This is a genomic window from Micromonospora sp. BL1 (genome assembly GCF_003667485.1).
Lineage (GTDB): Bacteria > Actinomycetota > Actinomycetes > Mycobacteriales > Micromonosporaceae > Micromonospora > Micromonospora tulbaghiae.
Genome location: NZ_RCVK01000229.1, coordinates 1 through 57,671, shown reverse-complemented (window position 1 = coordinate 57,671; position 57,671 = coordinate 1). Strand labels below are relative to the sequence as shown.

Genomic DNA, 57,671 nt, shown 5'->3' with positions numbered 1-57,671 from the left:
GAACTCGACTTCGTCGGATCCCTACAAAATGCTGCGACTGTGCTCGCAGGGCTACACTTCGGTGAAAAACGGCTGGTCTTCTGCGAATCCCGGCAGGCCGTAGAACAGCTCGGCAGTCTCCTACGGGAGCGCGGCATCACCACGTTCCTGTCGCACGCCTCGCTGTCCGCCGACGAAAGAAGACGCTCGGAAGAGGCATTCGCCGAGGCACGCGACTGCGTCATCATCTCGACCAGCACACTCGAGCTGGGCATCGACGTCGGCGACCTCGACCGCGTCGTTCAAATCGACGCCCCCTCGACCGTTGCGTCATTCCTGCAACGACTCGGGCGCACGGGTCGCCGGCCAGGCAACATCCGCAACTGCCTCTTCCTCACCCGCAGCGGCGACGCCCTGCTGGAGGCGGCGGCCCTGCTCGTGCTCTGGGGCCGCGGATGGGTCGAACCAGTCGTCGCCCCACCCGAACCACAGCACATCGTCGCCCAGCAGATGCTCGCACTCTGCCTGCAGGAGCACCGAGTGGGAGATCGGAACTGGTCGCGGTGGTGGAACGGTCTCGACCCCTTCGGACGCGCCGCCATCCCGATCGTTCGCCACTTGGTCGATCAGGGCTACCTCGACAGCGACAGCGACATGCTTTACATCGGCCCGGAGTCCGAACGGCGCTTCGGGCATCGGCACTTCATGGGCATGACGGCGGTGTTCGTCGGAGCGCCCGAGTTCACCGTCCTAGTGGGCCGCGATGAGCTGGGTCGCGTCGACCCGGCCCTGCTCACCGAGGAGGTGCAGGGCGACCGCCGATTGCTCCTCAACGGACGAAGTTGGCGGGTCACCTACATCGACTGGCGGCGCCGGCGCTGCTTTGTCGAACCCGCCGAGAGCGGCGGAAAGGCTCGCTGGACGACCGGGGGTTGGGCAGGCCTCGGATTTGAGCTGACCCGCGCCATGCGTGAGGTACTTCTCGGCGTCGACCCCCCGGTAAAGCTCACTCACCGAGCAGCCAAGCGCCTCGCCCAGGAGCGGGAAGAGCGATCCGCGATGGTGCATCCGGGTGGCAGCGTGATCCTTCGCGATCGGCACGGCGATGACCTGCGGTGGTGGACCTGGGCCGGTTTCCGCGCGAACGCCACCTTGGCGTCCACGTTGACGGAGGTTGTCGACCCGGTGCAACGCTTCGATGACTGCCAGGTCCGCTTACGGGCGAATCTCTCTCGGGAAGAATGGCGGACACTCATCGCCGACGCTGATCAGCGTCTGTGCCTGCCCGAAATCAACAAGAAGGCTCTTGACGGACTCAAGTTCAGCGAAGCGTTGCCGGAGCGGCTCGCGCTGGCGACGTTAGCGTCTCGCCTCGCCGACCTCGGTGGCGCAACCGCTGTCCTGCAGGAGCCGACACGGTTCGTTCAGACATAGCCGGGCCGTGGATTAGCTCCGATCACCAACGCAGCTGCGGCCAGCACAGCGAGGTACCGGCTGGCCGCCACTGCCGACGACGGGTGGCGCCTCCGGGTCTAAGCCGGCCTTATCGAGCCACGCTGGCGCGGGACGACCGATGCAGTGGCTTCCGCGGCGGCGTGGGATAGCTCGGGTAGGACGTCTCCGTAGCACTTGGCGGTGAAGTGTGGGCTGGAGTGGCGGAGCCGATTGGAGATGATCTTCATCTGGACGCCGGCGGCGAGGCCCATGGTGGCGGCGCCGTGGCGGAGGTCGTGGAGCCGGATGGGTGGTAGTCCGGCTTGGGTGGCGAGGTGGTGGAAGTGGTCGGTGACGTCGGCAGGGTGGAGCCGACCACCGCTGGGCGTAGTGAACACGAGCCCGGTGGTGGTCCAGGCAGCACCCGCGGCGAGGCGTTCGCGGTGTTGCCGGGTGCGGTGGGCGCGTAGCACCGTGACGGTCTCGGTGTCGAGAGCGACCGCGGCCTCGCTGTCGGTGGTTTTGGGGGTGTCGATGGTGGTGGCCCAGCCGTGTTGGACGAGTTGCCAGCGGACGGTGAGGGTGTGGGCGTCGAGGTCGTCCCAGTGCAGGCCGCATGCTTCGCCTCGGCGGAGGCCGGTGAAGGTGATGAGGTGGTAGAGGGCGTAGAGGCGGTCGTTGGCGTCGTGGGTGTGGTCGAGGAATCTGCCGGTGTGTTCGGGGGTCCAGATCATGACGGGGCTGGGGGTCTTGCCGGTGTCGCGCCAGGTTTTGACGCGTTGGTCGGTCCAGATGGTGGGCTTGGGTGGTCGGGCGGTCGGTAGTTCGACCATGAGGGCGGGGTTGGTGTCGATGTAGCGGTGGCGGCGCATCGCGTCGTTGAGGGCCTTGCGCAGGGTGGCGTGGATGACGTGCAGGGTTCTGGGGCCGACGATCCGCTGGTTCTTGACTTGGTCGCGTTTGGTGGGGTCGCGGCTGACGCGCAGGGTGGCGATGGTGGTGTTGCGTTCGGCGATGGCGTCGTACATGGCGTCGATGTGGCCGGGGCGGAGCCGGTCGATGCGTAGGTGGCCGAGGTGCGGGATCAGGTACAGCCGGATGTGTCCTTCGTAGGAGCGCCGGGTGCCGGTCTTAATGTTCTTGCGTCCGGCGAGCCAGTCGGTCAGGTACGCCTGCATGGTGGGCAGCTCGGTGGGGGTGATGTCCAGGTGCAGCGCCCGCCGAACCTGGTCCGGAGTGGGGATGGGCGCGCCGGTTTTGACGGCGGTTTCGATGAGGTCGCCGGTGGTGACGGTGGTGTGCGGGTCGGTGTGGTCGGGGACGGCGAGCGTGGCCCGGATGCGGTCGAGGACGGCGTCGGCGTCGGCTTGGGTGGGGTAGGGGCCGTGTCGGAGTGGGCGGCGGGTGCCGTCGGCGCGGGCGGGGATTTCGATCTGCCAGTGCCAGTGGCCGTGGGTGCGGGACCAGCCGCCGCCGGGCCGGCGAAGCTGGGGACAGGAGCGTCCCAGTCGCCGGCCCGTGATGCTGTCGCGGCAGCCGCAGCGTTTGAAGGTGGATCCCTTCACTCATCGTCTCCTGGATGCTCTCGGTGGTGCCGCCAGCGGTGTCGGGTGGAATCCGCTGGTGGCAGGGTTATCGCATCCACGCTCACCTTCGCGTCGGCTTCAAGTCGCCCGCCGCCGGTGGCGTCGGGGTCGGGTTGGAGGAGGTGGAGCAGGGCGGCGACCGGGACGATGATGCGGCTGCCGGCCCGGATCAGCGGTATGGGGAACTGGTCGGTGGCGGCGAGCCGGTACGCCTGGGATCGGCTGATCCCGAGCACGGATGCGGTGGTGGTGAGGGTGGTGGTGACGCCGAGGGCACGGATGCGCTCGATCGTCCACACCTCCCCGACGCTGGGTGCGGTGGGGTTGTCGGTCGTGGTGCGGGTGGTCTGGTCAGCGTGATTCGTGGGGCTGTTCATGATCAGGCTTCTCCTGGCGGTGAGATGGATGGCTGTGCAGTAGGAGCGGGGTAGCCGCGTCGGGGTCGACCGGGGCAGGGGTGGCTGCTCCTCCACCGTTGCGCCGCTCCGGTGACAGAGGCGGTGGCGTCGGGTTGGTCGGCACGGCCGGGCTCGCGATCAGCTCGGGTGGTGCCGACGACTCGACCTTGAGGGTCTTGAGGAGTTCGGATATTCGGGTGTTGGACACGGTGTGACCTGCTGCGCGGAGGGCTTCGGCGAGTGCCGCCCGGGTCAGTGCCTGCCCGTCAGCGGCGAGCCGGTCCCGGACCTTTCGCGCCGCTGGCAGCAGCTCGGCCACCGCGCGGGACGGCTGCGGGGACGGTCCCCGGTCCGCTCTCCGCCGTTCCCGTCCGCCTTGTCGGCGACGAGCATCCGGTGAGCGGACGGTCCGGGTGCTGGACCGCTCCCCCGCCGCGAGAGCGGACCGTACCGTCTCGTCCGGTCCGTTGTCCGGAACGGTCGGCCCGGCCTCATCCCGTCGGCCGTCCTCAACCGTCCCGGCGGTGTTGGCGGGCGTGGCGGTGCTGGTCCGGCCGAGGGCGATTTTGACCATGACGAGGAATCCGAGCGCGGGTACGGCGGCGGCGACCCAGCCGATGATCGAGGGTTCGGCCTCGACGACCTGCGCTGCCAGGGACAGGGTGACGGCGCAGGCCAGCACGGTGGCTGGGAAGACGGTGGAGGTGTGGGCGCGTTTGCGGCGGCGCAGTTCCAGGCCGGAGGCGATGGACATCAGTTCCAGGACGATCGCGTCGGCCCAGGCCAGCCAGCCGGGTTGGCCGTGGGCGGCGGCTACGTTGTGGACGTGGGTGAAGCTGGCCGCTCCGGCTGCGCCGCCGATGGCCAGCATGATGACGACCTGGACGGCGCCCTCGACGCGGCTGCCGCGCGGACTGGTGTCCGGGTCAGGGATCGATGCTGTCGTGGCCCATCACCTCCCCGACCCGGGACAGGGTTTCCGGTCCGTCCGTCAGTCGCAGGAGGCGGGACCGGATGGCGGACCGAGCCGGCTTCGGACAACAGTCGGGACGGGGACCGGACACCGGTCGCGGACCGCCCGACGCGGACGCTGCACCGAGAAGTGGTCCGTCGCTGCGGGAGCGGACGGCTGGTGCTCTCACGGAGCTGTCAGCGCCGACCGCGCTGCTCACGACAGATCCGTGACAGACGCCGGCCGTTGCTGTCCGCTCCGCTGCGGAGGTACTGTCCACGGCCGTCGTGCCGTCGCCGATCACGCGGCCTCACCCGCCAGACCGGAGGCGTCAACGGCGTACCCGGCCAGATCGGCCAGCCGCAGCCGCTGCCCTTCCCCGCCCGCCACGGCCCACACCGCCCCTGCCGGGCCGAGGCCCGTCGTCGCGGCGTGGTCGCGGGCCCCGGTGGCAATCGGCACCATCAGCGGCACGTCGGCTAGCACGCGGCGTAGGTTGCGCTCGCGGGCGGCCGAGGGCAGCCAGAACAGCACCGGCCACATTCGTCCGATCGTGGCGAACAGTTCCTGGTAGCCGTCGACCTTGGCGGCGAGGATCGACAGCTGCTCGGCGCCGGTGTCGTACTCGACGAAGAACGGCACCTCGACACCGTTCTCGACCCACCGGCCGTAGCCGTCCGGGCGAACCCTCGGCTGATACGCCCGCACCAGCCCCGGATCCTGCCGGCTGGTGAACGTCCCGGCGCGCTGGCACACCACCTCCGGCAACCACTCCACCAGCCCGGTGCCCGGATGGGTACGGGCGTGCCCGGCCAGGTCGGTGAAGAAGCCGTTCACCCCGAGGCGGTGGGTGAGGCTGCGGGTCGAGGTCCAGCGCCGCCGCTCCACCCGGGCGTGGTCCCGCCGGGGTGGGCGTTCGTCCCGACTGGCGGCGACGACCTCGGCGCCGAGTTGGTCGATGACGTAGTGGTACGGGTACGAGCCGCCGTCGGCCCGCTGTGGCCGGAACCGGGCCACCAACCGCAGCCGGTACAGGGTGCGCAGCCGCCGCTGGCAGAAATCGAGGGACGGGAACAGGGCGGCCGCGAGTTGGAACGACGTGAGCACGCCGTGGTCGTACAACCAGCCCAGCAGCACACGGTCACGGCTGGTCAGCTGGGACTGGACCCGAAGGACCGGATCATCCACCGGCTACCACCTCCTTTCCGGGTAGGGAATGCCGGCCCCAGGGGAGAGACCCGAGAGCAGGCAGGGTCTGTCGCAGGACAAGCCGACGGCGCTGACAGGCGGGCTTACCTGCGGTGTGAGAGGAAACAGGGGGTCGGTTCGGGGGTCCGGCTGAAGACTGACGTCAACGCTGACGCCAAGCCCAACCCCCGAACGGGGATCAAGCCGGAACTCGTCACTGCCAATGCCTACGGCAGTCATTGAAGGTGTCGACGAAAGCACGTGAACTCCTTGGTTGAGGTGTGGATGTGGTGCTGATGGCGTAGGGGGCACCGCAGCGCCGGCGAAGCGGAAAGGGCCGGTGAGAGGCATCCCGGCACCGCCCCTGCCGCGGTCGGGGTCAGCGGCGCCGGACTGCCGCCGCCGGGAGCAGCAGCGAAAAGAATGGCCTTGGGGCAAGTGCGCGGAGGTAGCTGTTGGCGGGGTGGGGGCTAGCCTCTGGGTCATGTCCGCCCCTGCACCGCGTCCGTTGCTGTTCCTCGACGTGGACGGCACCCTCATCCCGATCGGCACACCCACGGCGGCTCAGCCGGGCATGCCGCATGGCCACACCCCCGCACCGGCCCTACCGGCCGACGCCCATCCCCTGCTGCACAAGGTCAATCCAGAACACGGCCGCCGGCTGGAGTCCCTGCCCTGTGATCTGGTGTGGGCGACGACCTGGATGAGCGACGCAAACGACGCACTCGCGCCGCTGCTCGGGCTACCGACCCTGCCGGTCGTGGACTGGCCCGACTCCGACGAGATGGGTGCCCTGCACTGGAAGACCCGTGGGCTGGTCGAGTGGGCGCAGGGACGCCCCTTCGTCTGGGTCGACGACGAGATCTCCCACGCCGATCAGCAGTGGATATCGATTCATCACCGTGGCCCGGCCCTGCTGCATCGGGTCGATCCCCGTCGTGGCCTGACCGAAGACGACTTCGCTGCCATAGAAAGCTGGCTCGCGCAGGCGCAGTAGGGCCAGCTTCCAGCCGTCGCGGGTGCTGCGCTGAACGGCTGCCTGCAACTGGGGACCGCGACTGGCGAGGTCCCGAACCATCCCGCTGGCGTCGACCGCAGCCCGGGAATCGCGACGTGGTGCGGTCAGGATCCCACCTCGATGAGGCGACGCCTGCCACTCTCGCCCGGCACCTGCCATACCTGCTCGTCCGGCCAGTGGCGGTACAACAACTGCTGCGTGGTCGTGGCGACAGCATTCCGCAGCGGCTCGCGGCGAAGGTCGACCCGCAGCCGTTCCTCCCGCTCACCGTCCTGAACGATCACCAGAACCGCCCCGACCGGCACCAGCCGGTCCGCACGCCGGTAGCCGGCCAACAATCCACCCAGCCCTGATGTCGCTCGCTCGTGCTCGGCGATGACGCCGCCGATCGGGCCACGGTCGACGTGGACCAGGAACCGCAGGCACCGCCCGTCCTGCAGCCAGACGCCATAGCCGTCGGCCCGCAACTGCGCCAGGTCGTGCTGGCGCAACCACGCCGAGGTCTCCATCATCGCGAGCCACTGGAACAGCTCGCACCGCCCCGGGTTGCGCCGCGACACCTCCACCAGCGGTAGGAACAGCAGGGCATCCGCCTTGCCGGAGGGCCGCTGACCCAACCGCAGCGGAACCGGCTGCCCCGACGCCGCCAGGACGCGCCGGAGCACGTCGGTCCCCTCGGGCGTGACCTCGTAAAACCAGGTGTGGGTCCGGTCCTCCGCCGAGCGGTCGCGGCGCACCAATCCCGCCTCGTGGAGCCCCACCAGGTCCCGGTGAGCCGTCAGCCGCGACACTCCGCAGACAAGCGCCACGTCCAGCGTCGTCGCGGCACCATGTTGCGCCAGGTACGACAGGATCCGCCACCGCCGCGGGGACAACCGCCCCGCGGCGCCCTGGTCGCCCATTCCCCGATGATCCTCCTGGCGGCGACAGTCCGACATCCCATCCTTGACAGCTGTAACAGAGAGTGGTCAATGCGCCGACGGGAACATCGGAAGCCGGGACCGCCGGGACCGCACACAGCGCTCGTGTTCGGCCGTCATACGAGGCGTCGGCAGGCCGTGCGAGCACCCACATATCCAAACCGTGGTTTTGGGGCCGATTTTGGAGATCACTGTTCAATGAATCAGCCGAAAAGCTGAGGACAGAAAACGCGGTACGGCCAAATCGGACCACCGCTAGTTGATCTTCACGAGCGGTGCCGTACTGCACGCCGATCTACCAGAGGCCCGAGATCAAAGCCAGGCCGACTCGACGACGCAACGCCACACACCGAACGATGGTTACCCAAAGTAACCACGGCCCGGGGGAACGTTGCCGCGTCTTCCTTCAAGAACGGGCGATGCGCCAAGGGCGAGCCCGTAGGGTCGAGCGCGTGGCCGAGACGCAGACCAAAGCGGACCTGTCCTACATCGCCAGCGTGACGCGGGTCCGGGCGGCGGCCGGCGTGATCCTCCGCGACCAGGCCGGCCGGGTGCTGCTGGTCCACCCGACCTACACAGACGTGTGGGAAGTTCCCGGCGGAACCGTGGAGCCGGACGAGTCCCCGGCAGACGCCTGCACCCGCGAGACCCGGGAAGAGTTGGGACTGTCGATACCCGCGGGAGCGCTGCTGTGCGTCGACTGGGTACCGGCGAGCCCACCGTGGGACGGCGGGCTCATGTTCGTGTTCGACGGCGGGGTACTGACCGCGGACCAAATCGCGGCGATGCGACTGTGCCCGGACGAGCTCGACGGCTTCGAGTTCATCGAGCCGGAGCGCCTCGACGAAGTGTTGATCCCCCGGTTGGCTCGGCGGGTTGCCGCGGCGGTCGCCGCGATCGGGCGGGGCGGCGTCTACCTCGAAGGCGGAACCGCGCCTTCCGCCACGTAGCGAGCCGCATCGAATCGTTGGCAAGGCATGGGGCACGCCCAGCAGCGGTGGTTCCCTGCCATCGCAGGCGCCACAACCCGCACGACGACCCCACCCGCGGCACGCGTTGATCCGCCTGAGCCCGAGAGGCACAATCCCAGGATGATCTCGAGCGTGTTCTTCGACGTGGGTGAGACGATCGTCGACGAGTCCCGGGAGTACGGCACCTGGGCCGACTGGCTCGGCGTCCCACGACACACCTTTTCGGCAGTCTTCGGCGCCGTCATCGCCCGCGGCCGGGACTACCGCGAGACTTTTGAGGTGTTCCAGCCCGGCTTCGACCTGGCCAAGGAGCGGCAACGCCGGGCCGACGCTGGACAGCCGGAACACTTCTCCGAGGAGAACCTGTACCCGGACGCCCGGCCCTGTCTCACGGCCCTGCGGGAGTTGGGCGTGCAGGTCGGCCTGGCCGGCAACCAGACTGCCCGAGCCGAGACCATCTTGCGCGCCCTGGATCTGCCCGTCGACGTGATCGGCACCTCGGACGGCTGGAACGTCGAGAAACCGTCGGCCGCGTTCTTCGACCGCGTCGTCGCGGAGGCCGGCTGCCCCGCCGGCCGAGTGCTCTACGTTGGGGACCGGCTGGACAACGACATTCGCCCCGCTCAGGCCGCCGGACTCGCGACCGCCCTGGTACGACGCGGCCCATGGGGGCACATCCTCGACGACAAGGCCGTCAGCGACCGCTGCCTCTTTCAGCTTGACTCGCTCGCCGAGCTGCCCGAACTGGTACGCAGGCACAACGAGTCGGCAATTTAGCTCCCCGGAAGAGCGGCCCGGCTGTTCGCGAGGGCGGCGATGCGATCGTCGAGTTGGCCGCCCTCTCGGCTGTCGCCGAGTACCTGCCGGACCGCTCTGACCCGTTCCAGCCCGGTGCCGTACCAGTCGGTGTGCAGGGCGTCCAAAGCCTGGTTGAGGTAGGTGGCAGCGTGGTCGCCGTCGCTGCTGTGCGCCGAGGCCAAATCGGCGAGGACGACGCTGCGCTGCTTGGCGCCTGTCGCGGTCAAGCCGGCGAGGGATTCGGCCAGGTGACGGGCGGCCTCGGCATGGTCGCCAGCGGCGAGGACCGCGTAGCCAGCAAAGGAGTGCAGCCGGCCGGCGTCGTAGTAGTCCAACCAAGCGGGCGCCTCAGGACGCGCTTCGAGCGCGGTAGCAGCGAGGTCGATCTGGTGCCGACTCGCTACTCCGGCTCCCGCGCGGGCTTCGACTTCCGAGGCCACGCAGTGCAGCCAGGAGCGAACGGCGGGGCTGACGCCGTGCCAGGTGTGCTGGAGCGCCGCGTCGATCAGAGACCGGGCTGCGGCAGGATCATGTCCGAAGGCGGGGATGAAGGCCATGTGGCCGAGGACGGCGGCGGCCAGGGCATGGTCTCCGGCCTCACGGGTGGCGGCGAGGGCGACGTCGTAGCAGCGTTGCGCGACGGCGGGCTGGTTGAGATCGAAGAACGCCAGTCGTGCGGTGAGCAGCGCCGATTCGGCGAGGGCGCTGGCGAGGGTGGCCCGGCTGGCGCCGGTTGCCGCGCGGACGAGTCCGCTGCCGAGCTGAGTGTGGGCGTACGCGGCCTCGTAAAGCGGCCGGGCGGGGCTGGTCCAGTACAGCGTGCGCTGACACCGCACGATCTCGGCGTACGCGTCTGGATCTACGGCCTTGGCCTGGGCGTACGCGGCCTGCGGATCGAGTGATAGCAGGGGCGCCACCAGGGGAAGCATGCTGGCGCCGAACAACGCGCGCAGAACAGTTGCCCGGTCCCAGCCGGTGTCGTCGCCTCCGGTGATCATTTCCCACAACCTCCTGAACTCGTGCAGTGTCTCCGCCTGCGGACGCATCGCCAGCTCGTCGGGGGTGAGCAGACCGAGCTGGCTCGCCGGCTTGTCGAAGATGGCCACGAGGTGCTTGCGGTAGCGCGGGTCAGGCCACCGCTCACCGGTTTCCCACCGCCGCACCGTGTTGGCGTTCAGCCCGGTATCGGTCTCGCCGGCCTGGCTTATCTCGGTGCGGATGCGCTCGGCGACCTCCTCGTAGGACCAGCCCCGCTGGAGCCTCTCCCACGCTAGCCGCCGATTGGCGGGGTAGCGCCGTCCGGCCATGCCAGCACCTCCGTACGTCCTCTGTCGACGACGGTCACGTTAGCCATCTTCGCTACGGGCCGTCACTACCTGGTTGCGAGCGGACGGGCCGTGGACGGTACCGATCGGGCCTGCTGGGCGGTTCGCTGTTGACGAGCATCGACGGACGCTGCTGGGCGGCTCCAGCTCACCAACCCAATGCCATCGACGCCAGGGGATTCACGGTGAAGAGATCAGACAGGACGGCCATCAAGCAGGCGCCGCTTGTTGTGGCGGCGGCCGGAGGTGCAGTCGTGAGGTTGACTCCTCGCCCGCGTACTGCCATCGGGGCTGCGCGGGCGGGTGACCGGCGGGGTGCTCCCAGCCGCCGCCTCACCACGGCGGGCCCGCCGGCTCCTCGGCGGACCCGCCACGACTGGACCAACCAGCGGGAGTCAACCGCAACTCGTCGGACGGTCACGCTATGACCGTGTACGTCTCCCGGCACGCATCCACGGACGGGCCAACTCCGGCGGCGCAGCTCTGCACACCAGCGACCGGCCGAGCAAAGGTCTCCCAGACCGAGCCCATCCTGCTCACCTTCGTGTGGCAGCGCATGCTGTCGCAACCAGCTCAGGCCGGTGGCCGCCGGTGACGGCGCGGGTGCTGGTGACCGGTGCGGCCGGCTTCATCGGCTCACACGTCGTCGACGCGCTTCTCGCTCGGGGCATGCAGGTGGTCGGTCTGGACCGCCGCCACCTCGGCCAGGACGCCCTCGCCGATGAGAACCTGTCAGCAGCAGCCAGCAATCCGCTGTTCACACCGCTCCGCCGGGACCTGGCCACCGACCGGCTCGATGACGCTCTCGAGGGCTGCGACATCGTGTTTCACCTGGCTGCTCGGCCCGGGGTCCGGCCCTCGTGGGGCACGGAGTTCCACGATTACGCCCAGTCCAACGTGCTCGGCACCCACCGGCTGCTCGATGCCTGCGCTCGATCGGGCGTACGGCGGTTGGTCTACGCGTCGTCGTCCAGCGTCTACGGTCCGGCGGAGCGGCCCAGCCGCGAGACCGATCCGACCTGTCCGGTGTCGCCGTACGGGGTGAGCAAGCTCGCCGCCGAGCAGCTGTGCCTTGCCTACGCCCGTCGCCCCGACAGCCGGCTCAGCGTTGTGGCGCTGCGCTATTTCACGGTGTATGGGCCACGGCAGCGACCCGACATGGCCATCGGCCGGCTGCTGTTCGCGGCCTACACCGGTCTGCCGGTCACCCTGTTCGGTGACGGCAGCCATCGGCGGGAGTTCACCTACATCACTGACGTGGTCTCCGCGACGATCGCTGCCGCTCACATCGATACCCGCTGCGCTGCCGTGAATGTCGGTGGCGGCGCGAGCGTTTCCATGCGTGGCGCCATCCAGGAGGCATCGACGGTTACCGGACGGCGCATTCCGGTCCAGGTGGCCGACGAACAGCCCGGCGACGTTCCCGCCACGTCTGCGGACCTGACCCTTGCCGGCCGGCTGCTCGGCTACTGGCCCACCGTCGGCCTGCACGAGGGCATGGCCCGGCAGTCCTCCTGGCTGGTCAATCTCTCCCGCGACCGGCTCGCGGCCTTCACCTCCTGATAGAAGGAAGCCTCTGATGATCGTCTTGACAGCGGATTCCGCGAGCGAGTTGTTCACCGCCGCCTGCCAGGCAGTCCTGCTCAACGGCCGTATCGCCTGCCCGCGCGACATGATGACCACCGAGGTCATCGGCGCTCACCTGTGCCTGACCAACCCTCGACGCCGGCTGGTCTCCGTGCCGCCCATCCGCGTCATCAACCCGGCGTTCGCCGTCGCCGAGGCGCTGTGGATCCTCTCCGGCTCGGACGACCCGTGGATCTTCGACTTCAACGACAACCTGCGCCGCTACGCGGACGACGGCATCCTGCAGGGCGCGTACGGGCCACGAATCCGCCGATGGGGCAACCGTGTCGACCAGCTCGACGCGGTCGTCCGGAAGCTGACAGCCGACCGGGACTCCCGACAGGCCGTCGTCCAGATCTACGACCCAGGACGCGACCACCGCGGCCACCGCGATGTGCCGTGCACTCTCGGGTACCGGTTCCTGATCCGGCAGGGCAGGCTCGAGATGCACACCACCATGCGCAGCCAGGACCTGTGGCTCGGCTTCCCGTACGACATCTTCGCGACCACGCTCCTGCAGGAACTGATGGCCGGCTGGCTGGGTGTCGAGGTCGGCGAGTACCACCACCACGTCGACTCGCTGCACCTGTACGCCGAGCACGCCGCGGCCGCTGCTGAGTGCCTCCACCACGAGCCAACCGTCACCGAGATGGATCCGCTCGGCGTGGACTGGCCCGACCTGGACTCCGTCCTCGCCCGGATCATCCGTGGCGACGGTGACCTGTCCGACGGCACCTCATGGGACACGTTCGGACGCGTGCTGACCAGTTACCGGAGCTGGAAGCTCGGCCAGCGCGACTTGGCGCGCACGCTCGCCCACGACACACCGGGGCCGCTCGGCGCTGCCCTTGTCGCCTGGTATCAGCACCTCACCCAGCCGGCCCTCGTCTCGGCGGAGCTGGCATGACCGCGAATGTGGTGCTCGGGCTGTGCGCGTACACGCATGACTCGGCGGCGGCCCTGCTGGTCGACGGCCACCTGATCGGCTTCGTCGAGGAGGAACGGCTCGACGGGATCAAGCACAGCAAGGCCTACCCGGCACACGGTGTCGCCTGGCTGCTCCACGAGGCCGGGCTGTCGCCGTCGGACGTGACCGCCGTGGCGTACAACTTCGATGGACGCCGCTACCTGGGCGCACTGGGCCAACTGCCGACCCATCTGCGACAAGCTGCCAGCCGCGCTCGCGCCGTACCTCGGGCTCGCAGCTTCACCACGGTCCACCGCCGCTACCAGGCCCGGATGCGGGACCTGGCCGAACGCTTCCCGCGCGCTCGACTGCAAGCGGTGCCGCACCACCGGGCGCATGCCCTGTACGCCTTCGCCGCCGCCGGCGTGGACGACGCGGCGGTCCTGATCGTCGACAGCCTCGGCGAGCTGCAGACCACCACCACCTGGCACGCCCGGCAACGCCGCTCGCGGCTCAGCCTCGACCTGGCACACGCGATCAACGACCCGGCCTCCCTCGGCTACGCCTACGGCGCCGTCACCGAGCACCTCGGCTGGCGGCGCGGTGACGAGGAAGGCACCGTGATGGCGCTGGCCGCCCTCGGCGACCCCGCCCGGTTCCGGGAGCTGATGTCCCGGGCGATCCGACTCACGACCGACGGCTTCACCCTCGACCCGGCGCTGATCGCGCTGCGGGTGCTCGCCAGCCGCTACGGCCGGGTCACGCCCGCGTTCACCGCCGCCACGTGCCCGCCCCGCACGCCGACGGCACCGGTCGAGCCTGTCCACGCCGATCTGGCCGCTGCGCTGCAGGAACGCACCGAGCAGGTGATGCTGCATCTCGCCGAGCGAGCCCGCCGGCTGACCGGCTCGGGGCTGCTCTGCCTGGGCGGTGGGGTCGCGATGAACTGCGTCAGCGCCGGCCTCATCGCCCAAGCCGGCATCGTCGACGAGGTGCACGTACCGCCCGCCCCTGGCGACGCGGGCACCGCGATCGGCGCCGCCGCCCAGGTCTGGCTCGACCTGACCGGCCGACCGCCCACCGGGGTCCGCCATCACTGCTACCTCGGCCCCGCCTATCCCGACCTAGCACTACCGGCGGCACCGCGCGCGGGACTGCACGCGAGCCGGCCGGCCGAACCTGTCCGCGAATTGGCGCGGCAGTTGGCGGACGGAGCGATCGTGGGGTTGTTCACCGGCGCGCTGGAGGCCGGGCCTCGGGCACTGGGGCACCGGTCGATCCTCGCCTCTCCCCTGGAGGCCGGTGTGGTCGAGCGGCTCAACGCCACTGTCAAGTTCCGCGAACCGTTCCGGCCTTTCGCCCCTGTCGTCCTCTCCGACAGGGCCACCGACTACTTTCGGCTGCGCCAACCGTCGCCGTACATGTCGCTCGCCGCTCCCGTGACCGAGCTGGCCCGCAACAAGCTGCCTGCGATCGTGCACGTCAACGGCACCGCCCGAGTCCAGACGGTCACCCGCGAGCAACACCCCATCCTCGCCGACGTCCTCACCCGCTTCGGTGAGATCACCGGACACCCGGTGCTGATCAACACCTCGCTGAACATCAAGGGCAAGCCGATCTGCGGCACCCCAGAGATGGCACTGGACTGCCTCACCGAATCCGGCCTGGACGCGCTGCTCATCGAAGGCTGGTGGGTGACCAAGTGAGAATCGGTTACAGCTTCTGGGGATTCCTCGGACCCGGCATCACCGACACCCCGGACGGAGGCCGCAGCCACCGCCGGACCTTGGTCGACGGGCTACGTGCAGCCGGCCACGACATCGTCTTCCTTCAACCCAACCGGGACCTGTGCGAGGCCGGCGACGATCTCACCGGCCACTACCGCTGGGACGTGGGCCTGCCCAACCTCGACGCTCTCTTCCTCGAATGGCGCTGGCCCATTCCCGGTCGTAACACCACCGTCTGCGGCCGACCCGGCCACACCTGCGACCTGCATCGACAGGGCGAACTGCTTGACCATTACACCCATCAGGTCGGCACCCGGACGCTCCTGTGGGATAAGGACCGCCAGCTGCTCGCAACAGACCCCCTTCGCCGTGCCCACAACGTGACCGTCTGTGAACCCGCTCTGCACCCGACGCTGGGCGCAGTGCCATTGCTCTTTCCTGTGGCCGACACTGCCATCGACGCCGCTGACCCGGCTGCGCTGGCGGCCCTGCCCCGCCGGATTCCGCTCGTCTACGTCGGCAACCAGTACGACCGCGACCACGCGTTCGACACCTACTTCGCGCCGGCCGCCGCCCAACTGCCCCACCTGATCGCCGGCAAGTGGACCGACATCAGACGCTGGCCGGATCTGAACTTCATCGGCAGAGTTCCGTTCCCCAGAGTGTCCGCGATCTACGCCGACGCGCTCGCCACCGTCCTGCTGCTTCCCGCCCGGTACACCGAAGCAGGACAAATGACCCAACGGATCTTCGAGGCCGTCCTCGCCGGCTGCCTGCCCCTGCTGCCTCGTGACGTCCGCGGCGCCGACGCCCTTGTTCCCTCGTCACTGATCGTCCGCGACGCCACGGAGGTGCGGCACCGCATCGGCTGGCTCAGCGAGATCGCCGGCACCGATGACCACGCCAACCTGATCGCGGGGTGCCTACGGCACCTCGACCCGTTCCGACTCTCGACCCAACTCGAGGTGCTCACCTACCTGCTGCATCACCCGGAGTCGGTGTAGTCATGACCCACCGTGTCACCACCGGACGAGCGCACCACACCTCTACCCTGGAGAACCATGGAAAGGATCGCGATCATCGGCTGCGGCGGAAGCGGCAAGTCCACCCTCGCACGCCAGCTGGCCCGGATCCTCGACGCGCCGTTGACGCACCTCGACGCCACCTACTACGACGAGCACTGGAACCCCTTACCGCAGGACGAGTTCGCTGCCCAGCAGGAGAAACTGGTCGCTGGCGAACGGTGGATCATCGAGGGCAACTATGCCGGTACCCTGCCGATCCGGCTTGCCGCCGCCGACACCGTGATCTTCCTCGACCTACCGGCCGTGACCTGCCTATGGGGCATCGCCCAGCGCCGTTGGCGCTACCGCGGCGGGCAACACCACCAGGACGGCGTCTACGACCGAATCACCTGGAACTTCGTCCGCTACATCCTCGGCTACCGGCGCACCATGCGCCCGCGAGTCCAGAACCTTGTCCGAGAACACGGGCCACACGTCCGCCTGATCACCCTCACCAGCCGCCGCCAGGCCGCTCAACTGATCAAACGCGTCCGCGACGAGCATCAGCCCGTGACCTGACCGCAGCGGAACGGGAGGCGACGAATGTCGGCCAACCCGTTCCTTGACCCCACGTTGGTCCACGGCGACCTCTACCAGGGCGACGGCCGGCTCGCCGAACGCACTCACGCGCTGCATCGCGCCAAGATCAGCGGAAGCGACGCCGCCGACACAATCGCCGACCTGCTCACCGCCCGGGTCCCGGCCGGGGCGGCCGTGCTCGACATCGGTTGCGGACGCGGCACCACAACCCTGCGCCTCGGCGACCGACTCTGGCCCCGCCAGCTCATTGCTGTCGACGCCTCGAGCACGCTTCTCCGCACCACCCGCGACCGCCTCGGCGCCGCTGGCGCGTTGGGCTCAGTGGTCTGCGCTGACTTCCACCACCTGCCATTGCCCGACAGCGTGGCCGACGCTGCGGTTGCCGCCTTCTGCCTGTACCACTCTCCGACGCCGGATCTGGCTGTAGGGGAGATTGCCCGCTGCCTACGCCCTGGCGGCACCGCCGTCCTGGTCACCAAGTCCCTGGACAGCTACGCCGAACTCGACCATCTGGTCCACGCCGCCGGCCTCGACCCGCACGCCACCAGCCGACCGAGCCTCTACGAGAGCTTCCACAGCGGCAACCTGCACACCATCGCCGCCATTAACCTGACCGTCATCGACGTCCAGCACGAGGAACACGTCTTCCAATTCGCGGACGCCACGCACCTCGCCCGCTACCTCACCACCACACCCAAATACCGGATCACTCTGACCGGCGGGATCCCCGCCCTCGCAGCGACCCTCCGGCAGCGGCTGTCCGCACCGCCCTACACGACCCGATCCACCGTCAGCTACGCCGTCGCGGTGCGGCCATGAGTAGCCCTCACTTCGTCAAGCGGTACGACGACCCAGAACGCTGCGTCACCGCTGCCGCCCACCACGCCTGGCTAGCTGGCCTGGGCTCCGGTGTACGCCTGCCCGGGCTCGTCGCACAGGGCCCCCGGCATCTGGTCTTCGAACGGCTGTCGGGACGAGCACCGGGAGTCGAAGATCTTCCGCGGGCCGCCGCAGCACTCGGCCGGCTCCACGCTGCGGCGCACCGACATGAACTTCGGACCGCCCGCCTCGACCAACCCCACATCACCTCAACCGGACTCGCGATCCCCGACTTCGCCAGCCCACGTCAGGAGGCGCTACACCACGCCGCTGCCGCAGCGGGCGTCCACTCGTCGAGCATCAACGCCGTGCTCGACAGCATCGGGCAATCCGTGACGTTCTACAAGGACCCGAATATCCGGAACTACCTTGCGAACGGCAATGACATCGCCGTCGTCGACTTCGACGACCTGACGCTCGCTCCCTTCGGCTACGACCTGGCCGGCCTCCTGGTCACCGCATCCATGACCTACGGCCGCCTCGGTGACCAATCGATCGCTCTCTGTCTCCGCGCCTACCGCGTCGCTGTCGCGCCTCAGATCTGCAGCTTGGCCGACCTAAAACGGTACGCCGAACTGCATCACCTGCTGACTCTGCGATACCTCGGCCGCAACGGATACCGGCACACCTGGCCCACTGTCCGGCCTTGGCCCGACCCGTTCCTCACCGAACTGACCTGAAAAGGAACTCCCGGATGGCCCCGACAACCGAACTCGTCATCGCCCGCCACGGCGAAGCCGCCTGCAACGTCGCCGGAATCGTCGGCGGCGCCCAAGGCTGCACCGGCCTCACCGACCTCGGTCGGAGCCAGGCGGAGCAACTCGCCACCCGCTTGGCCGACGAACATGCCCAAAATCCTTATGCCGCCATTTACACCACTCCTCGACTCCGCGTCACCCAGACCGCCGAGTTCATCACTCGGGCCCTGCACCTGGTCGCCACCATCGACCCGGACCTCCGCGGCCCTGACCACGGCGACGCCGACGGCCGGCCCTGGGTCGATATCAAGACTTCCTTCCAGGGGCCGCCTCAGCACAGCCCAGACCGCCAGTACGCTTCCGGCTCCGAGACCTGGAACGAGTACCTCTACCGGGCGACCGCAGCGCTGCAGAAGATCCTCACCCGCCACGAGGGTGAACGAATCCTCATCGCCGCCCACGGCGAAACCGTCGAAGCGGCCCACACTCTGCTCCTCGGCCTACCCCGGAACGCCTGCCTGCGGCTCGACTTCGTCACCGACCACGCCTCCATCGCCCGGTGGCAGCGGCCGACCAACCGCTTCGGGCGTACCATCTGGCAACTGGTCAGCCACAACGACATCCGACACCTCCAACCCCGCCATGGCTGACGTCAACGTTCACCTCGCGCTCTGCCAACGGCTTCTCGACGCCGACGCCAAGCCCGTCACTTCGTACCCCGGGCACGCTGGCACTCGCGTCCTTCGAGCCTCAACGGCCGACCACGGAGACGTCATTGTCAAAATCCATCGCAGCCTGGAACGACACCACCAGGAAGTCCATGCCTACCGGACCTGGGTTCCGGCTCTCGGAGACAGGGCGCCCCGACTGCTCGCGACAACCGACGACCCACCAGCCATCGTCATCACCGCAGTATCCGGCGTTCCGCTCAATGGGCGGCAACTCGACCCCGAGGCCGAGCAAAGCGCCTACCAGCAGGCAGGACAACTACTCAGGACGCTGCACGCCGCTGGACCGCCCCGCCTCGAACCCGACTGGACGGCCTGGCTCGCAGAACGCGCCGAGTACTGGATACACCAGGCCGGGGACCGCATTACCGCCGCCCGCCGGGCCGATGTACGCGCGCACATGCAAGCCCTCCGAGACCTGGCGCCCCTGCCTGCCCTTCCTTGCCACCTCGACTTCATGCCCCGCAACTTGATCTACAGCGACGGAACGGTCAGGCTGATCGACTTCGAGCACACCCGCTACGACCTACCCGCCCGCGGCCTCGTACGACTCGCCACTCGGGTCTGGCCCCACCGCCCAGACCTACGCGCGAGCTTTCTCCAGACGTACGGCCAGCTCAGCACAGTGGATGACGCGGTACTGGAGCATTGTGCCCACTTCGACAATCTGACGAGCTTGGCGCGACAGGCAGGGCCCCGGCGCGGGGCCGATTCCTAGGCCTGTCGGCTCTGCGGAGACCGCCTACGCACTCCGGATACCGAGTCACCGTGAATGACGCGCCCAGCCCTCCGCGCGTCACGGGAAACCAGCTACGTCGGGGCAATGGGCATAGACTCGCCGCGAACCCGATCGATCCGACTCCCCTCCGCTACCGGGAACTGGACGACGGCAGCAGTTCCACAAGAACATCCGCACTAGCGCCAGCCCGGCGGTTGTCGATCGCCATCACCACTTCGATCGCTGGATTAGGCTGTCGTATGCCCATTGAACTGGCTGTGTGACCTCCCAACCGGCATCCGTGTACCTCTTGAGGACGTAGTCGGCTTCGGCCTTTACCACATCAGGACCAATCGGCCTGATACGGTCCAACCGGTCAACTACGTCCCACTCCGCCTGCTCGGCGGGCGTCCTTTCAGTCATTCGAGCTCTCCTGAATCTTGTCAAGATGCATCGGCTTACAGTCAGCCACATTGGCAGCTTTTTTGAGGATTCGCTTCGCCGACTGCGCCATCCAACCGGAGTCAGAGGTAATCGCCGCGAGTAGGGCGCTACGCTCCCGTTCGCCGAGACGGCTTGAATCCCATGCCGGTATGGGTCCGGCGACCGGCGCCTCGAGGAAATCGGCGACTTGGGGCGCAGCAGCGGTGTGGAGTTCGGCGATCGCAGCCCGAGCTTGTGCGGCTACTAGTGCCAGATCTAGACCAGCCGCGACGGTGAGAGCTCTTAGCCATCCCGTGCGTGTCTTGTCCTGACCGGGAGCAAAGGTTGCGCGGAGGTCACCAAGTGTCACCTTTGGCAAGTACAAAAGGCTAAACAGGGAGGCAAGTTCAGACAGCCGCCACCGCTGCTGCACGGAGAGCTCAGGGCTGGGTTCCGCGATCCGTGCCGCAGATTCCAGCAGCGGCATTTGCCGTTTCTCCCAGGAAATTCCTGGTAGGGCGTACGCGACTAAAGCATTACTTGTCTTCCGCCAGACTGGCATCGGCACGTCGTAGCCGGCGTCCTCCAAGGCTTGGACGAGACCGGAATAGATCTTGACACTAGCGAGCCCGATGAGCGCGTGAACGCGGTTCACCATGTCACTGCCCAAAATTTTCAGATGGGGGATCGACGCTACCGCGACCTGGAGATGTCCTGGCAGCGATTGCTCAAATGCATCCAGATCCAGGTCTGCGTCCGTAACCTCGTCGGAGATGCGGCGGGCTGGTCCGGGGAGTTGCAACGCCGCACGGACGCTCGCCACCCGCGACGGGCACAACGCGGTTCCGTCGGTGGCGGCGTCTGACAGGGCCACCAGCGCCGTGACGATCACCCGTTGCTGGTCGTCGGCGCATAGCCGTTCAAGCGCCTGCTCCCGTTTTGTGCGCAGAGCCGTAGGCAGCGATAGCTCAGCCAAGGCCACCATGCACCGCCAGCCGGATACTGCAACGTCCGGATCGAGGTCACGGTACTCTTCCGCGGCATCGGTTAGCAGGGTAACCACGACATGCAGCTCGTGATAGCTGGTATCGGCGGCATGGCGGAGTACGTCTGCCGCCAATAGAGCGCGCGTCGAGAAACCAGGCTCACGCTCGTCGCGCAGCAGTATGTTCAGCACATTCGCATGTAGCTCTGCTGCGAGCGTCAGGGTGACGCCGCGGTCGGGGTTGCCGACCGCCGTGTCCACCCACTCCCGCAGCGGCTCGTCGGCGAGCCACCGCACGGCCATAGCGGCGGCGATCTCGGCGAATACCCGACTGCGCGGCCGCACTGCGCCGTCGCCAGCATCGACGAACACGCCCATGTGCTGGTCCCAGAACTGCAGGATGTGTCTGGTGAGTTCGTCCGCAGGTCCCGCAGCACGGATATCCCATTCGTTAGCGAGCATGACGGCAATGGCCTGCCGCACCTGCGCCTGGCTGGCGGATTCGGAGTCCATCAGTCGGGAGCCGATGGCGGTAAATCCGTCGAGCAGCTGCTGCGCGGTAGGCTGGCCGGGCCGAGTGCCGACACTTTCGCGGCGTTGATGCTCCCAGTCCTGCACGCTTTGTTGCACTGCCGTTCTCAGCAGCTTGGCCGGGCCGTGTGTGACCGGTATGGTCGCCGACTTCGCCACGACCAAGGTCATGATGGTCGCCAGCAGCGGCACGTCGGCGATGTCGGGGTGGACCTGCCGGGCTGCGTCGAGCCACGAGCGGCGTAGCTCGACCCAGCGCTCACGGTCCGCCTCATCGACCTGGTGAGTGTCGGCGACGTGCTGCAGCAGTCGGTGCATGACAGTGCCGAGCTTGTCGGGCGTCGCCATCGTCACTGGGGCCAGCCCCAGTTTTCGGGCAGCCGCAAGGCCGCTGTCACGGGTGCTGAGCACGACACCGAGCCCAGCCGGCAGTTCTGCCAGCATCCGCTGTAGCCCGTCGGCGATCCAGCTACGCCGCGCTCCGCATTCGTCGAACCCGTCGAGCAGCAACACCGCGTGACCGGCATGGCAGGCACGTTCCAGGGACGCCATCAGGACTTTGCGATGCTCCACCGGCGCGTATTGAGCCGCGACCTCACACAGCACGCCCAGTGTCACATCGGCGGCCCGTCCACAACGGTCGGCAACGACAGGCAGGGATACCGGCACGGGCAGGGCAGCGGTAGGCCTTTTTGCCCACCGGGCGGCCAGCTGGCGCAGGGCAGTGCTTTTACCCATGCCGGGCAGGCCCGCGAGCAGCAGCCTCGGCCAGCGCCGGCTCATCGCCAGCAACGACACTCGCTCACGGCGCCGTCCACCGCCTTCGACGGTGACTCGCAACCCGTCGGCAAGGTCGGCAACGGTCAGCTCGGGCAGGTCGCCGGCCAACAACGACAGGCTGACGCGGCCGTCCTCGGCGCCCAGCCAGTCCCGGTAGGCGGACAGCGCCAACTGACGGGCGTTTGCCGCGGCACCGGCCGCGCCTTCACCGTCGGCGAAGACCTCGATCGGAGTCGCCCGCAGAACCTTCACCCAGTCATCCAGGCCGCTGGCGAACGCAGTGCTGGCCTGAGTGTGGAAGTCCTCTGCCAGCGCCTTGACGGCAGCACGGCCGTGACCTTTCGCGACCACCGACCCCTGCAACAACGCGACGCCGAGATCGAAGTCGACATCACCAGCTTTGACCACATTGGCCACGAGCACGTGCGCGGCCTCGATAACCCGCTCGCGCACCACTGGGTCGTCGGTGCACGCGTCGATCTTCTTCTTGAGCGCGGCCAGAGCTTTCTGCTCAGATCCGGGTGCAGGTGTGTCCGGAGCGTGGCGGCGTCGATCCAGGGCGGCGGGCAACATCTTGAGAGCGCCGCGCAGCTCAGCGGTGGCCAGTACAAGCAGGTCATCAGGCCCAAGCGCGGGCGCTTGCTTAACCCATTGCTTGACCGTGGCACCGAAGTTCTGCTCGTCGTTGCCGCAGATGTGCTTAGCAGAGATGAACATCCGGGTCCCGGCCTCGGACACACAGCACAGATCGTCGGTGGCCTGCCCAGTCTCGAAAGCCAGGCGCACCGGCACGAAGTCGCCGCCGAGCACACCTTCCCCCGCGAGACCGTACGTGGCCAAGAACACCGCGATACCGCGCCGGTGAACACTGCCGATCTCGTTGTTCACGCCACCGCGCTGCTCGGCCACCGCCGGGATACTCCCTCACCACTGCCTTGTCGGCCTCGATTAGGCGGTCACGATACTAACTTGTGATCGCGTGACGGCATCGCCGCCGCACTGATCCACGCTGTAGCCACGATTGGCAATCTCTTCGACAGAGGTCGATCACCTTTACGGTCAACCTGCTCCTCGGGCTGTCGGGCCCATGGCGGCTCGCACGGCATTCGCTTACGCGGTCTGCCTACCTTCGGGTTTTCGGGCCTAGCTTCGACCGAAGGAGGGAGGTCGATCAACCGGTGACGTGCGGTGCCCGCCGCCGGGACCCTCCACACACTCTCGCGTGGCCAGTGTCGGTGAAGCGGGCCGAGGGTGGTCACCGCGACTGGCGCCTTCAGCGGCTAGCTCACCAGGTCAGCGAGCAGGTTTGCTTCCCGGGCGGCGTCGTGGGCGATGACCAGCACCACGCCGACCGACACGACCGGGTCGGCACGCCAATAGTCAGCCAGAACAGCGCCGAGCCCGGCGGTCGACCGCTCGCGTTCCGCGATCACCTCGCCGGCGGGGCCGGGATCGACGTGGACCAGGAACCGCACGCACCGGCCGTCTTCAAGCCACACCCCGTACCCGTCAGCACGTAGGTGCGCCAGGCCCCGCTCCCGCAGCCATACCGACGTGTCCAACGTCGTCAACCACCGGAACAACCCATACCGGCCCGGATTCTGGCGCGAAGCCTTTAGCAGCGGCAGGAACAGCAGGTAGTGCGCCGCACGGCAGCCCCGCTGACCTAGACGCAACGGCACCGGCCGCCCCGACGAGACGAGGTCACGGCCGAGCAGGTCTGTGCCCTCCCCCGTGATCCGATACCACCAGGCATGCGCCTGGTCCTCCGCCGACCGCTCCCGGCCCACCAGCCCAGCGACGTGCAGCCAGGCGAGGTCCCGGTGCGCGGTCAACCGCGGCACTCCCGCCACCATCGGACGTCACTCGTGATCGCTATCTCGTGCAACGCCAGAAACGACAGGATCCGCCACCGCCGAGGCGTCAGCTCACGATCGCCGGCCACCCAACGATGATCTCCCACCCCGCCGACGCCCCACCATCCCGACGACCTAGCGCCGCAGAAGCGCCGTGTAGGAACTCCCGCACCCTCAAAACGGGTTTTGTGAGACGTTTTCCATGATCGCTGTTCACCAAATCAGCCGAAGAGCCGATGACGAAAGACCCAGAACCGGCAAACCGCACCCCACCACGATCGGCCTATCCCCGGCACCAAGCCCATCTCCGACCTACCACGAGCCAAAGCGGGAACCACCACGAGCCGACCGAGAACCACCGACAGCCCCAACCCCGGCCACCCGACCACCCCGCGCGCAGCAGCCACCGCCTGGCGTCCCGGAGCACCCCGCCGCGTCCCACCAGAGCTACCCGGTCCACCGGCTCCCGAGCACCCACCGAGCCACCACCAGCCGCCGGTAGACGCGAAAAAGCCCCGACCTGGTAGTAAACACCAGGTCAGGGCCTTGATCGTTGGTGCGCCGCCAGGGACTCGAACCCCGAACCCGCGGATTAAGAGTCCGCTGCTCTGCCAGTTGAGCTAGCGGCGCTCGCTGACAACGGGACGAGACGTTAGCACGCCCCCCACCACCCCGGGCAGACAGGGCGACCCGGGGCTGATCGGCGTGGCCGGAATCCGTCGGACCCCGGCAGTTTCGCCTCTCGTCCCCCACGTCCGGCCTGCCTAGGCTGCCTTTCCGACACGCTTCCGCGGACCGGGACAGGACTGGGATCATGCTTCGCTATGTCATGCCGATGGTGATCGGGCTGGTCTACGTCGGGCTCAACTCCGTGGTGCCCGAACCGCACCGACGGCGCCTCAACGCACTCGTGGTCACCGGCGCGGGGGCCGCCTACCTCAGCGGCGGTGGATTCGGCCTGTGGGAGCTGGCGTTCTGCGCCCTGCTGGTGGCGGTGGGCTACGCCGGGCTCACCTCGTACACCTTCATCGGTGTGGGCTGGCTCCTGCACACCGTCTGGGACGTCCTGCACCACCGTCGCGGCACCCCGATCATCCCGTCACTGCACGACTCGTCGTTCGGCTGCGCCCTCTGCGACCCGGTGATCGCCCTCTGGTGTTTCGCCGGCGGCCCGTCCGTCGCCGACCTGTACCACCGCCTCACCCGGCGGGTGCCCGACGCGGGCCGACCGGTGACCGCCGGGTCCTGACTGCTTGGATCTCCCCATGCACACCGTGGCCGTGCTCGCCCTCGACACCGTCGTACCGTTCGATCTGGCCACCCCGATCGAGGTCTTCGACCGCACCCGCCTGCCCGGCGGCCGTCCCGGCTACCGCGTCGTCGTCTGCGCCGAACGGCCGACGGTGACCACCGGCGTGTTCGACATCGCCGTACCGTGGCGCCTGGACGTCCTGGCCGATGCCGACACCGTCATCGTGCCCGGGGTGACCGACCCGGGGGCGGCGGCGCCCGCCCCGGTCCTGGACGCGCTGCGTGCCGCCGAGGCCCGCGGCACCCGGATCGCCTCGATCTGCGGCGGGGCGTTCACACTGGCCGCCGCGGGCCTGCTCGACGGGCGGCGCGCCACCACCCACTGGGTCGCCGCCGCGCAGCTCGCCGCCCGGTACCCACGGGTCCAGGTGGACCCGAACGTCCTGTACGTCGACAACGGCCAGATCCTGACCTCGGCCGGCGCCGCCGCCGGGCTCGACCTGTGTCTGCATCTGATCCGAACCGACCACGGTGCCGCCGTCGCCGCCGACGCGGCGAGGCTGTCCGTGATGCCGCTGGAACGCGCGGGCGGGCAGGCGCAGTTCATCGCACACGAACCGCCCGCCCCCGACGGAACCACACTGGAGCCGTTGCTGACCTGGATGCGCCAGAACGCGGGACGGGACCTGGCGCTGGCCGACATCGCCCGTCACGCCGGCATGAGCGTCCGCACCCTGAACCGCCGGTTCCGGGACCAGGTGGGTACCACCCCGCTGCGGTGGCTGCACCGGGTCCGCGTCCACCAGGCCCAGCACCTGCTGGAGACCACGGCGCATCCGGTGGACCGGGTGGCGACGCAGGTCGGATTCGGCTCCGTCACCGCTTTCCGGGACCGCTTCCGGCGGGTCACCGGCACCAGCCCGCAGGCGTACCGGCGCAGCTTCCGGAGCGGGTGAGCGTCTCCGCGGACCAGCGGCGGACCCACACGCGAAGAAGGCCCCGACCGGCGCGGAACGCCTGGTCAGGGCCTTGCTCGTTGGTGCGCCGCCAGGGACTCGAACCCCGAACCCGCGGATTAAGAGTCCGCTGCTCTGCCAGTTGAGCTAGCGGCGCTCACTGACAACGGGACGCGACGTTAGCACGCCCGAACACCACCCCGAAAACGCAGGGCCGGCCTCACCGCAATGCCGGCCTGACCCGCCCGGTCGCGGCCCCAGACGGGCCCACCACCAGGGTGTACGCCCCGGACGCCGGCCGGGGTTCGCCGGCACTGTCGATCACGTGGCGGGAGGTGCGGCGTACCCGTGGAGTGGGCTGGAGAGGCGGACGCCGGCTTCCTCGCGGCCGGTCGGGAACCGGTCGGAGCCGTATCGTGCTGGTGATGGAGCTCTTCGGCACGGTGGCCGACCTGTACGAGCGCGCCCGGCCCGGATATCCGCCGGAGATCGCCGAGTCGATACGCGCCTACCACGGCGGGGCACCGGCGTCGGTGGCCGAGGTCGGCGCGGGCACCGGCAAGGGCACCGAGGTGCTGGTCCGCCTCGGCGCGCCACTGACCTGCGTGGAGCCGGACGCACTGATGGCGGCCCGGCTGGCCGAGCGGTTCCCGGACGCCCGCGTCGAGGCGACGACGTTCGAGCGATGGTCGCCGCCCACCGGCGGGGTGGACGTGCTCGCCTGCGCGATGGCCTGGCACTGGCTGGACGCCGCCACCCGCAACGCCCTGGCCCGGCGCGCCCTGGCACCTGGCGGCACGCTCGCCGTCTTCGGGCACCGCTACGACTACGCCGACGCCGACCAGCAGGCCGCCGTCCGGGCCGCACTGCGATCCGTCGACCCCACCGTCCGGGAGCGGCCCGTCGACTGGTTCCACCGGGACGTCCTCGACAGCGGGCAGTTCGACGACGTACGCCGCGAGGTGTTCCGGCGGGAACTGTCGCTGAACAAGGAGCGGTACCTGGCGCTGATGCGCACGTTCGGGCCGTACCTGTCCCGCACACCGGACCAGCAACGACGCGGGATCGCCGCGCTGGACCGGCTGGTCGACGACTTCGGCGGCACCGTGGTGCTCGACCTGCGGACCACGCTGGTGCTGGGCCGGGCCGATGCTCGGTGACCGGTGGGGTGTCTCCGACGACGAGACACGTCGCCGGTACCCGTGCGACGACTTCGTTCCCGCGCCCAACCTGCGGGCGTGGCGCGGGGTGAGCGTGGACGCGCCACCTTCCGCCGTGTGGCGGTGGGTCGCCCAGATCCGGCTCGCGCCGTACTCGTACGACTGGATCGACAATCTCGGCCGCCGTTCACCGCAACGGTTGGTGAACCTTCCCGAGCCGGTGGTGGGCGAGGCGTTCACGACTGCCGGCGGGCGGCGGCGGGGCCGGATCCTCGCGGTCGAGCCGGGGCACCACCTCACCGGCGAGATCATGGGCGCGGTGCTCTCGTACGTCCTGGTGCCGGACGCCGGGAACACCACCCGCCTGCTGCTCAAGGTGGTGATGCGGACGAACCCGGTGATCGCCCTCGGCGGATGCCTCGGCGACCTGGTGATGGCCCGCCGGCAGTTGCTGAACCTCAAGCAGTTCGCCGAGTCCGGCGACGGGCCGGATCGCTGACCGTCGTGCCTAGCCCCTGGATCCGTTGACGGCGGGCACGGGTTCCTGACCTACGCTCCGGCGATGGCCGGGGTGGTCAGTGGATTCTCCTGACCCTTCATGACGGTCATCGATCAATTGCTGTGGTGGATAGGCGTGGGCACCGCATCTGCGCCCTGCTCAGCATCTGACCGCAACGGGGCGCGCGACTCCGCACTTCACTGTCGCCCGGTTGGCGCTATCGAAACTCCCCCAGCCGGTTCATCAGCGTCATCCGTAGAGCTCGCGAAGAGCTCAACTCCGGTTGAGGAGATTGCATACGATGAGTCGCCGTCGAACTCAACCGGGAAACCGCGCTGAGTCAGCTCCTCCAGCACAGCCGTGAGAGGCCTTCCCGTTAATTGAGTTCCACCAAGTGACACGGCCGTTTCGCCTCCGATCTCTATGAAGACCAGGCGGTCCAGCTCGTCGTAGGACAGCATGATCATTCCATCTGCATAGATGTCCGTCAGCCCCGCGCCCGGCACTCGCTCAAAGGCCTTGTATCTTCCGAGCCGCTCACGATGACTGGAACGTCTCTCCCCGAACCGAGCACGATCGAGGCCGATCCCGGGCAGGACTTCCAACACGCCTGAACCCTCGGGAACAGTCGAACTCCTTTCACACTTCTAAGCTGCGGCAGCACGGCCCCTTATCCTCTCGATTGCCGGAGGGACGCCGAGCGGGGCTAAAAGCAGGTTTCAACTCGCTCCGAGGCAGGATGCCAGGTTTGCGGCCTGCCCGACCGCCCTCTCCGCGAGATGTTCGCGGGCGTCGACACCGCTGCCCAGTAGATCCTCGAGATCCTGCCACCAGGTCCGATCTTCTTGCCTCGCGATTGACTTTCCAGCCGAGTGCACTCGCTCGCCATCGATGAGGAGCAGCACCGTGAGAACCTCCTCGGTCACTGCAGCCATGGCGTTGATAGCCTGAGTATCGAAGCCCTCCCGGGCCCTCCGAACAACCCGACCGGCAGCCTCTCCGGCACGCATGCTCAGACCCGCCGGTGGAGACAGCGCCGCCGGCAAGGCTTCGATGGCGGCTCGCGTCTCTTCCACGAACCGCATTGGCGATCCACGATCGAGGATATCGATCAGACGCGAAGCCACACTGACATGGGCGGTTGATGCCGCCAGCAACGGTTCAAGCCGCACCAGGGAGAGACACATCCAGAGAGTCCGCAGCTCGACAGGGAGTCGCCGAACCAAATCACGGCGCTGCCGCATGAACTCGGGATAACTCGCTCGGGGCAATTCCCCGATCCGCCAGAGTCGAGCAAGCCTTTCATCGACGCTACGCCATAGCACCGAGGCCGCATTGACACGCTCGGACACCGGCAGAGAGACGTCGCACTCTAAAACACACAGCAGCCTTCCGTCTCCGCCCACCTCGAAGCGAGCATCGACGACCGCACTCCGAAGTGCCGGCTGCAACGCATCAAGGCCTTCTCTCAATTGAGCTGCAGGGAGCTCATCGAGCGTCTCCAGGTCGAAGTCTGTTTCCTCCCTGACAGTCGAAACCGGCCGGGAAGGTGGCCAAGACACGGTCTTGATACTGGCCGGATCAACTTTTGTCCAGTCATAGCCCATAACCGTGTCCCAGCCACCTTTCCAATCATTCCTTACAGCGTGAGGTTTGCCACGACCTCTAGATGCTTCAGGGCGCCCGGCCCGAAGATGTGCTCTTCCGGCATACCCTCACCCACAGTGCGTGTCGTGATATGTCCCTGGGCTTTCAAGCGCTCATACGTACACTTGCACATTCGAGTAATGATCACTGAAGCCCCCGACCGCCCGCCAGCCTTGTCCACACCCCGCTGTGCGGCGATATTCAGGTTCGGATCTCCACCCCCATCTACCTTGTAGGTGAAGAAGTTGCCGGGCTGGTTGAGGCTCCCTCCCGCGGTGAACTCACGTGCGGCTTCAGAACTCAGGCCGTTGTTCTGAATGGACTCAGCGAACTCGGTCGTCGTCCCGTGCGCGAAATCCAGAGACTCACCGCAGTTGTGCACGAGCACCGGAGTGTTGCCGGCGACCACATAGTACGTGTGGATGTCGTCGATCGTGAGGTTGTGGACCTGTGCCGGCTCCGTCCACTGCCGGGTCGCGCTGATCTGCACGTGGGTGCCGGCCGAGGTGCGCAGCCACTGACCAGCCCGCAGATCGGCGGCGTCGACCCACTCGTCGAGGCCGGGCACCCAGAACGGGTGGTTGTCGGTGGCGACTACGCGCTCCGTGGCGTTGCCGCTGTCACCGTCAGGATCGATGGTGACCTCAACCAGGTTCTTGCTGCCCTGACCGATGATGGTCGCCACCACCGGCTTGATCGTCGTCTTGCCGGTCACCGGATCGGTCACCAACACCATGTCGCCGGTCTTGACGTCCTCGATCGGCTTGCGCGACCCGTCGGCCATCACCACCAACGTGCCGGGCACGAAGCTGTTCTTGCACTTGATGAATGCCTTGGCGCTGCCGACCAGGTCGCCGAGCAGACCCTTGACCCGGCTGGTCAGGTTGGCGAGTTTCTTCCACTTCCATGGAGCGCCGTATCTGACGGCCAGCTTGCCCAGCGCACCGCCGATCGCCGCGCCCGCGACGTTGACTGCTGTGGCCAGGCAGCCGCCCATGTCGCCCTTGAGGAAGCAGTCCAGGGCATCGGTGATACCCAACTCGTCCATCAGGATCTTCGCCAGGGCCTTGGCGGCGTTGAGCATCTTCGCCTTGGCCGCGGCGATCCGCCGCTGCCTTTCCTTCTCCGCCGCCGCCCGCGCGGCCGCGGCCCGCTCCTCCGCTGATGCCCGCGGGTTGTTGTGGACGTTGATCGTGGGCTCGTCCGGGTCGTACGCGCCCGAGCAACCACCGCACCCGTCGTTGTGGCCCTTGACCTTGTGGTAGGTGCCGTACATGTCCTCGTAGTCGGCGCCCGGCCCGCAGGCGTCGTCGGAACAGGCCTTGAGGCCGTCCGGGTCGGAGAACGAGATCGGGTTGTTGTTGGCGTACGCGTACCCGTTCATCTGCTGCGGGTCATTGACGTCGATGATCGGGTCGACCGAGATGAACCGGCCGGTGATCGTGTCGTACTCCCGCGCGCCGATGTTGACCAGGCCTGTCGTGGAATCGATGTTCCCGTTGACGAAGCCCTTCTCCGTCGGCCACTGACCTGGCGAGGCACCCCGGTTCTCGCCGTACGGGGTCATCCGCCGGTGCGTGACAGCGCCGCTCTGGTCCACCACTGCCTGGCCGGTGCCGTGGTGGTCGTTCGCGACGTACCGGAGGCCGTCCACCTTGCGGACCAGGCTCGCCCCGCCCGGAAGCGAGTAGTACCGGGTGGCGTCGGTGGACCGGGTCTGGTGGTTCAGCCGGATCTCCATGCCCGGCAGGTAGAGCGTGGTCGAGGCCGGCTCCTTGCGGAGCATCCGGGAGCCGTCGACGTCATAGAGGAAGCTGGTCTTCTTGCCGGCTTCGGTGACCGACTCGAGGTTGCCCTCGGCGTCCCAGACCAGGGTCTGGTCCTCGCCGGTTCTCGTCCGCTTCTTCGTGTTGCCGGCCGCGTCGTACTCGTACGAGTACAGCCGGTCGCCCTGCGGAGTCTTCTCCGTCATCTGGCTCAGCGTGTGCGGCTGCGCCTGACCGGCGGCCGGATAGGTGTAGCTGCGCTCGATGAGCGGAGTGCCGTTGGTCCCGTACTGGACCTCGGTCTTGCGGTTGCCCGTGACGTCGAAGGTGTAGGCGTGGTGGTAAGGGGCCACACCGCCCACCCCGGTGACCGCGGGCCCACCGGCGCACGGGTCGGTCGCGGTGCTCGCCGACGTCCAGGCCCGCTCCATCCGGCGCAGGTAGTCGTACGTGAAGCACTGCGTGTCCTGCGTGCCGGACGGGTTGTTGGCGATCCGCAGGATGTTGCCGGACTGGTCGTACGTGTAGCGGGCGTCGATGTCCACGACCGGGGCCGACTCGCGGTCCAGCCGTTGCCGGGTGAGCCGCTTGGAGCCCTGCTCGTACTCGTAGGTCGACCAGACCTTCCGGGTACCCACCCGGGCCTCGGTCTGCAGCACCTCGCCGGTGCTGGCGTACTCGACGTCGGTCAGGTAGGGGGCGTCACCGGTCGTCGCGGTCAGGCGCTCAAGATCGTCGTAGGTGTAGGCGACCGTCTCGAACGGCAGCCCACCGCCGTCCGACATGCTCACCGACTGGACGCTGCCGTCCCGGTTGTACTCCGTGCCGAAGGTGTAGAAGCCGGCCAGTTCGGCACCGGCGTGCTCGGGCACGGAGTAGTACGTGGCGTGCGGCCGGTAGAACTCGTCGTAGATCGAGAAGTACGTGGCGTACTCGTGCCCCTCGATCCAGCGGCTCGTCGAGGAGAGCTCACCGAGCATCTCCAGGTCGTACGTCCAGCTGCTCAGCAGCTCCCCGGTGTCGGCGGCCCCCTTGTAGACGGCGATCTTCCGGCCGATCTCGTCGTACTTCGTGCTGATCGTCTGGTTGAGGGCGTTCGTGGTGCTGGTGAGCCGGTCCAGGTCGTCGTAGCCGAACGTCGACGCGCCGGCGTCCGGGTCGGTCGACTTCGTCTTGCGGCCCAGCTGGTCGTACTCGTGGGACCAGACGTTGCCGGCCGGGTCCTTGACCGTCTTCAGCTGCCCGGCGTGCGTGTAGGTGTACTCGGTCCTGTCGAAGTCGCCCGTCGGACCGCTGCCCTTGTACTGCCGCAGTTCGGTGGTCTTGCCCAGGGCGTTCGTGATCGAGGTCGTCGGGGTGCCGCCGGCCGGCGGGTCGACCGAAACGCGGTCGCCGCCGTAGGTGGTCGTGGTGCGCCACTTCTCGTTGCCCGCGACCGCGAAGATCTCCGCCTTGACCCGGTCCGCGCCGTCGTAGACGTACAGCGTCTGGCCGTTGACGTCACCGTTGACGGCCGGGTAGATCACGTCGGTGGGCGTGCCTGCCACCGTGTACGTCGCGTACGTCTTCGCCAGCTGGCCGGTGCCGGTGTAGAAGGTGTCGGCCACGGTACGGGTGCCGTCCGGGCCCTCCGACTGCACCTGGCGGGGCCGGAGCAGGCCGTCGTGCAGCTTGTACTCGACGCTGTAGGAGCCGTCGTTCTGCCGCCGCTCGGTCTTGATGGCGACCGGCTTGTCGGTGCGGACCAGGTAGCTGTAGCGGATGCTCGGCTCCAGGCCGCTGGCGCCCGTCCGGTCCGGCATCCAGACCTTCGCCAGCCGGCCCAGGGCGTCGTACTCCAGGACGCTCTTGAGGCCGTTCTGGTCCACCTGTCCGACCGGCACACCCCACGCCGGGGCGTAGTCGGTGGTGGTGACGAACTGCAGCGGGTTGGTCTCCTTGACCTTGGTGGTCAGGCCGTTGGTGTCCGTGTACACGGTCTTCGTGACCCGGCCCAGCGCGTCGACGGCGGTCAAGGGCCGGCCGTACGCGTCGAACGTGCCCTCCGACGCGCGGATGTAGGTGGCCGTCGTGCCGTTGTGGCTCTTCAGCCGCTCGGTCCGCGTCGGGTTGCCCAGCGTCGGCGCGACGCCGAACGCCTTGCCGTCGTAGAGCGTCCGGGTGTCGGAGATGACCTGCTTGCTGCGGTCCGGGGTGGCCGAGCACGCCACGGACACCGACTCGACCCGCGACACCAGGCTGTACAAGTGGGCGGTCGCGTTGTCGGCGTACGTGGTCCGGCTGCATGCCTCGTCGCCGGTGACCGCCACGTCACCCTCGTTCTCGGTCTCGGTCACCCGGCCGAAGCTGGTCTCGAAGGTCGAGGTCTGCTTCGTCTCCCGCCACCCGCCGGCGGCCAGGGCGACCAGGCTCCGGGCGGTGGTGGTGTTGATGAACCATGCCTTCTTGCTGCCCCAGCTGTGGGTCTCCGTCGCGGTGTTGTGCCGCCACGGCACGGCGATGCTCTTGCTGACCGCGTTGGCGCCGTCGTAGACGATGCTCTCCAACTGGTGGCCGGAGAACTCGTTGTGGTCGGTGTGGCTCCCGCCGGTCGAGTCGGCGACGCTGACGGTACGCGTGCCGCCGTCCGGATCCTTGTCGCCGTGCATGCCGCGCAGGTAGCGGTACTCCGTCTTGGTCGTCTGGACCTGACCGTCGCCGGCCGTGACGATCACGCGGCCGTAACCGCGCCAGTCGCTCCAGGTCAGGTCCTTCGGGTCGGAGATGCCGTCCGGGTCGGCGTGCCGCCAGGCCGCCCCGTCCAGGTACTGGTAGCGGGTCACCATGTCCGGCGCCCCGCCGGTGCGGTCGGTCTCGACGACCTGCTCGACCACGTACTTGTGGAACCAGTCGGTGATCGGGTCGCCGCTGCCGAGCGGGTTCCACTTCACCGGGTAGCAGCGCCTGGTGCTGTTGCCCGGCGTGGGCAGCGTGCTCTTGGTGCAGTCCGGGGTGGCGTAGTTGACGTCGATCTGACCGCCGGCGTCGTTCCACACGGTCGCCAGCCGGAAGCGGACCAGCGGGGCGATGTTGTCGCCGTCGCGGTCGATCCGGTTGGGCAGCTGCAGGCCACCCAGTTCGACCGACGGCATGGCGATGTCGGCGCCCGGCCCGTAGAGACCGGTGTGGGTGATCTTGTGGAGCCAGAGGGTCCGCGAGCCGTCACCGTTGTCGGTGAGCAGGTGGTCGAGCTTCCAGTTGTCCACCGGCGTCCAGCCGGTGCCCTCGCGGATCTCGGTGGTGATGCCGGTCAACCGGGCCCGGGTCCAGAACGTCGGGGTGATCTGGTCGAGCTTGCACTTGGTGTCCTTGGCGCAGTTCCGGTCGAACGGCACATCCGGCCAGTAGGGCGCGGTGGTGTTGTTCAGATCCTGCGGGTCGCAGTCGACGTTGCCGGACGGCAGGCACCGTTCCTTGGTCTCGAAGCGCACCCGGGCGGGGGCGTTGGTCGTGTAGACGGCCTCGTGCCGCTGGCCGTAGTCGACCCGCTTGAGCCAGCCGCCCCGGACGTACGGAACACCGTTGACGTCGGTCTTCTTGCCCCGGGCGTAGTAGTTGATCTCCTTCTCGTAGAAGTACGAGGTGACGTTGCCGTAGCGGTCCTTGACGTAGTCGAGGCTCCAGCGCCACGCCTGGTCGCAGTACGCCGACGTGAACGTCGCGTTGTAGCAGGGCTCGCCCGAGTCGTCGCCGTAGATCGGCACGGTCCAGGTCGAGCCGGTCTCCTCCTTGCCGGAGGTCCAGCCGGGGAGCCGGTTCAGGCCGAAGTGGTACTGGGTGCCGTCGGTGGTGGTGACCCGCCAGTACTCGCCGTCGTTGTCACCGTTCACTGCGCCGGTGAGCCGCTCGACCTTCGAGCCGTCGTCGGTCCCGAACCGCCAGGTGTCACCGGTCTTGACCAGTTCCGTCGACTTGCCGTTGAGCAGGATGGTCGCGTTGTCGTACGCCCAGCACTGGTCGGCGTACTGGTCGTGTCCGTCGTCCGAGCAGGGCTTGTACCGGCGCTCGATGTGCCCGGGCTCGTAGTTGAAGCCCTCACCGATCCACGAGCCCTGGTTGTTGGTCGTCGCGGTCCGGCCGTCGACCGACTGCGACGAGTAGGCCAGCGCGATCGGCGGCGCACCACCACCCGGCACCGGCGGGCTCCGCAGCGGGTAGCTCCAGGAGAAGCCACCCGTGGAGGGGGCCACCGACCACTTGGACGACGGGGACAGCTTCGTGGCGCCGTAGTCGCCCTGCGAGGAGGAGTCGGTGGCGGTCATGGCGAAGAGCGCACCGGTGCCCGCCTCGGCGGAGAGCGTCTCGGCGGCGCTGTCGTTCGTCGTCGGCAGCGGAACCGGGGCACACTGGGCCTTCTCCGGCGTGGTCAGCGCACACTCGGGCAGGCGGACCAGCCGCAGCCGGGCGCCGAAGTCGCCACCGAACGCACCGGCGACCCCGCCGTAGCCGAGGTCGAGGCGGACGTTCCCGGCAGCGGCCTGGCCGTCGGCCCGCTTCAGCCGGACGATCGGGCCGTCGACCTTGGCCTTCTCCGAGGCCTTCCGGTCGAGCACCTCGATGCGTACCTTGCCGGGAGCGGAGGCCGCCGGACGGGCCGGGTCCGCCGCAGCGGACGCGGCGGCGGGTGCGGCCGACACCGCGACCGGCAGGCCACCGATCTTGGCGCTGGCCGCCGGAGCCTTGGAGCGGCCGGCCCCGGGCGCCGGCACGGTGACGTCCGCGGCGCCGGCGGCGGGCCAGGTGACCTTCGCCGGGGCGGTCGAGGCGGCAGCCACCGCCGGGTTGGCCGCCTTCGGCTTGGCCGGCAGCGGGTCGCGCTTGGGCAGGACCTTGGACGCGTCCGAGGTCGACGGACGGTTCGGCTTCGCCTCGGCCGAGGCGGGTGGGGTCGCGATCTGGATGAAGCCGGCGGCCATGACACCGGCCATCGCCCAGGAAACCGGTCGTACGGTGTGGCGGACGAAGCCGCCGGACCGGACCAGGAGTCGGGAGAACATCACCCCTCCAGGGGTTGCGGAAGAAGAACGGGGAAAGGTCTCGCGTGCCGGTGGGGCCGCCCGGGAGCGGGCGGCCCCACCGCCTGTCACGTCAGAGCGAGAGTTGTTCGCGGACCTGGACGTTGAGCTTCTCGATCAGGACCTTGTCGGCGACGCCGTCGTAGACCCGGACGTCGTCGATGGCACCGGACAGGTGCTCCTTGAAGGCGCCGTCGAGCCAGGCGCGGCCGAGTTGCACCCCGCCGGTGGCGACGAACGGCGACACCAACTGGATCGCCTCGGTGAAGGACCCGTTGACGTACAGGGTCACTTCGCGGGCGTAGCCGTTGTAGACGAGGGTCAGGTGGTCACCCTTGCCGACCAGCTTCGGCGCCTCGTCGGTCGCCTTCCTGGTCCACTCCGGCGCGACCGTGTCGGTGCTCGCCATCGCCAGTTCCCACTGCCCGGCGTCGTTGCAGCGCACGACGACCGAACTGCCGTTGGTGCCCTTCTGCGAGAAGACCGTCATCGGCGTACCCGCACAGTTGCTGGTCAGCTTGACCCGGGCGCTGATCGAGAAACTGCCCGCCATGTCCGCGTTGGTCGACGTGCTGGCGTAGCTGTCCGCGCCACCGGTCAGCGCGAGGTGACCACCGCCGAGCAGGGACAGGACCGGGTGCTTGAAGACCGTCGCGCCGGCGCCCAGGGTGAGTCCCGCTCCGCCGCGCTCCTCGGGGCTGACCTTGTTGGTCTCCGCGTTCAACCGCCAGTACGCCTTACGGCTCGGAGCGGTCTTCTGCAGACCGGTGACCTCGTCGGCGATGATCAGCCGGTCGAAGACCGAGACGTCCGCCATCGCCCCTCCCCAGTTGTCGGCGTAACCGCTCTTGGTGAGCACACGGCCGATCTGGAGCGGACCGCGCGACTTGGTCAGCGACCTGCGCTGGGCGACGCGCGGGGCGTTGTTCCCGACCTGGAGCGACATCTCCTTCTTCGCACCGTCGAAGATGGCGGACACGTACGTCCAACCCGTGGTGGCCGCCGCACCGTCCACCTGCCAGCGGCCCAGCGAGTTGACGTCGTTGACCGGCATCCGGAAGAACCAGGTTCCTCCCTCGACCCCCAGCGCGAACCCGGGCTCACCGGTGCCGTCCTGGCTGACCGCCACCTGCCGGCGGCCGGCATCGTCGACCTTGAACCAGCCGGTGACGGCGAAGCTCGCCGACGTGTCGGTCAGGACCGGCTTGCTGGTCGTGAGGTGGGCGTTGGCCGTACCGTCGAACCGGGCGGCGGTGTCGGACGTCCCACCCGGACCCTCGACCCCGAACGTGACGCCACTTCCAGCCGTCGCGTCGTTGTCACCGAGCCCGTCGCTGGCACCGTCCTCGCCCGCGACCTCGCCGAGCGACCACTGGGCGGTCGGCGGTCGCTTGCCCACCCGGAACGTGCACGAGGCGATGCTGCTCGACCGGCCGGCCCGGTCGACGGCCTGGACGTTGATCGTCCGCGGGCCCTCCTTGTCCGGGTACCAGTTCGGCAGGGTGACCGGCCCGCCGTCGGTGGTGGGCCGAAGCACGTTCACGCCCGGCGCCGGGTTGGTGTTGAAGCCGTACCGGTACTCCACCACGTCCGTGGCCGCGGAGTCGAAGACGAAGTTGCCGGGTACACCGATCGAACCCAGCCACTCGTCGCTCTCGATGCAGTTCGACGCGCTCGCCGTCCCGTTGTCGGCCGCGTCCTGCGGCAGGTACACGGCGGAGTCGACGTCGGGCGCGCTGGGGCTGGTCTTGTCGTAGAGGAACTGACAGACGTTGCGCGAGCCCTCACTGCTCCACGGACCCCAGCTGGTGTTGTCGCTGGCCCGCACCTCCCAGGAGATGGGGACGTTCTGCGCGATGTCACTCGGGACCGTGTACGAGAAGACCGATCCGCTGGCCTTCAGCGGAGTGGTGTACGAGCGCGTCTGCAACGTCCCGCCGGCCGGCGTCCAGGTCACCTTGAACTCGGCCTTGATCTGCTCGGTGTGGGCCGAGGAGTGGTCCGGGTCCCGCAGCACCGCGTTCAGCCGCGGCGGCACGTCCACGTAGGGCGCGCCGGAGCCGTAGACACACTGCCCGCCGGGGGACATGGTGAGTTCGTTGAGGTTGGCGATCACCGGCGCCCGGTTGTAGCGGACCGAGAGGACGCCGTTGTCGCAGAACCGCTTGGTGTGCGTCGAGTCGCTCTCACTGACCGACCGCAGGCCGAGGGTCACGTTGCTCCAGCCCTTGGTCACTGCCTGCTGCACCGCGGCCTTCGCGTTCCACTCCGTGTTCTGGTTGGTGGAGGTACAGGTGGCCTGCGTCTTGGTCGGTGAGCTGGTGGCGAGGTGCGTCGCCCCGGACCAGCCCGAGCCGCCGGGCTGGTTGCTCCAGTTGGTGGAGGAGGTGATCCCGGCCGGCATCAGGTAGAGCGCCGCCGCCCGGGCGGTCGAGTTGTAGACGTGCTGCAGGGTGACCCGGAAGGTGGCCTCCAGGATCGTCTTGCCCGAGTAAGGCGTGGCGAGCCGGTAGAACAGGCGCTTGACCTTCGAGTTGTTGCAGGAACTGGGGCAGAGGCCGATCCGTTCGTGCCGCTTGCCGTCGAACTTCCAGTACTCCTCGTTGGGGTAGCCGCTGTCCACCATCGCCCAGGCGCTGTTGGTGCTGCTCTGCCAGACCGGGTCGATGTACAGCGGGAACGAGGCCTCCGGATCGGTCAGCATGGACCGGTCCGGGGTGAGGGTGAGGGTGTTGTCCGAGTAGTCGAGGCCGACCGGAGCCACCTCCGACGTGTCGCCCGGTCCCTCGGCCGACGCGGCGCCCGGGTCGGTGGACGAGGTGTCCAGCGACCGCGCCGCGGCCGCATCGCCCCCCTCCTGGCTTCCGCTGTCCCACATGGTCGGCGCGTCCGCCTCCAGGACCGGGTTGTTGGTGACCGGGTCCAGGGCCACCACGCCGCCCTCGGCCGTCTCCTCGATGGTCAGACCCACCGCGGCGACCCCGAGCCGGAGATTCTGGAGCTCCGGCAGATCGGCCGCCTCCGGCGTCTTGACCACCAGTACGTGCGAGAAGCCCTCGACGGTGACGTTCGTGACCAGGTCGACATCCTGGAACACGTTCGGGTAGGTCGCCTTGCTCTCCTCGACCACGGGAGCGGGAAGCGGCCCGTGCGGCCAGGTCAGGGTCATGCTCTTCTGATCCCGGGTGACCACCATCAGCGGCGCGGTGCCGCCCTGGGAGAGCTGCATGCCGAGCAGCGCGGCCGCCGGGCCGTACGAGCCGTCGGGCTGGACCACCAGGGTCGAGTCCGCGGGCACCCAGGCGTCTCCCTGGGTGACCCGGACCGGCTGGGTGTGGCCGTTGGCGATGAGCGTGCCGTCCGGCTGCGCGAAGACGTCGCGGTACTCCGTGCGGTGCGCCAGCACCTCGACCGGCTGGTTGAGTGCCCTGGCGGCCACCAGCGCCTCGGCCTCGGTGTCGCGGACGAGGTCCTCCGAGGCCGCGGCGGTGCGCGGCGCCGGCTCCGGCGGCTGGACGAACACCGCTGTGGACATCAGGCCGGCGAGGCCGAGCGTGAGGCCGAGCGTGAACACCCGGCCCCGTTTTCTCGTACGACGGGCCACCCTCTGGTCCTCCCCCGCTGGATAACTACTCATGTCGATGCTCTTCATCAGCTGATCGCCGCCCCGAACGCGCTGTGCCCGGTGGGGAGACCGCCCTGTCCCGGCTGCCAGGTGACACTCGGGACCGTGTTGCCCGCCTTCAGGTCGGACCAGGTGAACCCGTACACGGCGTCGGCGCCGTAGGGAGTGCCGACGTAGAGCCGCTGCGAGGTGGCCGAGAGCGACGTGCCGACCAGTTCCTGGACGCCGGCCGTCCCCGGCATGCTGCCCGATTCCCGGTGCAGCGTGGTCGGCGTACCGATCGGATTCGCCAGCGCCGGGAAGATACGTACCCGTCCGGAGTCGGCCACCGACGTGCCCGCGTCCTCGCCCGGCACGCCGATCGCGACGAACATCGTCGCGTTGGTGCCCTCGCTGCCCGGCGCGGTGTTCACCACCACGACCTTCTCGCCCAGGTAGTCACCGTCCTCCGAGGCGTACGTGATCGCGGGCAGTTCGGTGAAGGTGTTCGCGGCGGTGACGTGGAACCGGTGCACCAGCCCGGCGTCCGGCGCCGGGGTGTTGGTGGCCGCGACGACCAGGTCCTCACCCGGCACGCCGACGACGACCAGCGAGTCGGCCTGGCCGGCGGGAGCACCGACGGGCCGGTACGGCGCGATCGAGATCGACTTGCCGAAGTTGTCGTTGGCCTCGGCGTCGTTCGAGACGTTGGCGACGTTCTGCTCCAGGCCGGCGGCAAGCGTCGGCAGCCCGTTGGTCAGCGTGTGGCTGAACACGTTCACCGCTCCGGCGAAGGCCTCGGTGCCGATCGCCTCGCCCGGGGAACCGACCGCCCAGTGGTACGTGGAGGCGGCCACCGAATAGCCCGTGCGGTCGTCGGTCTCGGCCGAGCCCGGGATGCCGCTGCCCTGGGACATCACCACGTTCACGGCGCCGCGCAGGTAGTGCACGACCCCGGTGAACGGGTTGCCCAGTCCTTCACCGGGAGCGCCGATGACGAGGTACGGCTCACCGCTGGCGGTCCGGCTGCCGGCGACGGCGTAGCCGAACCAGTCGTACGCCTCGGCCGCGTCGGGGACGTTGGCGCTGTCCTGGTGGTACCAGACGGCGGGCGGGCCCTGCGCGAGGCCGGCGGGTGAGCCGAACAGCACGTACACGACACCGGCCTGGGCCTGGCCGCTGACGGCCTGGTTCGGCACGCCGACCGCCAGGTCGGTGCACCCGTCGTTGTTGGCGTCGTACGCGGAGATCGACGTGCCGAAGCGGTCACCCGCCTCGGCCGCACCGGGCATGTTCGCCCCGCTCTCGTGCAGGGTGTGCACAGTCGTGCTGCCGCCGTACGTGACGTTGATCCGGCCGGCACGGATCTGGCCGTTGACTGTGGCCTCCGGGTCGGCGATCGCGATGTCGGCGACGCCGTCGCCGTTGAAGTCGCTGTCCGTTCCGCCGGTGCAACCGGTGACCGGAGTGGCCGTGGTGTACACCTGCATCTCACAGAACGACGACCAGGAGTCGCTGCCGCTGACCCCGTCCGCGGCCTTCACCCGCCAGCGGTAGATGCCGCCGTCCACGAAGGCGCCGGCGGGAACGGTCGCCGCCACTGTGGCGCCGGAGGCGACGTTGCTGGACGACGCCGAACCGATCGCCTTCTCCGCGTTCATCGCCCACCACTCGAAGGTGACTGTCATCGCGGTGCCGTCACCGTCGGCGACTGTGGCTTTGAGCTGCGGCGTCAGGGTGTTGACAAGCGGGCGACCCGAGCCGGTCGCGCACGTGGAGGCAGGGACGGTCGACCGGGCCGTCACGGTCGGGTACGAGTTGTACGTGACGCTGGCCTTGGGCACCTCGGTACTGGTGGCCGCGTTGCGGGAGCGGAACTGTTTGAAGGCCTTCGAATCGGCTTCGTCGGTGGCCCGCAGACCCATGTCGGCGCGGGTGTCACCGGCGTTCGCCGCGCGCTGGAAGAACTTGGTACCGCTGATCCCGATCCAGGCGTCGTTGCAACTGGCGTCGTAGCCGGCAGTCGCCAGGGTGGTCGCCTCCTGGTTGTTCCACGCCGGCTGGGTGTCCCAGATCATGTCGTCGGCCACCGCGCCCACGGTCCAGAGCTCCCACGACCGGCCCTCGCACTGGGGCGACCACCAGTTCCAAAACGAGACGGTGGCGGAGGTGATCTGCTTGCCGACGAGGGCCGCGGTGTCCCAGCGCAGCAGGGACCGGGTGACGGGCCCGGTCGGACCGAGCCGGCCGAGTCGGAGGTCGTCGGTGCCGCCCCGGTTGACCGTGTCGCCGGCCTGGATGAACGTGTCGAAGGTGGTGTACAGCGGGTTGATCGTCGGGTCGATGACGATCGGATACTGCCGCTCGGAGTCGGTCAACCAGCGCATGTCCGGGGTCAGCGTCAGGTCGAGCCGGCCGGTTCCACGGGCCGCGGCGGCAGGGGCGATCGTGGATGCGACCGCCGTCTCGGTGGCGGGATTCCCGAGCGCGTCGACCCGCGCGTCCCACATTCGCAGTGCGGGAGTGCGCGCGACCACCCGGCCGGTGGTGTCCTGGATGGCGGTGTTGCCGCCGGCGTCGCGGACTGCCCGGGCGGCGTTCGGCCCGGTGATCGGCAGCGTGAGGCGGGCGACCTGCTTCACGGCGCTGCGGTCCTTGACGACGAAGAACGCCTCCATCCCGGCGCGGGTCGCTTCGACGATCAGGTCCACCCCGGGCAGCGTGTCCACATAGGTGGCCCGTCCGCCGTCCAGCTTCGGCTCGGGCAGCCGACCGGCCCAGCCGACCGCGAGCCGGTCGGCTCCGTGGCCGAGGACGGCCAGCTCCGTCGTGCCGTTCGGCTGTGCGCCGGAGACGACCAGATCGAACGGGTGGGCGACGGCGGCAATCCGCCCGTCCGCGCCCTTGCGCAGGGTCAGATCGACCGGAACCCACTGGTCGCCGCGCCGGATCCGGCTCGCGCCGACCGAGAGCTCGGCCCGGAACTGACCGTCCGGCAGGGCGAAGACCTCGGTCGTCTCCGATGTGAGGCTCTTCACCTGCACCGGCTTGCCGGAGTCGCGGGCGGCCCGAAGGGACACCGCTTCATCGGTCCGGCTCTCCACGCCACCTGTCACGCCGTCCGGTCCAGCGGCGAGAAACTCCGCCGGTTCTCCCGGTACGCCCGCCAACGCGGCCGCCGTCAGTACGGCGACGCCCGCAGCCAGGCACGAACGGACAGTGGCCGTCACTCGACGTGCCACAAACCCTCCCCCGTGTGCTTTCAGTTGTGCGAGCGGGACTCTAAGGGCGTCCTGCCTCAGCGCACAAGGTCGGACACGTTGCGTCAGGACGGATCGCGGCGAACTGGACATCCCATCGATCGCTCAACACTCTCGGTAATCAAGTCCGCCCTCCACACTGGGAGGTTCAGCGACTGCCACACCCACGTGCGGTGACCTCGGGCGGCCGGACCGATCTTTAAAACCGCAGATCAGTAGATGGTTGCCGCAGTCAACTGACGCCGCGCGACTCGCTCCACCATCGCGAACGATTTCATGCATTGCCATCCTCGAATATGACACCGTGTAGTTGTCATTGATTGAACAATCAGCCGACGCCGCACTCGTCCATCGGGGGACAGCGCCGGACCACTCAGACCGATTCACGCACCGAAATGGTCGGCGGGCGGCATCACGCCAACCACTCGGGCAGGTCATCGGTGCAGCACGCAGCGCCGAACAGGGACCGTGGAAAACCGATTCGTACCGTCAGAGATATTCGCCCCACGTGACAGATGCGGCGGCCGGGATCACCCTCGTCGGCGGGGTGACACGTGGTGATCATCTTGCCCATCTCAAGCGAGACAATCGGCACGACGCTCATCAGTCGAAATCACTGCGGTGCCGAGTTTCGTCAGGTCTTGGCCGACCTTCTGATATCCGGGCTGCGACGGGTTCAGCGCTCATGGTCCTGGGCGGGTGCCCCCGGTCGTCGTTCGACCGGCGCGCTGCTCAGCACACCGTCGGGGCGGACCTCCTGACGAAGACGCGCCAGGTCGACGAACCGGTCGCCGTCGGGCGGGACGGCGTCGAGCAGGCGCAGGATCACGGTGCAGTACTTGGCCATCGTGTTGCGGCCCGGCATGAAGATGGACAGCTCGTCGTGGGCCTCGGGCGTCTGCACGATCAGGCCGGCGGGCAGGGACGGCAGCGCCTCCGGGGCGCCCGCCACCGCGACCTTGACGATCCAGAACGGCCCGGCTCCGTCGAGTACCCGCCGGTCCTGTTCCGGCGTCTCCAGCGCCGGCGTCCGCCACGGCTCACCCAGGCAGGTGACGCCGGCCTGCCGCACCGTGGTGACCAGTTCGGCCGCCGCCGCCGCGATGATCTCCTCGGCCCGGTCCCACTCGTGGGCGTCACGACCGAGCGGTGTGCCGGGCACGAGCCGCGCCACCACAGTCATGGCCGGCACGTGCCTCAGCCGCGGTTCGGGCTGCACCTCGAAGACGGCGCGGGCGGCAGCGATGGCGTCGGCCTGAGCCCGGCGCTGCCGGCTGACCTCGTCGCTGTGCCGGTCGAGCAGGGCGACCGCCTGGTCGGGTTCGTCGAGGGCGCGCCGGACCAGCTTGACGCTCATTCCGGTGTCCCGCAGCAAGGTGATCAGCATGGCCCGTTCCACCTGGTCGAAGGCGTACGAGCGGTGGCCGGTCCGGTCGTCGACCTCGGCGGGTACGAGCAGCCCTTCGGCGTGGTAGAAGCGCAGCGCCTGCGGCGACAGGTGGCACATCTGGCTGAACTCGCTGATCGACAACATGACCCCAGACTGCCTCTTGCAGTAACAGCAAGGGCAAGTGACGCCGCCTAACGCCTGTCGTCGTCACGCCCGGTCTGGGGCAGCCCGGAGGCGGCCGCGATCGCCTCGACCGCCTCGGCCAGGCCGGTGGTCTCCGGGAGGACGAGTTCGCCGGGCCAGCCCAGGACGTCGCGCGCGGCGTACCAACCGCTCATCTGCTCGGCGGTGAACTCACCGGCCTGCGGGCGGGTCAGGTGCCGGCGCAGCGTCTCGGCCAGCGACACGTCGAGGTAACAGAACAGCGACCGCCCCCGATGGCCGTCCCGCAGCGAGGTCAGCACGTCGCGGTAGCGGCCGGTGTACAGGATGCCTTCCAGGACCACGTGGTAGCCGTGGTCGAGGGCGAACCGGGCGGTCTGCTCGATCAACGCGGGGGCCACGCCGCCGGCCTTGTCCCGTTCGCGCAGGACGATGCGGCGCAGGTAGTCCTGTTCGACGAGGGCGCAGCCCCGGCCGTGCCGGCGTCGTAGTTCGCGGGCGATGCTGCTCTTGCCCGAGCCGGAGTTGCCCCGGATGCAGACGAGGATCGTGTCCGAGCTGCCGGTGGCCTCACCGGACACGATCCCTCCCTGGCGTCAGGTACCGCAGACGGATGCCGATCAGGCCCGGGTGATCACCAGGAACGCGTACCCGATCACCTTCGTGCCGTCCCAGTTGTACATGGGGCGGCACGCCTGCGGCTTCGTCCACGACGACTGGTACTTGGGCCGGGCTTCGTTGCAGGCCTTCAGGGTCGAGTAGGTCGGGCTCGAGTAGTCCGCGTACGCGGGCGCGCCCAGACCGAGCACCAGGGCGCCCGCGACCGAGGTGGCGGCGACGAGGCTGCGGATCCGCGGCCGTCGGAAGGCTTTCATGTCTTCTCCCATTCTCATCGTCGTCGCCCGACCGTCCATCATGGCCGCACGACCATGATCAGCTTAGGGTGGCGGCACAAGGCGCACCCCGTGCCGGGTTCCCACCCCGCCTCACGGACGATCACCCGCCGCACCGGCACCCAGGTACGCGAAAAAGGCCCCGACCGGCGTGGAACGCCTGGTCAGGGCCTTGCTCGTTGGTGCGCCGCCAGGGACTCGAACCCCGAACCCGCGGATTAAGAGTCCGCTGCTCTGCCAGTTGAGCTAGCGGCGCTCTCTGACAACGGGAAGAAGATTAGCACGCCCGCCGAGGCGGGTTCCAATCCGATACCGGGGTCCACCCTTCGGACGAGCTTAACCGGCGAAACCGGCCAAAACGGTCACCTGATCCGGCGCGGGGGCGGGTCCGACGGCGTCGATACGGCACGATGTCCGCCAGGCACGCGAGGACAGGGGTGGGCATGGGCAGGTTCGCGCGGGCCGGGGCGACGGTGGGCGCCCTGGTCCTGACGGCGTCGCTGGCACTGACCGGGTGCGGCGGCGGCGACGAGGGGAAGAAGCCGGAGTTCGTGCCCGGCCAGCAGCAGGTCGGCGGCGTCTCGTCCTCCGCGCCCGACCCGAGCGTCGCACCCAGCGACAGCGCCGCCGCGCCGCCGCTGACGGTGAGCCCGGCCGACGGCGCGAACGCCCGGCCGGTCAGCACCGAGATCAGCGCCCGCATCCCCGGCGGCGGCACCGTGTCGAAGGTGGTGCTCGCCACCGCCGACGGAACGAGCGTCGCCGGGCGGATGCGGCGCGACGGCTCCAGCTGGGTGCCGTCGGCCGCGCTGAAGTACGGCACCAAGTACACCGCCACTGTCACCGGCGCCGGCAAGGACGGCCAGACCTACCAGGGCACCAGCACGTTCACCACGATGGCCAAGCCCAAGTCGATGATCGGCTCCGGCCTCTACATGTTCAGCGGCAAGACGTACGGGGTCGCCATGCCCGTGGTCGCCGAGTTCTCCCCGGGCATCCCGAAGAAGGACCGGGCCGCCGTGCAGAAGCGGATGTTCGTGCAGACCGACCCGCCGCAGCCCGGCGCCTGGCACTGGGTAGACAACGGCACCCAGGCGTACTACCGCGCGCCGGAGTACTGGAAGACCGGCACCACGATCACGGTGCGGCTGGCACTGGCCGGGATCCCGCTGAGCAACGGCCGCTACGGCAACATCGACCGCAGCGCCACCGCCAAGATCGGCCGCGCGTTCGAGATGACCGTGGACAACGCGACCAAGCAGATGACGGTCTCCGAGAACGGCTCGGTCATCCGTACGCTGCCGGTCAGCCTGGGCAAGAAGAGCACCCCCTCCTCCAGCGGCACGATGGTGGTGATGGAGAAGAAGGAGTCCACCGTCTTCGACACCCGCAGCGAGCCGGACCCGGCCAACCGCTACGTCACCGAGATCGACTTCGCCCAGCGGATCACCTGGGGCGGCGAGTACATCCACGCCGCGCCCTGGTCCGAGGGTGTGCAGGGGCGCCGCAACGTCTCGCACGGCTGCGTGAACGTGTCGATGGCCAACGGCCGGTGGCTGTTCGGCAAGACGATGGTGGGCGACCCGATCACGGTGAAGGGCACCGAGCGCCGCCTGGCCCCTGGTAACGGCTGGACGGCGTGGAGCATGAGCTGGTCGCAGTTCGTCGCCGGCAGCGCGCTGCCCGTTCCGCAGGGCGGGCAGCCGGCGCCGTTCTGACCGGCGTAACGTGGTCGGACACGCCACCTCCGACGAAGCGCCGGACGGCACGGGAATCGTTACACCCGGGCGGGGTGTTCCGTTTCACGTCCGGCAACGCGTACCCGCTCCGGCGCGTCTGACCTGAGACGACGGGGAACGGCATCACCTTGTGAGGGAGTCATGCGAGCTGGCCAGGACGAACCGATCCGGGGCGTGAGCGCCCGACGCGTCGGCCGCCGCCGCGCGCTGGCAGCCGGGCTGCTCGCCGCCGCGATGGCCCTGACGGCCTGCACCAGCGGCGGCGGCGACAAGCCGTCGAGCTGGCAGGGCGGCGGCGACGGCGGCGAGAAGGCCCCGAAGGCGGCGGCCACCATCAGCGAGCCCGCCGCCGACGCCAAGGACGTGCCCGCGTCCACCGCCATCACCTTCACCACGAAGGAGGCACAGGACACCACCGTCGAGCTGAAGGACGCCGCCGGCAAGGTCGTCGACGGCACGCTCGCGGCGGACGGCGGGAGCTGGCTGCCGTCAGCGGCCCTGGAGTACGGGCAGACGTACACGGCGACCGTGACCGCGACCGGCGACGACGGCAAGCCCGCCACCGCCACCAGCACGTTCACCACGATGGCGAAGCCGGCCAAGCAGATCCGGGTCACCAGCTTCCTCGGCGACAACCAGGTCGTGGGCGTGGCCATGCCGCTGATCGTGAAGTTCGGCCGGGCCATCCCGGAGGACTACCGCGACGACATCCAGCGCCGGATGACAGTCACCTCGAAGCCGGCCCAGGAGGGCATCTGGCACTGGGTGAGCCCGACCGAGGTGCGCTACCGGCCCAAGACGTTCTGGAAGGCCAACAGCACCGTCAGCTACAAGGTGCAGGCGGGCGGGCTGCCGCTGGGCGGCGGCTGGTACGGCCGGGCCGACCTCAGCGTCGACATCAAGATCGGTCCGTCGTTCGTGATGACCGTCGACAACCGCACCAAGCGGATGACTGTCACCCGCGACGGCAAGGTGGTCAAGACCATCCCGGTGAGCCTGGGCAAGAAGAGCACCCCCTCCTCCAGCGGCACCATGGTGGTGATCGAGAAGCTCCGGCACACGGTCTTCGACACCATGGAGGAGTTGGGCCCGGAGGAGGGCTACCGCACCGAGATCGACTACGCCCAGCGGCTCACCTGGGGCGGCGAGTTCATCCACGCCGCGCCCTGGTCCGAGGGCGTGCAGGGCCGCACGAACGTGTCGCACGGCTGCGTCAACGTCTCGATGAAGGAAGGCAACTGGCTGTTCGCCAACACCCGCATCGGTGACCCGATCACCGTCAAGGGCACCGAGCGCAAGCTCCAGAACGGCAACGGCTGGACCGACTGGAACATGAGCTGGGACGAGTACGTCAAGGGCAGCGCCCTGCCGTACGAGCCGCCGTCGGACGACACCACGCCGGACGCCGGTACGCCGAGCGTCGAGCCGACCCCCTGACCCCCGCACACGACGAAGCCCCCTCCCGGAGGAGGGGGCTTCGTGTCTGGGGTGACTGATGGGAATTGAACCCACGACAACCGGGACCACAACCCGGTGCTCTGCCAACTGAGCTACAGCCACCATGCTCGCCGCTCCGGTCGCCCGGGGCGGTGCGCGGACTAATCATAGCCACACTCCGGCCGACCCCGTCCACCGGGTTCGGCGCGGACGTCAGAGCTGGGCGGCGATCGCCTTCGCGGCCTCGACGTCCGGCCCCGGCAGCGGCACGAACACGGTCCGGCGGTAGTACTCCAGCTCGCGGATGCTCTCCCGGATGTCGGCGAGCGCCCGGTGGGCCAGGCCCTTCTGCGGCTGCCCGAAGTACACCCGCGGGTACCAGCGCCGGCACAGCTCCTTGATCGAGGACACGTCGATCATCCGGTAGTGCAGGTGCGCGTCCAGCCGGGTCATGTCGCGGGCCAGGAAGCCCCGGTCGGTGGCGATCGAGTTGCCGCACAGCGGGGCCGTACGCGGGTCCTTCACGTAGCTGGTCACGTAGTCGAGCACCATGTCCTCGGCCTCGGCCAGCGTCACCGTGGAGCGGCGTACCTCCTCGGTGAGGCCGGACTTGGCGTGCATGGTCCGCACGATCTCCGGCATGCCGTCGAGCGCCTCGTCGTCGGCGTGGATCACCACGTCGACGCCGTCACCGAGCACGTTGAGGTCGGGATCGGTGACGAGCGCGGCGACCTCGATCAGGGCGTCCCGCCGCAGGTCGAGCCCGGTCATCTCACAGTCGATCCAGACGAGAAGATCAGCCACCGGAACAGACTACGCGCCGCCGACGCGCCCGCGCCTCGGCCCGGCGGCCGAGGTGGACCGCTAGGGTTTCCTGCGTGCCAGCCGAACCCGTCGCCCCACCCGCCGTCCCCCGTGACGACGCGGGCGGGCGTACGGCTCTCCGGGTGGTCGTGGTGCTGGCGCTGATCGCGATCCTGCCGGCGCCCTACCTGCGCAACCTGCGTCACGACTACTACGACCAGAAGATCTACATGTCGGCGATGGACTGGTGGGCGGCCGGGCACCCGCTCTACGACTACGTCCAGCCGGACCGGGTGCAGGGCGCGCTCTACTTCACCTATCCGCCGTTCGCGGCGCTGCTCCTGGCGCCGTTCGGGTATCTGCGGCTCGGGGTGGCCATCGCCGCCTTCGCGGTGCTGACGGTGGCCGCGGTGGTGGTGACCACGCGCTGGCTGGTGCTGCCGGTGCTGCGGCGGCACGACCTGCCGCGGGGGTTCGGCCTCACCGTCGCCGTGCTGCTGGTGCTCGCTGTGGAGAGCACCCGGGAGACGATCACGCTCGGGCAGATCAACATGCTGCTCGTGGTGCTGATCCTCGGCGACCTGCTGTTCGCCGTACCGCAGGGCCGGCGCTGGGCCGGCGTGGGCGTGGGGCTGGCGGCGGCGCTCAAGCTCTTCCCCGGCATCTTCGTGCTCTACCTGCTCGCCGCCCGGAAGTGGCGGGCGGCGGCCGTGGCGGCGGTGACAGCGGCGGTGGCCACGCTGCTGGCGGCGGCGGTCGCGCCGGGCGACTCGTGGCGCTTCTGGACCCATGAACTGTGGGTGACCGACCGGGTGGGCCGCCCCGACTACACCGGCAACCAGTCACTGTTCGGGCTGCTCAGCCGCCTGACCGCGCCGACCGAGCCGGACCGGCTGCCGTGGCTGCTGCTCGCGCTGGCGGTGGCCGCGTTCGGCCTGTGGCGGGCGGCGCGCGCGGCCCGCGCGGGGGACGCGCTGGTGGGTCTCACCCTGACCGGGCTGGTGGGCGGGCTGGTCAGCCCGATCACCTGGATCCACCACCTGTACTGGTTCATCCCCGCGGTGGTGGTGCTCGTCGACGCGGCACTGGACGCCGATCCGGCGACGCCCGGCGGGGCCCGCCGTCGCGGCGGCCTCTTCGCGCTGGCCGCCGTCGTCGGCCTGCCGATCGTGTACGGGTTGGTGACGTTCCAGGACTGGGGCACCGCCGTCGTGCACACGGACGACCTGGTCGACTTCGTGGTCCGCAACATGTACGTCCTGCTGAGCCTGCTGGTGCTCGCGGCGCTGCCGATCCGCCGGCATGCGGACGAGAAACCGATGACTCGGACTGAACGGACACACCTCGCAACAAACGGCGATCAGCGCTAATCTGGTACCAACTACCTCAGTTTTCTCCCAGGTAGCACCGATCCCCCGGTGAAAGAACGGCCCTCCGCGTCGGCAGCGCGGAGGGCCGTTCGGGTTCTCCTCGTCAGTCCTGGTCGTCGCGGCACCGGCTGGGCGGCGGGGCGATCGCCGCTCGGGTCCGTCCCCCGGACCCGGAGCCCACCGCCACCAGGTGCCGCTCGGGTCGCGACGCCGGGCCCGGCTGCCGGCCCAGCCCGCTCAGCGAGCTGACGCCGAGACGACCGGCCAGCACCGGCACCTGGTCCGGCTCGACCACGAAGACCACCTCACGCGGCCGCAGCGGGCGCAGCAGCACCACCACGGCGAGGACGACCAGCAGCGTCCCGCCGGCCAGCAGCGCCCACGCCAGCCCGGGGAACCACCCGGCCCGCAACTCGGCACGCATCCGCAGGTCGAGCCCGTCCGCGCCGTCCACGCGCATCACGACCAGGCTCAACGACCGGCCGGAGAGCTCCGCCGGGCTCCACTCCAGTGAGCCGACGCCCTCGCGTACCCAGAAGGGTGCCGACATCGGCGCGGCGGTGCCGGCGCCGGCGGTGGCCGGGTCGAGATCGACCGGCAGCGGGCCCCGGGTGACCGCGACGCGGCGCACGGTGCTGTGCGGGACGTCGGCCAGCCACCGTCGCACCTGGTCGGTCGGGGCGAGGCCGAGGAAGACCTCGCCGTCGTCGTCCCGCGCGCTCAGGTGCAGCCGGGCCTGCCCGGTGCGCGCCACCGGCAGGTCGGCGCGCAGCAACGCGTCCACGTCGGCCACCACCACCGCGCGGGCCGGCGTGCGGACCGGCTCGAACCGGGCGCCGAACCCGCCGTCCGGGTCGGCGTGCCGGGCGGCCAGCCAGAGACCTCCACCCGCCAGCAGCGCCGGAATCCCCAACGCCAGCAGCACCACGCCGGCGATCGTGCGTACGAAACGCATTCGCGTCGTCCCTCTCGGTAGCCAACTACCCGGCCGACCTTACCGACGTGCGTCGGCCGATCGCCGGATATCGGCGGCACCCGTCCGGGACGGCGACCGGCCCGGCGGATCGTTCCGCCGGGCCGGTGAACCGCTCGCGTTCAGGACTTCGCGGCGGGCTCCCGCCGGGTACGCGCGAACGCCAGGCCGCCGAGGGCCAGGCCGCCCAGTCCGGCGACCAGGCCGGCCACGCCGAGGGCGGTGGCGGCACCGGAGCCGTCGTCGTCATCGTCGTCGTCCGGCGCGGCGGCCGGCGCGCTCGCGCCCGGCGACGCGGGCGCCGCGGCGGCGAGCTTGAGCACCGGCGCCGGGTTCTCCGGCTCCTCCGCGCCCGGCGTCGGCTCCTCGATCCACCGGGAGACGTTGCCGTCGGAGTATGTCTGCAGCACCTTGAACACCATCGTGTCGACCTGCGGCAGCGGACCCATCGACACCGGGAACTCCTGGAACTCGCCCGGCTTCACGCCGGCGTTCGGCGCGGCGGTGAAGGTCAGCTTGGAGACCGCCTCGGTGAGCTGGCTGCCGTGCACCTCGATCGGCGGATCGACCTTGCGCTTCTCCACCGCGACCGTCCAGCCCGCCACCGGCATGGTGGAGACCGAGCCGACCGGAGCGTTCTCCGGCAGGTTCACCTCGACCTTGACCGTGGACGCCGTGTCGCTCTCGTTCGGCACCCGGAACGCGAACCGGCCGTAGCCGCCCTGCTTGCCCTCGGCCGGGTTGATCGTGACGTGCGCCGAGGCCGGCCCGGCCACGCCGAGCACGGCCGTGGCGACGGCGGTGAGGGTCAGCGCGGCGACTGTCGCGGAGCGCCGGAGACGGATCATCAGATGGGACCTTCCGTTACTTGATCGGCACGGTGGCGGTCACCGTGGCCTGGTCGATGTCGGTCGTGCGGACGGTGATGCGCAACTGCCAGTCGCCCCGGGCCGGCAGGTTGACCTCACCGGTGGCGTGGTTGTCGCTCAACGGCAGCAGCGGGACGGTGATCGGCTCGATCCCGGCCGACGGCAGCGCGGCGGTGACCTTCCACTCCTGCACCGGCTGAGGGCGGCTGTCCTTGGTGTAGGCGTACAGGTGCATCGAGTTGTTGCCGGTCTCGGCCGGGTCCAGCTGGACCTCCAGCGAGTAGATCGGGCTGCTCAGCGTGGTGGAGAAGTAGCCCTGCTCGGCGCCCGCGACGTCCGCGGCGGCGGTGCGCGCCGGAGTGGTCTGCACGAGCGTCGCCGACACGCCCAGCACCACCGCCGTGATCACCAGCTCGGCCACCACCGCGCGCCGCATCGCGCCCGGCCGGCCGGCGGCGACCCGCCGCCGCACCAGCGCCCGGGAGTACGCGGCCACGCCGATCACCAGCGCGAACAGCACGATCTTGGCGAGCAGGAGCCGGCCGTACGTGGTGTCGAACAGCGCCTGGATGCTGGCCACCTCGATCAGGCCCTGCACGGTGCCGGCCAGCAGCAGCGCGGCCACCGCGAGCGCCGCCCAGCGGGACCAGATCGGCAGGATCGCGTCCAGCTCGCGCTCGTCGGCCCGGCGCAGCAGGAACACCGCGAGCATGACCAGGCCGCCCAGCCACACCGCCATGCCGCCCAGGTGCACCGCGTCCACCACCACCGACACCGCGGGCGCGGGCGAGGCCGCCGCGTGCCCGGCCAGCGGCCAGGTGAACAGCGCCGCGCCGCCGAGGACGGCCAGGATGATCCCGTCGGTACGGCCGATCGGACCGGCGAACAGCGGCCGGAGCAGGAACGCCGCCGCGGCGAGCAGGCCCAGCCGGACCAGGTGCGTGGTGCCGTAGGCGCTGCCCAGCACGTCACCCAGGCCGGAACCGGTCACGTCGAACAGGCCGCCGCCGTTGACGTACGGCACCTGGAGCCACACCTCGGCCAGCGTCGCCGCCGCCAGCAGACCCAGCCCGGTCCAGGCCAGCCGTGCCGGCCCCCGGCGGGACAGCCGGCGGGGCCAGAGCGCGGCCAGCACCAGCGCCGGGCCGACGAGCAGCAGCAGACCGGCGTAGCCGGCGTACTTCGCCACCTTCACCGCGTTCTCGGTGACCGGGTTCGCCCGGTTGTCCGTACCGCTGTCGGTAGGCGGCTCCGACGGCGCGCCGACGGAGTAGGTGAAGGCGCCGGAGACCGGGTGGCTGTCGGCCGAGATGACCCGGTAGCTCACCAGGTAGGTGCCGCGCCCGGCGGAGGGGTCCACCGGGATGGTGACCTCGGCGCCCTGGAACGTCGGCTCACCCCGGTCGGCCCGCGAGCCGTCGGGGGCGATCACCCGCACCTTCCCGGGCACCTTGCGGACGCCCTCACTGAACGTGATCACCACCTGCGCGGGTGCCTCGGGCACCACGGCGGAGGCGGCCGGGCTGCTGCTCACCAGCACCGCGTGGGCGGCGGCCGGGGTGGCCGGGACGAGCAGCAGGGCGACCAGCAGGAGCAGCAGCCCGGCGACGGCCCCGGAACGGGCGGCGACGGCCCGGGACGGGCGGCGTACGGCAGCAGTCATGACCGCCATGGTTCCCGAACCGGGGCGGGTCCGGCGAGCCGGTCTCCCGCGGGCGTGACCGAGCGCCCACCCGGTGCGGCGGCGCGCGCCACGCCGGGCCTGCTCGGAGGTCATGGGAAGGTAGTCGGACGGCGGGCGGAAAAAGTTCCCGGCGTGTGCGGGACCACGGAATGGGTCGAAGGACCCTGTCCCCTCCAGGTACGCCGCGTAACCTCGGGTGACGTGATCCCCGGCCCGCGCGACACCGCCGCCGACCGCCCCGAGTCGGCGCCCGACGCTGCCCGGGACGCGGCCACCGGCTGGGCGCTGGCCGCCCGCGACGGGAACCGCGACGCGCAGGCCGCATTCGTCCGGGCCACCCAGGCCGAGGTGTGGCGCTTCGCCGCCGCGCTCGTCGACCCGGACAGCGCGGACGACCTGACCCAGGAGACGTACCTGCGGGCGTTCCGGGCGCTGTCCGGCTTCGAGGGGCGCTCCAGCGTGCGTACCTGGCTGCTCGGGATCGCCCGGCGGGCCTGCGCCGACCACCTGCGGACTGTGGTGCGCCGCCGCCGGCTCGACGCGCGGCTCGCCGCCCAGGCCGCCACCGACCGCCCGTACCCCGACCCGGCCGGCCAGCTCGGCGCCACCGACCTGGTCCGCCGACTACCAGCCGAGCGGCGCTCCGCGTTCGTGCTCACCCAGCTGCTCGGCCTGTCGTACGCCGAGGCCGCCGACGTGGAGGGGGTGCCGGTGGGCACGATCCGCTCCCGGGTGGCCCGAGCCCGCGACGAACTGGTCGACGCCGTCGGCGACACGCTGGCCGGATAGCGGGAACCTTTCGTGGCGCTCGGACGACGAATGACTGTGACCCCCTCCCCCTCCCGGGCCGGCCGCTGGCAGGCCCTGCGGCCCTGGCTCGGCGTCGCGGCCCGCCTCGGGCTCGCCGCCGTGTGGCTGATCGCCGGCGGCACCAAGGTCGGTGACCTGGCCGCCTCCGGCCGGGCCGTGAACGCCTACCAGGTCATGCCGTACGACGTGGCCACCGTGATCGGCGCGGCGCTGCCGTTCGTCGAGCTGGCCCTGGGCCTGCTCCTGCTCGCCGGGCTCGCCACCCGGATCAGCGCGGGCGTGTCCGCGGCGCTGCTCGTGGTCTTCATCGCCGGCATCGCCTCGGCCTGGGCCCGGGGCCTGGCCATCGACTGCGGGTGTTTCGGCAGCGGCGGGCAGCTCGCCGCCGGCCAGACACCCAGCTACCTCCCGGAGATCCTCCGGGACCTCGGGTTCCTGGTACTCGCCGGGTTCCTGCTGATCTGGCCCCGCACCCCGTTCTCCGTGGACGGGTGGCTGGCGGGCGACGACACCGTGGAGGACACCGATGAGTAGTCGCAAGGGGCGGCGGGACGCGGCCCGGGTCGTACGCGAGCAGATCGCCCGGGAGAAGCGGCGCAAGCGCACGCTCTGGACCTCGATCGCCGCGGTGCTGGTGCTCGTCATCGCCGGTGGCATCGGCTGGGCCGTCTACTCCAGCCAGAAGTCCGACGAGTTCACCGCCCCGCCCGGGGCCAACGACGCCGGCACCGGCATCGTGCTCGGCACCGGACCGGTCACCATCGACCTGTACGAGGACTACCTCTGCCCGGCCTGCAAGCAGTTCCAGCAGATCAACGGCGAGACGCTCAACCAGCTCGTCAACGAGGGCAAGGCGAAACTGGTGTTCCACCCGGTCGCATTCCTGAACCGCTTCTCCACCACCGAATACTCCACCCGCTCCTCGGCCGCCTCCGGCTGCGCCGCCCAGGGCGGCAAGTTCCGCGAGTTCACCGACCAGCTCTTCGCCAAGCAGCCGGCGGAGGGCGGCGCCGGGCTCAGCAACGACGAACTCGTCGACATCGGCGCGGGCGTCGGCCTCAACCGCGACGAGTTCGCCTCCTGCGTCTCCGACGGCACGTACCGGTCGTGGACCGAGCACGTCACCGACGAGGCGAGCAAGTCCGGCGTGACCGGCACCCCGACCATCAAGGTCAACGGCAGTGAGCTCCAGGACCGCAGCCCCGAGGGGATCAAGTCGGCGGTGGAGGCGGCCGGCAAGTGATCGCACCCCTGCGCCGGGCCGCGCTGGTGCTCGCCGTCGCGGCCACCGCCCTGCTCACACTCGCCGCGCCGGCCGCCGCACACGGCGCGGACGCGCCCGACGGCACCGACTACCGCGCCACCATCAGCGGCGTCGACCCGGACCGCCCCGGGCTCACCGCCCGCATGGTGGAGGCCGGCGCGCGGCTGGAGCTGACGAACGACACCGGCGCCGACGTCACGGTGCTCGGCTACTCCGGTGAGCCGTACCTGCGCATCGGCCCCGACGGCGTGTACGAGAACACCCGCTCCCCCGCCACGTACCTGAACCGGACGCTGGCCGGGGAGACCCGGCTGCCCGCCGAGGCGAACCCGGCCGCCGCGCCCGACTGGCGGCGGATCGACGACGGACCCACCGCCCGCTGGCACGACCAGCGCACGCTGTGGCGGGAGGACGCTCCGCCGGCCGCCGTCGCCGCCGCCCCGGACCGGGAACACCGGGTACGCGACTGGACCGTCCCGCTGCGCGCCGGTGACGCCACCGGAGCCGTACGCGGCACGCTGGACTGGGTGCCGCCACCCGACCCGTACCCCTGGTGGGTGGCCGCCACGCTGGGCTTCCTGCTGATCGGCGCGGCGGGGCTGGCGCCGGGCGGCACCGCCGCCGGGGTACGGGCGCTGCGCGCGGTGGGCGCGCTGCTCGCCCTGGGCGGCGCCGCCACGGTGGCGCTCACCGTGGCCCGCGCGCTGGACACCGGCTCCCCCGGCCTCGGCGGAACGCTCGCCGAGCTGGTCACCGGCCAGGTGTGGACGCTGCTCACCGGGCTCGGGGCGCTCGCCGCCGGCGGGTACGCGCTGGCCCGCCGCCCGGCCGCCGACTTCGTGCTGGCGCTCGCCGGCGCCTGCCTCACGCTGTTCGCCGGAGTGACGAACCTGGCCGCGCTGTCCCGCTCGATCCCGCCGGCCGCCGGCCCGGCCGTGCTGGTCCGGGTGCTCGTGGTGGTCGGCCTGGCGACAGGCGCCGGCGCGGTGGCGGCAGGACTGCTGCGCCTGCGCACCGCCGCGAGGGCAGCCCGCGCCACCCCCCACCC

Annotated in this window: 44 protein-coding genes, 4 tRNA genes and 1 pseudogene (1 of these 49 running past the window's edge); 25 read left to right on the top strand and 24 right to left on the bottom strand. The window is 69.6% G+C overall.

The window, feature by feature from the left end; translation table 11 throughout:
* Positions 1 to 1,413, top strand: the 3' portion of a protein-coding gene (locus EAD96_RS14330; RefSeq protein ID WP_233585759.1) for a DEAD/DEAH box helicase. It extends 708 nt beyond the left edge of the window; the window shows 1,413 of its 2,121 coding nt (coding positions 709-2,121); its start codon lies beyond the left edge, outside the window; the stop codon is at positions 1,411 to 1,413.
* A gap of 98 nt (positions 1,414 to 1,511) precedes the next feature.
* Here EAD96_RS14330 and EAD96_RS14325 read toward each other — a convergent pair whose 3' ends face one another.
* The 4 genes from EAD96_RS14325 to EAD96_RS14310 form a co-directional block, all read right to left on the bottom strand.
* Positions 1,512 to 2,978, bottom strand: coding sequence for a site-specific integrase (locus EAD96_RS14325; protein WP_121684606.1), 1,467 nt, complete (start codon positions 2,976 to 2,978; stop codon positions 1,512 to 1,514).
* On the bottom strand, positions 2,975 to 3,376 hold the full coding sequence (locus EAD96_RS14320) for a hypothetical protein (RefSeq protein ID WP_121684605.1): 402 nt from the start codon (positions 3,374 to 3,376) through the stop codon (positions 2,975 to 2,977). The genes EAD96_RS14325 and EAD96_RS14320 overlap by 4 nt, the downstream gene beginning before the upstream one ends.
* Complete coding sequence (locus tag EAD96_RS14315; RefSeq protein WP_121684604.1) at positions 3,351 to 4,268, bottom strand: DUF2637 domain-containing protein; 918 nt, start codon at positions 4,266 to 4,268, stop codon at positions 3,351 to 3,353. Before EAD96_RS14315 ends, EAD96_RS14320 begins: the two co-directional genes overlap by 26 nt.
* A 381-nt stretch (positions 4,269 to 4,649) precedes the next feature.
* Positions 4,650 to 5,537 (bottom strand): replication-relaxation family protein, encoded by an 888-nt coding sequence (locus tag EAD96_RS14310; RefSeq protein ID WP_121684603.1) that lies wholly within the window; start codon positions 5,535 to 5,537, stop codon positions 4,650 to 4,652.
* Positions 5,538 to 6,021: 484 nt separating this feature from the next.
* On the opposite strand from EAD96_RS14310, the gene EAD96_RS14305 reads away from it, so the two are divergent.
* Positions 6,022 to 6,534 carry an HAD domain-containing protein gene (locus EAD96_RS14305; RefSeq protein WP_121684632.1) on the top strand — a complete coding sequence of 171 codons (513 nt, stop codon included), beginning with the start codon at positions 6,022 to 6,024 and terminating at the stop codon, positions 6,532 to 6,534.
* A 125-nt stretch (positions 6,535 to 6,659) separates the two neighbouring features.
* Here EAD96_RS14305 and EAD96_RS14300 read toward each other — a convergent pair whose 3' ends face one another.
* A complete protein-coding gene (locus EAD96_RS14300) occupies positions 6,660 to 7,457 on the bottom strand; it encodes a DeoR family transcriptional regulator (protein WP_199733167.1) in 798 nt (265 codons plus the stop codon).
* A gap of 470 nt (positions 7,458 to 7,927) precedes the next feature.
* On the opposite strand from EAD96_RS14300, the gene EAD96_RS14295 reads away from it, so the two are divergent.
* Complete coding sequence (locus tag EAD96_RS14295; RefSeq protein WP_233585757.1) at positions 7,928 to 8,425, top strand: NUDIX hydrolase; 498 nt, start codon at positions 7,928 to 7,930, stop codon at positions 8,423 to 8,425.
* 141 nt (positions 8,426 to 8,566) lie between these two features.
* On the top strand, positions 8,567 to 9,223 hold the full coding sequence (locus EAD96_RS14290; RefSeq protein WP_121684601.1) for an HAD family hydrolase: 657 nt from the start codon (positions 8,567 to 8,569) through the stop codon (positions 9,221 to 9,223).
* Here EAD96_RS14290 and EAD96_RS14285 read toward each other — a convergent pair.
* The gene (locus tag EAD96_RS14285; protein WP_121684600.1) at positions 9,220 to 10,551 is read right to left on the bottom strand and encodes a helix-turn-helix transcriptional regulator; all 1,332 of its coding nucleotides are present in this window, start codon (positions 10,549 to 10,551) and stop codon (positions 9,220 to 9,222) included. The two genes, EAD96_RS14290 and EAD96_RS14285, sit on opposite strands and share 4 nt — an antisense overlap.
* 442 nt (positions 10,552 to 10,993) lie before the next feature.
* Here EAD96_RS14285 and amcA point away from each other — a divergent pair, with 442 nt between their 5' ends.
* The 10 genes from amcA to EAD96_RS14240 are packed head-to-tail and all read left to right on the top strand — an operon-like array spanning position 10,994 to position 19,456.
* The gene (gene amcA / locus EAD96_RS31905) at positions 10,994 to 11,164 is read left to right on the top strand and encodes a multiple cyclophane-containing RiPP AmcA (RefSeq protein ID WP_368666028.1); all 171 of its coding nucleotides are present in this window, start codon (positions 10,994 to 10,996) and stop codon (positions 11,162 to 11,164) included.
* Positions 11,161 to 12,132: an NAD(P)-dependent oxidoreductase gene (locus tag EAD96_RS14280; protein WP_199733166.1), complete on the top strand. Its 972-nt coding sequence runs from the start codon at positions 11,161 to 11,163 to the stop codon at positions 12,130 to 12,132. The genes amcA and EAD96_RS14280 overlap by 4 nt, the downstream gene beginning before the upstream one ends.
* A gap of 16 nt (positions 12,133 to 12,148) precedes the next feature.
* The gene (locus EAD96_RS14275; protein WP_121684599.1) at positions 12,149 to 13,102 is read left to right on the top strand and encodes a thymidylate synthase; all 954 of its coding nucleotides are present in this window, start codon (positions 12,149 to 12,151) and stop codon (positions 13,100 to 13,102) included.
* Positions 13,099 to 14,808 carry a carbamoyltransferase C-terminal domain-containing protein gene (locus EAD96_RS14270; RefSeq protein ID WP_121684598.1) on the top strand — a complete coding sequence of 570 codons (1,710 nt, stop codon included), beginning with the start codon at positions 13,099 to 13,101 and terminating at the stop codon, positions 14,806 to 14,808. The genes EAD96_RS14275 and EAD96_RS14270 overlap by 4 nt, the downstream gene beginning before the upstream one ends.
* On the top strand, positions 14,805 to 15,833 hold the full coding sequence (locus tag EAD96_RS14265) for a hypothetical protein (RefSeq protein WP_121684597.1): 1,029 nt from the start codon (positions 14,805 to 14,807) through the stop codon (positions 15,831 to 15,833). The genes EAD96_RS14270 and EAD96_RS14265 overlap by 4 nt, the downstream gene beginning before the upstream one ends.
* Positions 15,834 to 15,890: 57 nt before the next feature.
* Entirely contained in the window at positions 15,891 to 16,412 is a 522-nt protein-coding gene (locus EAD96_RS14260; RefSeq protein WP_121684596.1) for a topology modulation protein, read from the top strand.
* A gap of 24 nt (positions 16,413 to 16,436) precedes the next feature.
* Positions 16,437 to 17,252: a class I SAM-dependent methyltransferase gene (locus tag EAD96_RS14255; RefSeq protein WP_121684595.1), complete on the top strand. Its 816-nt coding sequence runs from the start codon at positions 16,437 to 16,439 to the stop codon at positions 17,250 to 17,252.
* Positions 17,249 to 17,992 (top strand): phosphotransferase, encoded by a 744-nt coding sequence (locus EAD96_RS14250; RefSeq protein WP_121684594.1) that lies wholly within the window; start codon positions 17,249 to 17,251, stop codon positions 17,990 to 17,992. The genes EAD96_RS14255 and EAD96_RS14250 overlap by 4 nt, the downstream gene beginning before the upstream one ends.
* Before the next feature lie 14 nt (positions 17,993 to 18,006).
* Positions 18,007 to 18,660, top strand: a complete 654-nt coding sequence (locus EAD96_RS14245; RefSeq protein WP_121684593.1) for a histidine phosphatase family protein — start codon at positions 18,007 to 18,009, stop codon at positions 18,658 to 18,660.
* Positions 18,653 to 19,456, top strand: a complete 804-nt coding sequence (locus tag EAD96_RS14240; protein ID WP_121684592.1) for an aminoglycoside phosphotransferase family protein — start codon at positions 18,653 to 18,655, stop codon at positions 19,454 to 19,456. The genes EAD96_RS14245 and EAD96_RS14240 overlap by 8 nt, the downstream gene beginning before the upstream one ends.
* A gap of 415 nt (positions 19,457 to 19,871) precedes the next feature.
* Here the strand turns inward: EAD96_RS14240 and EAD96_RS14235 are convergent, their stop codons facing one another.
* The 3 genes from EAD96_RS14235 to EAD96_RS14220 all read right to left on the bottom strand — a co-directional run bounded on the left by EAD96_RS14235 (position 19,872) and on the right by EAD96_RS14220 (position 24,661).
* Positions 19,872 to 23,084 (bottom strand): NACHT domain-containing NTPase, encoded by a 3,213-nt coding sequence (locus tag EAD96_RS14235; protein WP_121684591.1) that lies wholly within the window; start codon positions 23,082 to 23,084, stop codon positions 19,872 to 19,874.
* 371 nt (positions 23,085 to 23,455) lie between these two features.
* Positions 23,456 to 24,010 (bottom strand): hypothetical protein, encoded by a 555-nt coding sequence (locus tag EAD96_RS31195; protein ID WP_233585756.1) that lies wholly within the window; start codon positions 24,008 to 24,010, stop codon positions 23,456 to 23,458.
* A gap of 575 nt (positions 24,011 to 24,585) precedes the next feature.
* A tRNA-Lys gene (locus tag EAD96_RS14220) sits at positions 24,586 to 24,661 on the bottom strand.
* Between the two features lie 184 nt (positions 24,662 to 24,845).
* On the opposite strand from EAD96_RS14220, the gene EAD96_RS14215 reads away from it, so the two are divergent.
* Both EAD96_RS14215 and EAD96_RS14210 read left to right on the top strand, forming a co-directional pair.
* Positions 24,846 to 25,280, top strand: a complete 435-nt coding sequence (locus EAD96_RS14215) for a DUF6010 family protein (protein ID WP_121684590.1) — start codon at positions 24,846 to 24,848, stop codon at positions 25,278 to 25,280.
* Between the two features lie 16 nt (positions 25,281 to 25,296).
* On the top strand, positions 25,297 to 26,238 hold the full coding sequence (locus EAD96_RS14210) for a GlxA family transcriptional regulator (RefSeq protein WP_121684589.1): 942 nt from the start codon (positions 25,297 to 25,299) through the stop codon (positions 26,236 to 26,238).
* Positions 26,239 to 26,319: 81 nt separating this feature from the next.
* Here the strand turns inward: EAD96_RS14210 and EAD96_RS14205 are convergent.
* Positions 26,320 to 26,395, bottom strand: a tRNA-Lys gene (locus EAD96_RS14205).
* A gap of 268 nt (positions 26,396 to 26,663) precedes the next feature.
* Here EAD96_RS14205 and EAD96_RS14200 point away from each other — a divergent pair.
* Both EAD96_RS14200 and EAD96_RS14195 read left to right on the top strand, forming a co-directional pair.
* Positions 26,664 to 27,398 (top strand): trans-aconitate 2-methyltransferase, encoded by a 735-nt coding sequence (locus EAD96_RS14200; RefSeq protein ID WP_147457875.1) that lies wholly within the window; start codon positions 26,664 to 26,666, stop codon positions 27,396 to 27,398.
* Positions 27,388 to 27,897, top strand: a complete 510-nt coding sequence (locus EAD96_RS14195; protein ID WP_121684587.1) for an SRPBCC family protein — start codon at positions 27,388 to 27,390, stop codon at positions 27,895 to 27,897. The genes EAD96_RS14200 and EAD96_RS14195 overlap by 11 nt, the downstream gene beginning before the upstream one ends.
* A 197-nt stretch (positions 27,898 to 28,094) precedes the next feature.
* On the opposite strand, the gene EAD96_RS30845 is transcribed toward EAD96_RS14195, so the two are convergent.
* The 9 genes from EAD96_RS30845 to EAD96_RS14155 all read right to left on the bottom strand — a co-directional run bounded on the left by EAD96_RS30845 (position 28,095) and on the right by EAD96_RS14155 (position 45,929).
* Complete coding sequence (locus EAD96_RS30845) at positions 28,095 to 28,505, bottom strand: hypothetical protein (RefSeq protein ID WP_147457874.1); 411 nt, start codon at positions 28,503 to 28,505, stop codon at positions 28,095 to 28,097.
* Between the two features lie 111 nt (positions 28,506 to 28,616).
* A complete protein-coding gene (locus EAD96_RS30840; RefSeq protein ID WP_147457873.1) occupies positions 28,617 to 29,504 on the bottom strand; it encodes a hypothetical protein in 888 nt (295 codons plus the stop codon).
* A 32-nt stretch (positions 29,505 to 29,536) separates the two neighbouring features.
* On the bottom strand, positions 29,537 to 36,346 hold the full coding sequence (locus EAD96_RS14185; protein WP_233585755.1) for a polymorphic toxin-type HINT domain-containing protein: 6,810 nt from the start codon (positions 36,344 to 36,346) through the stop codon (positions 29,537 to 29,539).
* 91 nt (positions 36,347 to 36,437) lie between these two features.
* Entirely contained in the window at positions 36,438 to 39,899 is a 3,462-nt protein-coding gene (locus EAD96_RS14180) for a LamG-like jellyroll fold domain-containing protein (protein WP_199733169.1), read from the bottom strand.
* 116 nt (positions 39,900 to 40,015) lie between these two features.
* Positions 40,016 to 43,210: an FG-GAP repeat protein gene (locus tag EAD96_RS14175; RefSeq protein WP_121684584.1), complete on the bottom strand. Its 3,195-nt coding sequence runs from the start codon at positions 43,208 to 43,210 to the stop codon at positions 40,016 to 40,018.
* A 694-nt stretch (positions 43,211 to 43,904) separates the two neighbouring features.
* On the bottom strand, positions 43,905 to 44,762 hold the full coding sequence (locus EAD96_RS14170) for a MerR family transcriptional regulator (RefSeq protein ID WP_121684583.1): 858 nt from the start codon (positions 44,760 to 44,762) through the stop codon (positions 43,905 to 43,907).
* Between the two features lie 47 nt (positions 44,763 to 44,809).
* Entirely contained in the window at positions 44,810 to 45,361 is a 552-nt protein-coding gene (locus EAD96_RS14165; protein ID WP_120571374.1) for a kinase, read from the bottom strand.
* Between the two features lie 39 nt (positions 45,362 to 45,400).
* Complete coding sequence (locus EAD96_RS14160; protein WP_091329812.1) at positions 45,401 to 45,655, bottom strand: hypothetical protein; 255 nt, start codon at positions 45,653 to 45,655, stop codon at positions 45,401 to 45,403.
* Positions 45,656 to 45,853: 198 nt separating this feature from the next.
* A tRNA-Lys gene (locus tag EAD96_RS14155) sits at positions 45,854 to 45,929 on the bottom strand.
* A gap of 187 nt (positions 45,930 to 46,116) precedes the next feature.
* Between EAD96_RS14155 and EAD96_RS14150 the strand changes: the two genes are divergently transcribed.
* Entirely contained in the window at positions 46,117 to 47,391 is a 1,275-nt protein-coding gene (locus tag EAD96_RS14150) for an Ig-like domain-containing protein (RefSeq protein WP_120571375.1), read from the top strand.
* A 162-nt stretch (positions 47,392 to 47,553) separates the two neighbouring features.
* Positions 47,554 to 48,849 (top strand): Ig-like domain-containing protein, encoded by a 1,296-nt coding sequence (locus tag EAD96_RS14145; RefSeq protein WP_120571376.1) that lies wholly within the window; start codon positions 47,554 to 47,556, stop codon positions 48,847 to 48,849.
* A 47-nt stretch (positions 48,850 to 48,896) separates the two neighbouring features.
* Here EAD96_RS14145 and EAD96_RS14140 read toward each other — a convergent pair.
* Both EAD96_RS14140 and orn read right to left on the bottom strand, forming a co-directional pair.
* Positions 48,897 to 48,972: transfer RNA gene (locus tag EAD96_RS14140), tRNA-His, on the bottom strand.
* Between the two features lie 90 nt (positions 48,973 to 49,062).
* Positions 49,063 to 49,653 carry an oligoribonuclease gene (gene orn, locus EAD96_RS14135; protein ID WP_013474266.1) on the bottom strand — a complete coding sequence of 197 codons (591 nt, stop codon included), beginning with the start codon at positions 49,651 to 49,653 and terminating at the stop codon, positions 49,063 to 49,065.
* 74 nt (positions 49,654 to 49,727) lie between these two features.
* Between orn and EAD96_RS14130 the strand changes: the two genes are divergently transcribed.
* Entirely contained in the window at positions 49,728 to 51,023 is a 1,296-nt protein-coding gene (locus EAD96_RS14130) for a glycosyltransferase 87 family protein (protein WP_121684582.1), read from the top strand.
* 16 nt (positions 51,024 to 51,039) lie between these two features.
* On the opposite strand, the pseudogene EAD96_RS31900 reads toward EAD96_RS14130, so the two are convergent.
* From EAD96_RS31900 to EAD96_RS14115, 3 genes and pseudogenes are all read right to left on the bottom strand, one after another.
* Positions 51,040 to 51,471: pseudogene (locus EAD96_RS31900) on the bottom strand (hypothetical protein); the annotation flags it as partial.
* Positions 51,472 to 52,118: 647 nt separating this feature from the next.
* Complete coding sequence (locus EAD96_RS14120; protein WP_121684580.1) at positions 52,119 to 52,844, bottom strand: YcnI family protein; 726 nt, start codon at positions 52,842 to 52,844, stop codon at positions 52,119 to 52,121.
* Positions 52,845 to 52,860: 16 nt separating this feature from the next.
* Entirely contained in the window at positions 52,861 to 54,537 is a 1,677-nt protein-coding gene (locus EAD96_RS14115) for a copper resistance CopC/CopD family protein (protein WP_199733165.1), read from the bottom strand.
* Between the two features lie 213 nt (positions 54,538 to 54,750).
* On the opposite strand from EAD96_RS14115, the gene EAD96_RS14110 reads away from it, so the two are divergent.
* From EAD96_RS14110 to EAD96_RS14095, 4 genes are all read left to right on the top strand, one after another.
* On the top strand, positions 54,751 to 55,338 hold the full coding sequence (locus EAD96_RS14110) for a sigma-70 family RNA polymerase sigma factor (RefSeq protein ID WP_013284395.1): 588 nt from the start codon (positions 54,751 to 54,753) through the stop codon (positions 55,336 to 55,338).
* A 30-nt stretch (positions 55,339 to 55,368) separates the two neighbouring features.
* Entirely contained in the window at positions 55,369 to 55,893 is a 525-nt protein-coding gene (locus EAD96_RS14105; protein ID WP_120571381.1) for a MauE/DoxX family redox-associated membrane protein, read from the top strand.
* Positions 55,886 to 56,602: a thioredoxin domain-containing protein gene (locus EAD96_RS14100; protein ID WP_121684579.1), complete on the top strand. Its 717-nt coding sequence runs from the start codon at positions 55,886 to 55,888 to the stop codon at positions 56,600 to 56,602. The genes EAD96_RS14105 and EAD96_RS14100 overlap by 8 nt, the downstream gene beginning before the upstream one ends.
* A partial coding sequence (locus EAD96_RS14095) for a hypothetical protein (protein WP_121684578.1) occupies positions 56,599 to 57,671 on the top strand: 1,073 nt, incomplete at its 3' end. The genes EAD96_RS14100 and EAD96_RS14095, both read left to right, overlap by 4 nt.

What these genes read in the sequence shown, in the direction of transcription:
- amcA (WP_368666028.1), top strand. Translation starts at nt 10,994, where the DNA reads ATGACCGTGTACGTCTCCCGGCACGCATCCACGGACGGGCCAACTCCG.
- EAD96_RS14200 (WP_147457875.1), top strand. Translation starts at nt 26,664, where the DNA reads ATGGAGCTCTTCGGCACGGTGGCCGACCTGTACGAGCGCGCCCGGCCC.
- EAD96_RS14170 (WP_121684583.1), bottom strand. Translation starts at nt 44,762, where the DNA reads ATGTTGTCGATCAGCGAGTTCAGCCAGATGTGCCACCTGTCGCCGCAG.
- EAD96_RS14105 (WP_120571381.1), top strand. Translation starts at nt 55,369, where the DNA reads ATGACTGTGACCCCCTCCCCCTCCCGGGCCGGCCGCTGGCAGGCCCTG.
- EAD96_RS30840 (WP_147457873.1), bottom strand. Translation starts at nt 29,504, where the DNA reads ATGGGCTATGACTGGACAAAAGTTGATCCGGCCAGTATCAAGACCGTG.
- EAD96_RS14100 (WP_121684579.1), top strand. Translation starts at nt 55,886, where the DNA reads ATGAGTAGTCGCAAGGGGCGGCGGGACGCGGCCCGGGTCGTACGCGAG.
- EAD96_RS14275 (WP_121684599.1), top strand. Translation starts at nt 12,149, where the DNA reads ATGATCGTCTTGACAGCGGATTCCGCGAGCGAGTTGTTCACCGCCGCC.
- EAD96_RS14215 (WP_121684590.1), top strand. Translation starts at nt 24,846, where the DNA reads ATGCTTCGCTATGTCATGCCGATGGTGATCGGGCTGGTCTACGTCGGG.
- EAD96_RS14315 (WP_121684604.1), bottom strand. Translation starts at nt 4,268, where the DNA reads ATGCTGGCCATCGGCGGCGCAGCCGGAGCGGCCAGCTTCACCCACGTC.
- EAD96_RS14285 (WP_121684600.1), bottom strand. Translation starts at nt 10,551, where the DNA reads ATGGCCGGACGGCGCTACCCCGCCAATCGGCGGCTAGCGTGGGAGAGG.
- EAD96_RS14210 (WP_121684589.1), top strand. Translation starts at nt 25,297, where the DNA reads ATGCACACCGTGGCCGTGCTCGCCCTCGACACCGTCGTACCGTTCGAT.
- EAD96_RS14245 (WP_121684593.1), top strand. Translation starts at nt 18,007, where the DNA reads ATGGCCCCGACAACCGAACTCGTCATCGCCCGCCACGGCGAAGCCGCC.
- EAD96_RS14300 (WP_199733167.1), bottom strand. Translation starts at nt 7,457, where the DNA reads ATGGGCGACCAGGGCGCCGCGGGGCGGTTGTCCCCGCGGCGGTGGCGG.
- EAD96_RS14185 (WP_233585755.1), bottom strand. Translation starts at nt 36,346, where the DNA reads ATGTTCTCCCGACTCCTGGTCCGGTCCGGCGGCTTCGTCCGCCACACC.
- EAD96_RS14290 (WP_121684601.1), top strand. Translation starts at nt 8,567, where the DNA reads ATGATCTCGAGCGTGTTCTTCGACGTGGGTGAGACGATCGTCGACGAG.
- EAD96_RS14240 (WP_121684592.1), top strand. Translation starts at nt 18,653, where the DNA reads ATGGCTGACGTCAACGTTCACCTCGCGCTCTGCCAACGGCTTCTCGAC.
- EAD96_RS14180 (WP_199733169.1), bottom strand. Translation starts at nt 39,899, where the DNA reads ATGTCCACAGCGGTGTTCGTCCAGCCGCCGGAGCCGGCGCCGCGCACC.
- EAD96_RS14145 (WP_120571376.1), top strand. Translation starts at nt 47,554, where the DNA reads ATGCGAGCTGGCCAGGACGAACCGATCCGGGGCGTGAGCGCCCGACGC.
- EAD96_RS14270 (WP_121684598.1), top strand. Translation starts at nt 13,099, where the DNA reads ATGACCGCGAATGTGGTGCTCGGGCTGTGCGCGTACACGCATGACTCG.
- EAD96_RS14160 (WP_091329812.1), bottom strand. Translation starts at nt 45,655, where the DNA reads ATGAAAGCCTTCCGACGGCCGCGGATCCGCAGCCTCGTCGCCGCCACC.
- EAD96_RS14255 (WP_121684595.1), top strand. Translation starts at nt 16,437, where the DNA reads ATGTCGGCCAACCCGTTCCTTGACCCCACGTTGGTCCACGGCGACCTC.
- EAD96_RS14115 (WP_199733165.1), bottom strand. Translation starts at nt 54,537, where the DNA reads ATGGCGGTCATGACTGCTGCCGTACGCCGCCCGTCCCGGGCCGTCGCC.
- EAD96_RS14320 (WP_121684605.1), bottom strand. Translation starts at nt 3,376, where the DNA reads ATGAACAGCCCCACGAATCACGCTGACCAGACCACCCGCACCACGACC.
- EAD96_RS14120 (WP_121684580.1), bottom strand. Translation starts at nt 52,844, where the DNA reads ATGATCCGTCTCCGGCGCTCCGCGACAGTCGCCGCGCTGACCCTCACC.
- EAD96_RS14250 (WP_121684594.1), top strand. Translation starts at nt 17,249, where the DNA reads ATGAGTAGCCCTCACTTCGTCAAGCGGTACGACGACCCAGAACGCTGC.
- EAD96_RS14260 (WP_121684596.1), top strand. Translation starts at nt 15,891, where the DNA reads ATGGAAAGGATCGCGATCATCGGCTGCGGCGGAAGCGGCAAGTCCACC.
- EAD96_RS14150 (WP_120571375.1), top strand. Translation starts at nt 46,117, where the DNA reads ATGGGCAGGTTCGCGCGGGCCGGGGCGACGGTGGGCGCCCTGGTCCTG.
- EAD96_RS14305 (WP_121684632.1), top strand. Translation starts at nt 6,022, where the DNA reads ATGTCCGCCCCTGCACCGCGTCCGTTGCTGTTCCTCGACGTGGACGGC.
- EAD96_RS14195 (WP_121684587.1), top strand. Translation starts at nt 27,388, where the DNA reads ATGCTCGGTGACCGGTGGGGTGTCTCCGACGACGAGACACGTCGCCGG.